49 protein-coding genes (1 of these 49 cut by a window edge) are annotated in these 51270 nt (G+C 72.8%); 22 read left to right on the top strand and 27 right to left on the bottom strand.

Annotated features, from left to right (window positions below):
• Positions 1 to 173 precede the first annotated feature (173 nt).
• Positions 174 to 419: a hypothetical protein gene (locus ACZ4Z2_RS15530; protein ID WP_468076149.1), complete on the bottom strand. Its 246-nt coding sequence runs from the start codon at positions 417 to 419 to the stop codon at positions 174 to 176.
• 269 nt (positions 420 to 688) lie between these two features.
• Positions 689 to 1621, bottom strand: a complete 933-nt coding sequence (locus ACZ4Z2_RS15525) for an ROK family protein (protein WP_468076147.1) — start codon at positions 1619 to 1621, stop codon at positions 689 to 691.
• 284 nt (positions 1622 to 1905) lie between these two features.
• Between ACZ4Z2_RS15525 and ACZ4Z2_RS15520 the strand changes: the two genes are divergently transcribed.
• Together ACZ4Z2_RS15520 and ACZ4Z2_RS15515 are read left to right on the top strand one after the other, a co-directional pair.
• Positions 1906 to 2955 carry a LacI family DNA-binding transcriptional regulator gene (locus ACZ4Z2_RS15520; RefSeq protein ID WP_468076145.1) on the top strand — a complete coding sequence of 350 codons (1050 nt, stop codon included), beginning with the start codon at positions 1906 to 1908 and terminating at the stop codon, positions 2953 to 2955.
• A gap of 3 nt (positions 2956 to 2958) precedes the next feature.
• A complete protein-coding gene (locus ACZ4Z2_RS15515; protein ID WP_468076143.1) occupies positions 2959 to 3795 on the top strand; it encodes a hypothetical protein in 837 nt (278 codons plus the stop codon).
• On the opposite strand, the gene ACZ4Z2_RS15510 is transcribed toward ACZ4Z2_RS15515, so the two are convergent.
• Positions 3741 to 5642, bottom strand: a complete 1902-nt coding sequence (locus ACZ4Z2_RS15510) for a serine/threonine-protein kinase (protein ID WP_468076141.1) — start codon at positions 5640 to 5642, stop codon at positions 3741 to 3743. The two genes, ACZ4Z2_RS15515 and ACZ4Z2_RS15510, sit on opposite strands and share 55 nt — an antisense overlap.
• A gap of 115 nt (positions 5643 to 5757) precedes the next feature.
• Positions 5758 to 7062, bottom strand: a complete 1305-nt coding sequence (locus ACZ4Z2_RS15505; protein WP_468076139.1) for a DUF6986 family protein — start codon at positions 7060 to 7062, stop codon at positions 5758 to 5760.
• Between the two features lie 187 nt (positions 7063 to 7249).
• On the opposite strand from ACZ4Z2_RS15505, the gene ACZ4Z2_RS15500 reads away from it, so the two are divergent.
• A complete protein-coding gene (locus ACZ4Z2_RS15500; RefSeq protein ID WP_468076137.1) occupies positions 7250 to 8155 on the top strand; it encodes an endonuclease/exonuclease/phosphatase family protein in 906 nt (301 codons plus the stop codon).
• 66 nt (positions 8156 to 8221) lie between these two features.
• On the opposite strand, the gene ACZ4Z2_RS15495 is transcribed toward ACZ4Z2_RS15500, so the two are convergent.
• The 4 genes from ACZ4Z2_RS15495 to ACZ4Z2_RS15480 form a co-directional block, all read right to left on the bottom strand.
• Positions 8222 to 9184, bottom strand: a complete 963-nt coding sequence (locus ACZ4Z2_RS15495) for an electron transfer flavoprotein subunit alpha/FixB family protein (RefSeq protein ID WP_468076135.1) — start codon at positions 9182 to 9184, stop codon at positions 8222 to 8224.
• Positions 9185 to 9280: 96 nt separating this feature from the next.
• On the bottom strand, positions 9281 to 10066 hold the full coding sequence (locus tag ACZ4Z2_RS15490) for an electron transfer flavoprotein subunit beta/FixA family protein (RefSeq protein ID WP_468076133.1): 786 nt from the start codon (positions 10064 to 10066) through the stop codon (positions 9281 to 9283).
• Between the two features lie 256 nt (positions 10067 to 10322).
• On the bottom strand, positions 10323 to 10832 hold the full coding sequence (locus ACZ4Z2_RS15485; RefSeq protein WP_468076131.1) for a flavin reductase family protein: 510 nt from the start codon (positions 10830 to 10832) through the stop codon (positions 10323 to 10325).
• Positions 10833 to 11037: 205 nt separating this feature from the next.
• Positions 11038 to 11451: a thioredoxin family protein gene (locus ACZ4Z2_RS15480; RefSeq protein ID WP_468076129.1), complete on the bottom strand. Its 414-nt coding sequence runs from the start codon at positions 11449 to 11451 to the stop codon at positions 11038 to 11040.
• Positions 11452 to 11526: 75 nt separating this feature from the next.
• Here ACZ4Z2_RS15480 and ACZ4Z2_RS15475 point away from each other — a divergent pair, with 75 nt between their 5' ends.
• Entirely contained in the window at positions 11527 to 11943 is a 417-nt protein-coding gene (locus ACZ4Z2_RS15475) for a DUF4395 domain-containing protein (RefSeq protein WP_468076127.1), read from the top strand.
• Positions 11944 to 12129: 186 nt separating this feature from the next.
• Positions 12130 to 12858, top strand: a complete 729-nt coding sequence (locus tag ACZ4Z2_RS15470) for a lysophospholipid acyltransferase family protein (RefSeq protein WP_159765823.1) — start codon at positions 12130 to 12132, stop codon at positions 12856 to 12858.
• Positions 12859 to 12864: 6 nt separating this feature from the next.
• On the opposite strand, the gene ACZ4Z2_RS15465 is transcribed toward ACZ4Z2_RS15470, so the two are convergent.
• From ACZ4Z2_RS15465 to ACZ4Z2_RS15450, 4 genes are all read right to left on the bottom strand, one after another.
• The gene (locus ACZ4Z2_RS15465) at positions 12865 to 13458 is read right to left on the bottom strand and encodes a transglutaminase-like domain-containing protein (protein WP_468076125.1); all 594 of its coding nucleotides are present in this window, start codon (positions 13456 to 13458) and stop codon (positions 12865 to 12867) included.
• Positions 13459 to 13554: 96 nt separating this feature from the next.
• A complete protein-coding gene (locus ACZ4Z2_RS15460; protein WP_468076123.1) occupies positions 13555 to 14625 on the bottom strand; it encodes a threonine aldolase family protein in 1071 nt (356 codons plus the stop codon).
• Positions 14622 to 15374 carry an SDR family NAD(P)-dependent oxidoreductase gene (locus ACZ4Z2_RS15455; RefSeq protein WP_468076121.1) on the bottom strand — a complete coding sequence of 251 codons (753 nt, stop codon included), beginning with the start codon at positions 15372 to 15374 and terminating at the stop codon, positions 14622 to 14624. The genes ACZ4Z2_RS15460 and ACZ4Z2_RS15455 overlap by 4 nt, the downstream gene beginning before the upstream one ends.
• A gap of 47 nt (positions 15375 to 15421) precedes the next feature.
• Positions 15422 to 16819 (bottom strand): DUF6421 family protein, encoded by a 1398-nt coding sequence (locus ACZ4Z2_RS15450; RefSeq protein WP_468076119.1) that lies wholly within the window; start codon positions 16817 to 16819, stop codon positions 15422 to 15424.
• Between the two features lie 408 nt (positions 16820 to 17227).
• On the opposite strand from ACZ4Z2_RS15450, the gene ACZ4Z2_RS15445 reads away from it, so the two are divergent.
• Positions 17228 to 17911 carry a glycerophosphodiester phosphodiesterase gene (locus ACZ4Z2_RS15445; RefSeq protein WP_468076117.1) on the top strand — a complete coding sequence of 228 codons (684 nt, stop codon included), beginning with the start codon at positions 17228 to 17230 and terminating at the stop codon, positions 17909 to 17911.
• On the opposite strand, the gene ACZ4Z2_RS15440 is transcribed toward ACZ4Z2_RS15445, so the two are convergent.
• The gene (locus tag ACZ4Z2_RS15440) at positions 17901 to 18452 is read right to left on the bottom strand and encodes a GNAT family N-acetyltransferase (RefSeq protein WP_468076115.1); all 552 of its coding nucleotides are present in this window, start codon (positions 18450 to 18452) and stop codon (positions 17901 to 17903) included. The two genes, ACZ4Z2_RS15445 and ACZ4Z2_RS15440, sit on opposite strands and share 11 nt — an antisense overlap.
• A gap of 74 nt (positions 18453 to 18526) precedes the next feature.
• Between ACZ4Z2_RS15440 and ACZ4Z2_RS15435 the strand changes: the two genes are divergently transcribed.
• Together ACZ4Z2_RS15435 and ACZ4Z2_RS15430 are read left to right on the top strand one after the other, a co-directional pair.
• Positions 18527 to 18919: a VOC family protein gene (locus ACZ4Z2_RS15435; RefSeq protein WP_468076113.1), complete on the top strand. Its 393-nt coding sequence runs from the start codon at positions 18527 to 18529 to the stop codon at positions 18917 to 18919.
• A gap of 205 nt (positions 18920 to 19124) precedes the next feature.
• Positions 19125 to 19889, top strand: a complete 765-nt coding sequence (locus ACZ4Z2_RS15430; RefSeq protein WP_468076111.1) for a VOC family protein — start codon at positions 19125 to 19127, stop codon at positions 19887 to 19889.
• 74 nt (positions 19890 to 19963) lie between these two features.
• Here ACZ4Z2_RS15430 and ACZ4Z2_RS15425 read toward each other — a convergent pair whose 3' ends face one another.
• Entirely contained in the window at positions 19964 to 20512 is a 549-nt protein-coding gene (locus ACZ4Z2_RS15425) for a MarR family winged helix-turn-helix transcriptional regulator (protein WP_468076110.1), read from the bottom strand.
• A 272-nt stretch (positions 20513 to 20784) separates the two neighbouring features.
• Between ACZ4Z2_RS15425 and ACZ4Z2_RS15420 the strand changes: the two genes are divergently transcribed.
• From ACZ4Z2_RS15420 to ACZ4Z2_RS15400, 5 genes are all read left to right on the top strand, one after another.
• A complete protein-coding gene (locus ACZ4Z2_RS15420) occupies positions 20785 to 21390 on the top strand; it encodes a DUF5134 domain-containing protein (RefSeq protein ID WP_468076109.1) in 606 nt (201 codons plus the stop codon).
• Positions 21391 to 21464: 74 nt separating this feature from the next.
• On the top strand, positions 21465 to 22400 hold the full coding sequence (locus ACZ4Z2_RS15415; protein WP_468076107.1) for a M56 family metallopeptidase: 936 nt from the start codon (positions 21465 to 21467) through the stop codon (positions 22398 to 22400).
• 140 nt (positions 22401 to 22540) lie between these two features.
• Complete coding sequence (locus ACZ4Z2_RS15410; RefSeq protein WP_468076104.1) at positions 22541 to 23224, top strand: phosphatase PAP2 family protein; 684 nt, start codon at positions 22541 to 22543, stop codon at positions 23222 to 23224.
• Between the two features lie 32 nt (positions 23225 to 23256).
• Entirely contained in the window at positions 23257 to 23955 is a 699-nt protein-coding gene (locus ACZ4Z2_RS15405) for an HAD family hydrolase (protein WP_468076102.1), read from the top strand.
• A 210-nt stretch (positions 23956 to 24165) separates the two neighbouring features.
• Entirely contained in the window at positions 24166 to 24816 is a 651-nt protein-coding gene (locus ACZ4Z2_RS15400; RefSeq protein WP_468076100.1) for a TetR/AcrR family transcriptional regulator, read from the top strand.
• A gap of 18 nt (positions 24817 to 24834) precedes the next feature.
• Here the strand turns inward: ACZ4Z2_RS15400 and ACZ4Z2_RS15395 are convergent, their stop codons facing one another.
• Positions 24835 to 26346 (bottom strand): LVIVD repeat-containing protein, encoded by a 1512-nt coding sequence (locus ACZ4Z2_RS15395; protein WP_468076098.1) that lies wholly within the window; start codon positions 26344 to 26346, stop codon positions 24835 to 24837.
• 194 nt (positions 26347 to 26540) lie between these two features.
• On the opposite strand from ACZ4Z2_RS15395, the gene ACZ4Z2_RS15390 reads away from it, so the two are divergent.
• Positions 26541 to 27206 carry a DUF305 domain-containing protein gene (locus tag ACZ4Z2_RS15390; protein ID WP_468076096.1) on the top strand — a complete coding sequence of 222 codons (666 nt, stop codon included), beginning with the start codon at positions 26541 to 26543 and terminating at the stop codon, positions 27204 to 27206.
• 47 nt (positions 27207 to 27253) lie between these two features.
• Here ACZ4Z2_RS15390 and ACZ4Z2_RS15385 read toward each other — a convergent pair whose 3' ends face one another.
• Positions 27254 to 27724 (bottom strand): DUF6214 family protein, encoded by a 471-nt coding sequence (locus ACZ4Z2_RS15385; RefSeq protein ID WP_468076094.1) that lies wholly within the window; start codon positions 27722 to 27724, stop codon positions 27254 to 27256.
• Between the two features lie 184 nt (positions 27725 to 27908).
• Here ACZ4Z2_RS15385 and ACZ4Z2_RS15380 point away from each other — a divergent pair, with 184 nt between their 5' ends.
• Positions 27909 to 29255, top strand: coding sequence for an FAD-dependent oxidoreductase (locus tag ACZ4Z2_RS15380; protein ID WP_468076092.1), 1347 nt, complete (start codon positions 27909 to 27911; stop codon positions 29253 to 29255).
• 143 nt (positions 29256 to 29398) lie between these two features.
• On the opposite strand, the gene ACZ4Z2_RS15375 is transcribed toward ACZ4Z2_RS15380, so the two are convergent.
• Positions 29399 to 29761, bottom strand: a complete 363-nt coding sequence (locus ACZ4Z2_RS15375; RefSeq protein ID WP_468076091.1) for an ArsR/SmtB family transcription factor — start codon at positions 29759 to 29761, stop codon at positions 29399 to 29401.
• A 146-nt stretch (positions 29762 to 29907) separates the two neighbouring features.
• Here ACZ4Z2_RS15375 and ACZ4Z2_RS15370 point away from each other — a divergent pair, with 146 nt between their 5' ends.
• Positions 29908 to 30987 (top strand): NADH:flavin oxidoreductase/NADH oxidase, encoded by a 1080-nt coding sequence (locus ACZ4Z2_RS15370; RefSeq protein ID WP_468076089.1) that lies wholly within the window; start codon positions 29908 to 29910, stop codon positions 30985 to 30987.
• Between the two features lie 84 nt (positions 30988 to 31071).
• Here ACZ4Z2_RS15370 and ACZ4Z2_RS15365 read toward each other — a convergent pair whose 3' ends face one another.
• The 3 genes from ACZ4Z2_RS15365 to ACZ4Z2_RS15355 all read right to left on the bottom strand — a co-directional run bounded on the left by ACZ4Z2_RS15365 (position 31072) and on the right by ACZ4Z2_RS15355 (position 38594).
• Entirely contained in the window at positions 31072 to 35574 is a 4503-nt protein-coding gene (locus ACZ4Z2_RS15365) for an HAD-IC family P-type ATPase (RefSeq protein ID WP_468076087.1), read from the bottom strand.
• Positions 35575 to 35808: 234 nt separating this feature from the next.
• The gene (locus tag ACZ4Z2_RS15360) at positions 35809 to 37149 is read right to left on the bottom strand and encodes an SGNH/GDSL hydrolase family protein (protein ID WP_468076085.1); all 1341 of its coding nucleotides are present in this window, start codon (positions 37147 to 37149) and stop codon (positions 35809 to 35811) included.
• A 479-nt stretch (positions 37150 to 37628) separates the two neighbouring features.
• Positions 37629 to 38594, bottom strand: a complete 966-nt coding sequence (locus tag ACZ4Z2_RS15355; RefSeq protein ID WP_468076083.1) for an extracellular catalytic domain type 1 short-chain-length polyhydroxyalkanoate depolymerase — start codon at positions 38592 to 38594, stop codon at positions 37629 to 37631.
• Between the two features lie 378 nt (positions 38595 to 38972).
• On the opposite strand from ACZ4Z2_RS15355, the gene ACZ4Z2_RS15350 reads away from it, so the two are divergent.
• Complete coding sequence (locus ACZ4Z2_RS15350) at positions 38973 to 39755, top strand: pectate lyase (protein ID WP_468076081.1); 783 nt, start codon at positions 38973 to 38975, stop codon at positions 39753 to 39755.
• A 118-nt stretch (positions 39756 to 39873) separates the two neighbouring features.
• Here ACZ4Z2_RS15350 and ACZ4Z2_RS15345 read toward each other — a convergent pair whose 3' ends face one another.
• Positions 39874 to 40455: an Rv1733c family protein gene (locus tag ACZ4Z2_RS15345; protein WP_468076079.1), complete on the bottom strand. Its 582-nt coding sequence runs from the start codon at positions 40453 to 40455 to the stop codon at positions 39874 to 39876.
• A gap of 236 nt (positions 40456 to 40691) precedes the next feature.
• Here ACZ4Z2_RS15345 and ACZ4Z2_RS15340 point away from each other — a divergent pair, with 236 nt between their 5' ends.
• The 4 genes from ACZ4Z2_RS15340 (at position 40692) to ACZ4Z2_RS15325 (ending at position 44783) form a co-directional block, all read left to right on the top strand.
• Positions 40692 to 41777 carry a WD40/YVTN/BNR-like repeat-containing protein gene (locus tag ACZ4Z2_RS15340; RefSeq protein ID WP_468076077.1) on the top strand — a complete coding sequence of 362 codons (1086 nt, stop codon included), beginning with the start codon at positions 40692 to 40694 and terminating at the stop codon, positions 41775 to 41777.
• A 184-nt stretch (positions 41778 to 41961) separates the two neighbouring features.
• Complete coding sequence (locus ACZ4Z2_RS15335) at positions 41962 to 42639, top strand: uracil-DNA glycosylase (protein ID WP_468076075.1); 678 nt, start codon at positions 41962 to 41964, stop codon at positions 42637 to 42639.
• On the top strand, positions 42636 to 43667 hold the full coding sequence (locus ACZ4Z2_RS15330; RefSeq protein WP_468076073.1) for an N-acetylglucosamine kinase: 1032 nt from the start codon (positions 42636 to 42638) through the stop codon (positions 43665 to 43667). Before ACZ4Z2_RS15335 ends, ACZ4Z2_RS15330 begins: the two co-directional genes overlap by 4 nt.
• A 192-nt stretch (positions 43668 to 43859) precedes the next feature.
• Positions 43860 to 44783, top strand: a complete 924-nt coding sequence (locus tag ACZ4Z2_RS15325) for a sirohydrochlorin chelatase (protein ID WP_107465069.1) — start codon at positions 43860 to 43862, stop codon at positions 44781 to 44783.
• Positions 44784 to 44898: 115 nt separating this feature from the next.
• Here ACZ4Z2_RS15325 and ACZ4Z2_RS15320 read toward each other — a convergent pair whose 3' ends face one another.
• The gene (locus ACZ4Z2_RS15320; protein ID WP_468076071.1) at positions 44899 to 45966 is read right to left on the bottom strand and encodes a lactonase family protein; all 1068 of its coding nucleotides are present in this window, start codon (positions 45964 to 45966) and stop codon (positions 44899 to 44901) included.
• A gap of 135 nt (positions 45967 to 46101) precedes the next feature.
• Complete coding sequence (locus ACZ4Z2_RS15315) at positions 46102 to 47607, bottom strand: FUSC family protein (protein ID WP_468076392.1); 1506 nt, start codon at positions 47605 to 47607, stop codon at positions 46102 to 46104.
• A gap of 378 nt (positions 47608 to 47985) precedes the next feature.
• Between ACZ4Z2_RS15315 and ACZ4Z2_RS15310 the strand changes: the two genes are divergently transcribed.
• The gene (locus ACZ4Z2_RS15310; RefSeq protein WP_468076390.1) at positions 47986 to 48462 is read left to right on the top strand and encodes an Lrp/AsnC family transcriptional regulator; all 477 of its coding nucleotides are present in this window, start codon (positions 47986 to 47988) and stop codon (positions 48460 to 48462) included.
• A 192-nt stretch (positions 48463 to 48654) separates the two neighbouring features.
• Here the strand turns inward: ACZ4Z2_RS15310 and paaE are convergent, their stop codons facing one another.
• The 4 genes in view from paaE to paaB are tightly spaced (at most 10 nt apart) and all read right to left on the bottom strand, a layout consistent with a single transcriptional unit that may run on beyond the window.
• Positions 48655 to 49875 carry a 1,2-phenylacetyl-CoA epoxidase subunit PaaE gene (gene paaE / locus ACZ4Z2_RS15305; protein WP_468076069.1) on the bottom strand — a complete coding sequence of 407 codons (1221 nt, stop codon included), beginning with the start codon at positions 49873 to 49875 and terminating at the stop codon, positions 48655 to 48657.
• Positions 49876 to 50382, bottom strand: a complete 507-nt coding sequence (paaD, locus tag ACZ4Z2_RS15300; protein ID WP_468076067.1) for a 1,2-phenylacetyl-CoA epoxidase subunit PaaD — start codon at positions 50380 to 50382, stop codon at positions 49876 to 49878.
• Positions 50376 to 51203, bottom strand: a complete 828-nt coding sequence (gene paaC, locus ACZ4Z2_RS15295) for a 1,2-phenylacetyl-CoA epoxidase subunit PaaC (protein ID WP_468076065.1) — start codon at positions 51201 to 51203, stop codon at positions 50376 to 50378. The genes paaD and paaC overlap by 7 nt, the downstream gene beginning before the upstream one ends.
• Positions 51204 to 51213: 10 nt before the next feature.
• Positions 51214 to 51270 carry the final stretch of a 1,2-phenylacetyl-CoA epoxidase subunit PaaB gene (gene paaB, locus ACZ4Z2_RS15290; RefSeq protein WP_468076063.1) on the bottom strand. Its footprint extends 264 nt past the window's final position, so 57 of the gene's 321 nt are visible here — the last part of the coding sequence; the start codon falls outside the window, past its right edge — the gene reads right to left on this strand; it ends in the stop codon at positions 51214 to 51216.

Raw genomic sequence — 51270 nt, 5'->3', positions numbered from 1 at the left:
TTTCCTCTTCCTCTTTTTTTTTGCCCCCTTGCCTTTTCCTCCCAGCAGGAAGACAAGACCGGTTGGGGGGGGGGGGGGGGGGGCCCCCCCCCACCCCCCCCCCCCCCCCCCCCCCCCCCGCCACCGTGTCGTGCGAGGCGGATGGGAGAACCCGCCGGTGCCGAGGGAGGGCGTCAGCCTTCCTTGCCCGCCTTGCCCTGCTGTCCCGAGACGCCGCCCAGGGCGTCGTCGCCGACCGCCAGGCTGTCGTCGGCGACCGTCCTGCCGACGGTGTCGAGGGTGCCCTCGACGTCCAGTTTGCTCAGCCCGTCGGCCTTTCCGAGGGTGTCCGCGGCTTCGAGGCCGTGCGAGGGCGTGATGGCCGCGACGACGAAACCGGTGGCGAGGGAGGCGATGGCGAGCATGCTGCGCTTCTTCATGCCCCGCTCAACGCGGCAGGAGCCCACCGGGTCACGGCCACCCCGTCGTTTCGCCCCACCGAACCCGTGACCGACCGGAACGCCCCGACCGCACCGGGTCCCACCACGCGCCAAAGCGCCGCTCGCCGGGGTGTTCTGCGGGACGTCATCGCCTCGGCGTCACCACGCCGTCTCACCGGTCTCTTCTCACCGGCCTCCTCTCACAGGCCCTTTCTCACCGGCCTCCTCCCACCGGCCCCTTCTCACCGCCTCCTCCCACCGGCCCCTTCTCACCGGCCCCGCATCAGCGCCGCCGCTGCCGCTCCCACCAGGCCCGCGTCCGTGCCCATCTCGGCCGGGGCCACGGTCAGGTGCTGGACGAACGACAGGGTCGCGTAGTCCTTGAGGGCGGCGCGGAGCGGGGCGAACAGGACGTCGCCGGCGCCCGCGACGCCGCCGCCGATGACGGCGATGTCGATCTCGACGAGCGTGGCGGTGGCGGCGATACCGGCCGCGAGGGCCTGTGCGGCCCGTTCGAAGGAGGCCACGGCGACGGGGTCGCCCGCGCGGGCCGCGGCGGCGACCGCGGCGGCCGAGGTGTCGCCGTCGGGGCCGGGCCGCCAGCCGTTGTCCAGGGCGCGGCGGGCGATGTGGGGGCCGCTCGCGATCCGCTCGACGCACCCGCGGGCACCGCACGGGCAGGGGTCGCCGTCGAGATCCACGCTGATGTGGCCGATGTGACCGGCGTTGCCGGTGGGCCCGGCGTGCAGGCGGCCGCCCAGGACGAGGCCGCCGCCGACGCCCGTGGACACCACCATGCACAACGCGTTGTCGTGGCCGCGCGCGGCGCCCTGCCAGTGCTCGGCGGCGGTGATGGCCACACCGTCGCCGATCAGTTCGACGGGCAGCCCACCGGTGGCCGCCCGCACCCGCTCGACCAGCGGGAATCCGCGCCAGCCGGGGACGTTGACGGGGCTCACCGTGCCGGCGGAGGCGTCCACCGGGCCCGCGCTGCCGATCCCGACGACCGTGACGGCCTCCCACTGCGGGGCGGCGGTCAGCTCACCGAGGACTCCCTCGACGGCCCGCATCACGGTGTCGCCGTCCTCCCGGGCGGGCGTCGGGCGCTGCGCGCGCACCACGATCCGGCCGTGGCCGTCCACCAGGGCCCCGGCGATCTTGGTGCCGCCTATGTCGAGCGCGGCCACGAGGTCGGTCTGCATCAGTGTCAGTTCTCCCGCTCCGAGTCTCCTCCCGGGCACCCGGATCCTGCGGCGCCCGGATCTCCGGCCGGAAATTCGGGCAGCACGACGCTCGCCTGGTGGGGGGCGCCGGCCAGAGAATGCGATAGACAGTCTCCCCCGCCCGTGACAACGTTGTCCAGGCTCTATGCTCGCCACATCGTCAACAGCCGTACAGAGCCGACACGTACCACGCATGACACCGCGGACCGCGGGATGCGACACCCACCGGCCACGCACGGGACAACAGGACAGGACAGCGCAGAGTGCCCGAGACCGCCCGCGGCATCGCCCGCCGACCGGAGAACCGCTACGGAAACCGCCCGACGATGAAGGACGTCGCCGCGCGGGCCGGCGTGGGCCTGAAGACCGTCTCCCGCGTGGTGAACGGTGAGCCGGGCGTCACCCCGGACACCGAGCGCCGGGTGCAGGAGGCGATCGACGCGCTCGGCTTCCGGCGCAACGACAGCGCGCGGGTGCTGCGCAAGGGCCGTACCGCGAGCATCGGCCTCGTCCTGGAGGATCTCGCCGACCCGTTCTACGGCCCGCTCAGCCGGGCGGTGGAGGAGGTCTCCCGCGCCCACGGCTCGCTCCTGATCAACGGCTCCAGCGCCGAGGACCCGGACCGGGAGCAGGAGTTGGCGCTGGCGCTGTGCGCGCGCCGCGTCGACGGCCTGGTGATCATCCCGGCCGGTGACGACCACCGCTATCTGGAGCCCGAGATCAGGGCGGGCGTCGCCACGGTGTTCGTGGACCGCCCCGCCGGGCGGATCGACGCCGACGTCGTGCTGTCGGACAGCTTCGGCGGCGCCCGTGACGGCGTCGCGCACCTCATCGCGCACGGGCACCGCCGGATCGGGTTCATCGGCGACATGCCGCGCATCCACACGGCCGCCGAACGGCTGCGCGGTTACCGGGCGGCCATGGAGGACGCGGGCATACCGGTCGAGGAATCCTGGATGTCCCTGGGCGTCACCGACCCCGAGCGGGTGCGCAGGGCGGCCGAGGAGATGCTGTCCGGTCCGGCCCCGGTGACCGCGGTCTTCGCGGGCAACAACCGGGTGACCGTCACCGTCGTGAGGGTCCTCGCCGAGCACGCGCGGCGGGTCGCCCTCGTCGGGTTCGACGACTTCGAGCTGGCCGATCTGCTCCAGCCGGGCATCACGGTGATCTCCCAGGACCCCGCCCGGATGGGCCGGACCGCCGCCGAGCGGCTCTTCCAGCAGCTGGACGGTTCCCTCGTCGCCCCGGAACGCATCGAGCTCCCGACACGGCTGATCGCCCGCGGTTCGGGCGAACTGCCGCCCGAGGGCTGAGCCTTGGCCTCCCCCGACACCCGTACGCTGGAGGCGCTCGGCCTCGACGTGGCGCCCCGCGAGGACCCGCTGAGCTATCCGGGCGCCTGGCCCGAGGAGTCCGCGCTCCTGGACGGCAACCGCATGCTCCCCCTGGACAGGCTGCGCTTCGAGGACCGGGTCCCCGTGCTGTCGGTCGGTTCCAACGCCTGTCCCGCGCAGCTCGTGCACAAGATGGCGGAACACGGGGTGGAGTGCCGGGTGCCCATGGTCAAGGCCCGGGTGACGGGTGTGGGGATCGGGGTCTCCGCCCATGTCAGCCTGCTCGGCTATCTGTCCGCGTCGCCGTTCCGCTCCCCCGGCGCGACCCGCGACCTGTTCATCACCTGGCTCGACGAGGCGCAGCTCGCCGTGATCGACGCCAGCGAGGGCGCCGACTCGCCGACGGGGAACTTCCACCGCGCCGCCCTGCCCGCCGCCGACTTCCGTGTCGAGCTGGAGTCGGGCGAGGTCCTGGACACCGCCTGGATCTACGTCAACCGGTGGGGCGTGCTGCGTGACGGCGGTCCCGCACCGCGCGCCCATCCCGGCCGGCAGCGCCCGCTGCTCACCGAGATCCTCGCGGCGTCGGCCGAGTTGCGGGAGCTGTTCGGCACGACGCCCGACGAGTTCTGCGCCCGTGCGCGCGGCGACCGCGCCCTGTGCGCCCGAGGGCGGGAGCTGTTCGCGCAGAAGCGGTGGACGACGGCCTCGGGGCTGGAGCCGTATGTACGGCCGCATCCCCGGTCACGGCGGCCGACGGACCCTCAGCAGACCGGGAGGCCGGGCACCGCGGCGTCGTTGTCGCCGCCCTTGACGTAGACGACACTGACGAAGACGTCGCGGTTGCCGCTGTCGTCGTCGGTCTTGGCCCACCAGACGTTGGTCCACTGGCCGGAGGTCTCGCGGCGGCCCGTGTTCTGCTGGCAGAAGAAGTAGTTGGTGCCCGCCTTGAGGATGCCGACCTCGGTGCCGGCGGCGTCGTAGGACTTGGCGGTGGCCCACACGGTGCAGTTGTACTTGCCGCCGCCGATCGGGTGGCAGACGGGCTCCTCGCCGGACCCTCCTGAGGTGGTCCCGCCGGTCGTGTCGCCGCCGGTGGAGCCGCCCGAGGTGTCCGAGCCGCCCGTACCGCCGCCCGTCGTGCCGCCGCCGGCGTTCTTCGACGGGGAGGCGGACGGCTCGGTGTCCTTCTCGTCCTGCTTGGGCTTCTCGCTCGGGTCCGCGGTCTTCTCGTCGTCCTTCTTCTTGTCCTCGCGGTCGTCGGAGAGGTCGACCGTGCCCCGGCTGGGGCCCTCGGATGAGGGGGCGCCGGACGAGTCGGTGGGCGCGGGCCGGGCGCCCGTCCCGGTGCCGTCGTCGCGGTTCACGAGCGCGACCGTGGCTCCGGTGGCGGCCAGCACCACGAGGACGGCCACGGCGGCGAGCAGGCCGCGCCCCTTGCGGCGGCGGGGGCTGCCGGGGGCGGACACGGTGGTGACGGCCCCCGACGCGGCCACCTGGGGCTGCGCACCGGAGCCGGGGCCGCCGTCCGACGGGGACGCCCCGGTGGCCGGAGCACCGGCCTGCCGGGAGGCGCCGGTACCGGAGTGGCCGGCGGACTGCGCCGCCCCGGTCCCGGACCCCGGGATCGGCTGCGGCGGCCCGAAGCCGGCGCCAGGACCGGCACCCGCGCCCGCGGCCGCGAAGCCGCTGCCGGCGCCCGCCGTGGGCGGGCCGAAGCCCGGGGGCACCGAGGGGACGCTCCGCTCGGTCTGCTGTCTCGGCGGTGCGGCCGGGCCGCCGACCCCGCTGGCCGGCGTGTGGGTCGCGGCACCGGCGGCCACCGCCTCCAGCAGCTCGCGGGCCCGGGCCGCGTCCGGTCGGAGCTCCGGGCGCTTGTCCATCAGCTGGAGCAGGACGGGCGCGAGGGGGCCGGAACGCCGGGGCTCCGGGAGCGGTTCGGCGACGATCGCGGTCAGCGTCGACCAGGTGGACGTACGGCGGAACGGGGAGGTGCCCTCGACGGCCGCGTACAGGGTGGCTCCGAGCGCCCAGACGTCGGAGGCGGGGCCTGGGTCGTTGCCCTGGGCGCGCTCGGGGGCCAGGTAGTCGAGGGAGCCGACGAGTTCGCCGCTGCGGGTCAGATGGGTGGCGGAGCCGTCGTTCGGGTCCTCCATGGTGGCGATGCCGAAGTCGGTGAGGACGACCCGGCCGGAGCGGTCGAGGAGGATGTTGCCGGGCTTGACGTCGCGGTGGAGCACGCCGACCTGGTGGGCGGCGGCCAGCGCGTCCATCACCTTGGCGCCGATGGCGGCCGCCTCGCGCGGGTCGAGCAGGCCCCGGTCGCGCAGGACGTCGTCCAGGGAGGGACCGTCGACCAGTTCCATCACGATCAGCGGGCGGCCGTCGACCTCGGCGACGTCGTGCACGGCGATGACGCCGGGATGCCGGATACGGGCGGCGGCCCGGGCCTCGCGCTGCATCCGCAGCCCCAGGTCCGCGAGTTCGGGCGCGTCGGCGTCCGTGTAGGTGCGCAGTTCCTTGAGGGCGACCTCGCGGTGGAGCACCTCGTCCACGGCGCGCCAGACCACGCCCATCCCACCGCGACCGAGCTGCCGCACGATGCGGTACCGGCCGGCGAGGAGCCGTCCGACGCCGTCCGCCTGTTCGTTCGCCCCCGAAGACACCAGTGCCCCGTTCCTCTGAACACGTCAATGAGTGGGCGTACAGACTACGGTGCTTCGGGGACGGCTCGGACCAGCGGCGACGGCTGTCACAGGACCGCTACACGACCGGCCGGAATCAGTGGCCGGAAACAGTCAGGTCCGCCCTGCGGGGCGCTGTGAAGCCCTCCAGGTCCCCGCGGGTCAGTCCGGTCGCCCCGGCCACCTCGTCGATGTCGACGGCGCCGCAGTCGAGGCCGCGCAGCAGATAGCCGCTGAGGGCCTTGGCGGTGGCGGGCTCGTCCATGACGTCGCCGCCGGCGCGGTTGGCGTAGCGGGACAGACGGGCGGCGGCCTGTTCGTAGCCCTCGCGGTAGAAGGCGAAGACGGCCGCGTAGCGGGTCGGGAGGTGGCCGGGGTGCATGTCCCAGCCCTGGTAGTAGGCGCGGGCCAGGGCGCGGCGGGTGAGACCGTAGTGGAGGCGCCAGGCGGCGTGGACCTGTTCGGTCGGGCCGACCGGGAGGACGTTCGTCGAGCCGTCCGAGACGCGGACGCCGGTGCCCGCCGCGGCGACCTGCATGATCGCCTTGGCGTGGTCGGCGGCGGGGTGGTCGCTGGCTTGGTGGGCGGCGGAGACCCCGAGGCAGGCGCTGTAGTCGAAGGTGCCGTAGTGCAGTCCGGTGGCGCGGCCCTCGGCGGCGCCGATCATGCGGGCGACGGTGGCGGTGCCGTCGGCGGCGAGGATGGCCTGGCTGGTCTCGATCTGGATCTCGAAGCCGATCCGGCCGGGCGCGAGGCCCCGCGCCTTCTCGAAGGCCTCCAGCAGGCGGACCATGGCGGTGACCTGCTCGGGGTACGTCACCTTGGGCAGGGTCAGGACGAGTCCGTCGGGCAGGCCGCCGGCCTCCAGCAGGCCGGTGAGGAAGATGTCGAGGGTGCGGATGCCCCGGTCCCGGACGGGTGCCTCCATGCACTTCACGCGGATGCCCATGTACGGGGCGGCCGTGCCGTTCGCGTACGCCTGCGCCATCAGCCGGGCGACGCGGGCGGCGGCTTCGTCCTCCTCGGCGTCGGGGCGCGGCCCGTAGCCGTCCTCGAAGTCGACGCGGAGGTCCTCGACGGGCTCGCGTTCCAGCTTGGCGCGGACACGGTCGTACACGGGGTCGGCGAGGTGGTCGGGGAGGCCGAGGACGGCGGCGAAGGACGCGGCGTCGGGGGCGTGCGCGTCGAGGGCGGCGAGGGCCCGGTCGCCCCAGGTGCGGATGGTGTCGGCGGCGAACGCGTCGCCGGGGACGTAGACGGTGTGTACGGGCTGGCGGGTGCCGGGGTCGCCGGGGTAGCGGCGCTCCAGTTCCGCGTCGACGGGGGCGAGGAAGGCGCTGATCTCCTCGCTGACGGCGCCCGCGAGACTCGTCGCCACGTTCTCCTGCCGACCCTGCCCCATTCCGACCTCCATCTTCCGCTGTACGGAATCAGCAATCCGCATGACGAAGCTAATCGGGGACTTGGGCCGGGTCAACACCGTTCCGGCGTGGGATTCCCCATGCTTCCCCCTGGTCACCGCCATCTCACCGTCTTCTTCCGTATTCATTCGGCAAGCTTCATCCTGACTCCCAAGGGGAGGAGATCGCGTGCCGAACGAGGCCGGAGTGACACGCCGCCAGGGACTCAAGTCCGCGGCGGTGGCCGCCATCGCAGCACCTTTGCTCACCACGGCGGGCTCCACGCAGCCCGCCGTCGCCGGCGAGTATGCGGGCGCGTTGAACGTCATGACGTTCAACGTGCGCTTCGCGACCGTCGTCGACGACACGCCCCGCTGGTCGGACCGCCGACCGGTGATGCGTGCGCTGCTGCGCCGTGAGCGGCCCCACCTCATCGGCACCCAGGAGGGCCTCTACCAGCAACTGCGCATGATCGAGAAGGATCTCGGCGACCACTACGACTGGATCGGCACCGGTCGTGGGGGTGGCAGCAAGGACGAGTTCATGGCCATCTTCTATGACACCCGCCGGTTGGAGCCGATCGAGTTCGACCACTTCTGGCTGTCGGACACCCCGTACACGATCGCGTCCAACACCTGGGGCGCGGACTGGCTGCGGATGGTGACCTGGGTCCGCTTCGCCGATCTCGCCGACGGGGGGCGGGAGTTCTACGCCCTCAACACCCATCTCGACAGCGTCAGCCAGTACGCCCGCGAGCGGTCCGTCGGGCTCATCGGCAGGACGATCGCCGGGTGGGACCGGTCGTTGCCGGTCGTCGTCACCGGCGACTTCAACGCCGCCGCGCACGACAACCGGGTGTACGACGGGATGCTGGACCTCGGGCTCGTGGACGCCTGGGACGCGGCGGGCTCGCGCAGCGAGGCGTACGGCACCTACCACGGCTACCGGGGGCTCAGACCGGACGGGCGGCGCATCGACTGGATCCTCACCTCGCCCGGAGTGACCTGCAACTGGGCCGCGATGAACACCTTCTCGGTGGACGGCCTGTACCCGAGCGACCATCTGCCGGTGCAGGTTTCGCTGACCCTGGGATGACTCGGACCAGCGGAAAGGCCCCCGCGACCGGCGTGCGGTCGCGGGGGCCTCTCGGCGCCGGGAGGCTCAGCCCTTGCGGGCCTTGATCTCCTCGGTGAGCTGCGGGACGACGTCGAAGAGGTCGCCGACGACGCCGTAGTCGACGAGGTCGAAGATCGGGGCCTCGGCGTCCTTGTTGATCGCGACGATGGTCTTCGAGGTCTGCATACCGGCCCGGTGCTGGATCGCGCCGGAGATGCCGGAGGCGATGTACAGCTGCGGCGAGACCGACTTGCCGGTCTGGCCGACCTGGTTGGTGTGCGGGTACCAGCCGGCGTCCACGGCGGCGCGCGAGGCGCCGACGGCCGCGCCGAGGGAGTCGGCGAGGGACTCGATCAGCGCGAAGTTCTCCGCGCCGTTGACGCCGCGGCCACCGGAGACCACGATCGCGGCCTCGGTCAGCTCCGGACGCCCGGTCGACTCACGCGGGGTGCGGCCGGTGACCTTGGTGCCGGTGGCCTGGGCGGAGAAGGTGACGTCCAGCGCCTCGACCGCGCCGGCGGCCGGGGCGGCCTCCACGGCGGCCGAGTTCGGCTTGACCGTGATGACCGGGGTGCCCTTGGCGACCCGGGACTTGGTGGTGAAGGACGCGGCGAACACCGACTGCGTCGCGACCGGACCCTCGTCGCCGGCCTCCAGGTCGACGGCGTCGGTGATGATGCCCGAACCGATGCGCAGCGCGAGACGGGCGGCGATCTCCTTGCCCTCGGCGGAGGACGGGACCAGCACGGCGGCCGGGGAGACGGCGTCGTAGGCGGCCTGGAGGGCGTCGACCTTCGGCACGACGAGGTAGTCGGCGTACTCGGCGGCGTCGTGCGTGAGGACCTTGACCGCGCCGTGCTCGGCGAGCGTGGCGGCCGTGTCGGCGGCACCGGCACCCAGGGCGACGGCGACGGGCTCGCCGACGCGGCGGGCCAGGGTCAGCAGCTCCAGGGTGGGCTTGCGGACGGCACCGTCCACGTGGTCGACGTAGACGAGAACTTCAGCCATGGGAATGGTTCTCCTAGCGGAATTACGAAGTCTGAGGGGGCGTAAGGGAGTTGGGCTCGGCCGGACCGCAGGGGGCCGGGCCGGGCCGCGGGGGCCTTAGATGAACTTCTGGCCCGCGAGGAACTCAGCGAGCTGCTTGCCGCCCTCGCCCTCGTCCTTCACGATCGTGCCGGCGGTGCGCGCGGGACGCTCGGCCGCGGAGTCGACGACGGTGTAGGCGCCCTCCAGACCGACCTCCTCGGCCTCCAGGTCGAGGTCGGAGAGGTCCCAGGACTCCACCGGCTTCTTCTTGGCCGCCATGATGCCCTTGAACGACGGGTAACGGGCCTCGCCCGACTGGTCGGTCACGGAGACCACGGCCGGCAGGGACGCCTCGAGCTGCTCCGAGGCGGCGTCGCCGTCACGGCGGCCCTTGACCACACCGTCCTCGACGGACACCTCGGACAGCAGCGTCACCTGCGGCACGCCCAGACGCTCGGCCAGCAGGGCCGGGACGACGCCCATGGTGCCGTCGGTGGAGGCCATGCCGGAGATCACCAGGTCGTAGCCGGCCTTCTCGATCGCCTTGGCCAGCACCAGGGAGGTGCCGATGGCGTCGGTGCCGTGCAGGTCGTCGTCCTCGACGTGGATCGCCTTGTCCGCGCCCATCGACAGCGCCTTGCGCAGCGCGTCCTTGGCGTCCTCGGGGCCCACGGTCAGCACGGTGATCTCGGCGTCGTCGGCGTCCTCGGCGATCTGCAGCGCCTGCTCGACGGCGTACTCGTCCAGCTCGGAGAGCAGACCGTCCACGTCGTCGCGGTCGACGGTCAGGTCATCGGCGAAGTGCCGGTCGCCAGTGGCGTCGGGCACGTACTTCACAGTGACAACGATCCTCAAGCTCACGCCGGCTCTCCTACTGCATCGTCATTTCTGGGCTGCCTGCTATGGAGGCAGCATAGGCGCCTGAAGCGGCCGATCCCCATCGGGGCGACCTGCGCTCCGGTCGGAATATTACTCGCCAGTACGACGCCTACCGTCCCGCATCTCATCCCCGCTAAGCAAGCGCTTTGAACTGTGAGGTAGGCAACCCTGCGTAATCGGCCGGGAAGCGGCGGGAAACCGTGCCGCCCCGTTCGCCCGTCCCGTTCGGCCGCGCGGCTCAGTCGCGCAGGCCGCTGAAGCGTCCCTGGTGGTAGAGCAGCGGCCGCCCCGTGCCCGACGGGTCGCCGAGGACGACCTCGGCGAGGACGATCCGGTGATCGCCCGCCGGGACCCGGGCCACCACCCGGCAGACCAGCCAGGCCAGCACGTCGTCGAGGACGGGAACACCCTCGGGGCCGCTGCGCCATTCGGTGGGCGGCCCGAAGCGGTCGGCGCCGCTGCGGGCGAAGGTGGCGGCCAGTTCCCGCTGGTGCTCGCCGAGTATGTGCACGCCGACGTGCTCCGCCTCGGAGATCGCCGGCCAGCTGGAGGCGCCGGTGCCGATGCCGAAGGAGAGCAGCGGGGGCTCGGCGGAGACCGAGGTGAGGGAGGTGGCTGTGAAGCCGACCGGACCCGTGGCGCCCTGAGCGGTGATCACGGCGACCCCGGCCGCGTGCCGCCGGAAGACGGAGCGCAGGAGGTCGGGGGAGGCGAGCCGGGGGGTTCCGAGGCCGGAGGTGGCCGTCATGGGAGATGTCCTTCTGGTGGAGTCGGCGAGCTGGGTCCGTGGCTGCTCAACAGCCCGGACAGCGCGAACTCGCCGTGCGGACCAGGTCCACATGGACACGCTCGAAGAGAAGGGGTTCCCGCGGCATGCCGTCAGACTGGCGATACCTGACGCGTACAGTCAAGCGGGTCCCGTCATCCGGAAGGTGCGTCACGGGCCACTCCCCTCACACGGCTTCTCCGAGCGCGGCGATCACATCGGCCTTGCGCGGCTGTCCCGCGGCCCGCCGTACGATCCGGCCGTCCGCGTCGAGGACGAGCACGGTCGGGGTCTTGAGGATGTCGAGCCGGCGGACCAGGTCGAGGTGGTGCTCGGCGTCGATCTCCACATGGGCGACGCCCGGGACCATCGCGGCGACCTCGGCGAGCACCCTGCGGGTGGCCCGGCAGGGGGCGCAGAAGGCACTGGAGAACTGCACGAGCGTGGCCCGTTCGCCGAGCGCCTCCCCCAACGCGGCGGCGTCCAGCCGCTTCCCGCCGTCCCGCACGCGCACTCCGACCCTCCCGCTCCGCCGCCGCTGCAGCACTCCGTAGGCGCTCGCCGCGGCAAGCACCAGTACGCACACCACCAGTCCGGTCACAGGGTGCTTCAGCGTTCATGAGACTGCAAAGATTCCCGGCCCCGCGAAGAGATTGGCTTGCGGAATGCTTGACGCATGGACATCGATGTGAGGGGCCCGCGCTTCGGCGCGGCCGTGACGGCGGTCGTGCTGGCCGCCGTGCTGATCAGTGGCAGCGCCTGGCTGCTGGCCTGGCAGACGTTCGCCTTCGCGCTGGGCGCCGCGGGCGGGGTCGGCCGTTCGCCGTACGGCTGGGTCTTCCGCCGGTTGGTGCGGCCGCGGATCGGGCCGCCGACGGAGTTCGAGTCGCCCCAGCCGCCGCGGTTCGCGCAGACCGTCGGCCTGGTGTTCGCCCTTGCGGGGCTGGCCGGGTTCACCCTGGGCCCGGAGTGGCTGGGGCTCGCGGCGACCGGGGCGGCGCTCGCGGCGGCGTTCCTCAACGCGGTGTTCGGCTACTGCCTGGGGTGCGAGATGTACCTTCTCGTGCGCCGGGTGACGGTGCGCGCCGGGTGACCGCGGGGTGAAGCCCGGGCGTGGTCCGTACGGCCGACGTGACGAGAATCTCGCCCTTCACCGGCACCAGGGCTGGCTACTCGTGCGTTCTTGGGGCACGATCTGCGACAGGCCGTAAACCTACGGCAGCGTAACTTTTCCGCCGGGATCCCCCTTCCCAGGCAGAGAGAAGGGTCCACTCCGTCCATGGCAGAGCTTGTCTACCGTCCCGCGATCGGTCTCGCCCTCACCCTGTTCAAGGCATGGGACCTGAAGATCGACTGCAAAGGGTCGGAGAACATCCCGCGCTCGGGCGGCGCCGTACTGGTGAGCAATCACATCAGCTATCTGGACTTCATCTTCGACGGTCTGGCCGCTCTGCCGCAGAAGCGGCTGGTGCGCTTCATGGCCAAGGAGTCGGTCTTCCGGCACAAGATCTCCGGCCCGTTGATGCGCAACATGCGGCACATCCCGGTGGACCGCGCGCAGGGCGAGGCGGCCTACGCGCACGCGCTGGACTCGCTGCGCTCGGGGGAGATCGTCGGCGTCTTCCCCGAGGCCACCATCTCGCAGTCGTTCACCCTGAAGAGCTTCAAGTCGGGTGCCGCGCGGCTGGCCCAGGAGGCCGGTGTCCCACTGATCCCGATGGCGGTGTGGGGCACGCAGCGGCTGTGGACCAAGGGCCACCCGCGCAACTTCAAGCGCAGCCACATCCCGATCACCATCCGGGTCGGCGAGGCGATAGAGGCGTCCAAGGACAAGTACGCCGGTGCGATCACCCGGCAACTGCGCGAGCGTGTGCAGGAGTTGCTGGAGGCCGCGCAGCGTGCCTACCCGGTGCGCCCCAAAGGCCCGGACGACACCTGGTGGATGCCGGCCCATCTCGGCGGTACGGCCCCGACGCCGGAGCAGGTCCGCGAGGCCGAGGCCCGCTGACCCGGCCTACAGCCCCGTGGGCAGCGTCTCCCAGAGCCGCGTCCGGTCGGGCGCGGCTCTGAGCGCGCCCATGACGGCCGGGTGCGGCGCGGTGTGGAGGACCGGGTAGTCCCGCTCGCCGGCCTCCGGGTCGGGAACCCATGCCAGCCGTTCCCCCGTGAGCGAGAACCGGGCGTCAACGCCCGGTTTGTTGCCCCGGGGGTCCTGCCGGTGCCAGCCCCCGTCGAAGCGCACGGCGACCAGGCCGTGCACGGCGTGCCCGGCCCCGTCGTCGTGCGCCAGGCGCTGGTAGCACAGGGCCGTCGGGATGTCCTCGGCGCGCAGCAGGGCGGTCAGCGCGTGTGCCTTGGCGTAGCAGATCCCGGTGCCCTGCTCCAGGACGTCCGAGGCACGCCAGGTGACCCGCGGGTCACCGGCGTCCGCCGAGTGCGGGATGGTGTCGCGCACGTACTCGAAGGCCAACCGTGCATAGTCATACGAGTCGGCCGCCTGTCGAGCCAGCCGCGCGGCGGTCGCACGCACCAACGGGTGATGGTGGTCGATGACGTCGTCGGCGACCAAGTAGGCGGACAGGTCAGAGGTTTCCTGGATCAGCTCCATGCCCGCAGAGCATAGAAATACGATCACCCGAGAGTCAATGCATTTTCGGGTGACCGTATATCTATGCAGTCGCTGCCGTCTCGGTGAAGGCGCCGCTCAGCGGGCCATCTCCTCCTTCAGCGCCGCCAGGAACCGGTCGACGTCGTCCTCGGTCGTGTCGAAGGAGCACATCCAGCGGACAACGCCCGCGGCCTCGTCCCAGAAGTAGAAGCGAAACCGCTTCTGCAGACGCTCGCTCACCTCGTGCGGCAGCCGGGCGAAGACCCCGTTGGCCTGGACCGGGTACAGCACCTCCACGCCATGGACCGCGCGGACGCCCTCGGCGAGGCGCTGGGCCATCTCGTTGGAGTGGCGGGCGTTGCGCAGCCACAGGTCCTTGGCGAGCAGCGCCTCCAACTGCACGGAGACGAAACGCATCTTGGAGGCGAGCTGCATGGACAGCTTCCGCAGGTGCTTCATCCGCCGGACGGCGTCCTGGTTGAGGACGACGACGGCCTCGCCGAACATCGCGCCGTTCTTCGTGCCGCCCAGGGACAGGATGTCCACGCCGACGGCGTCCGTGAACGTCCGCATCGGCACGTCCAGGGAGGCGGCCGCGTTGGCTATCCGGGAGCCGTCCAGATGCACCTTCATGCCGTGCGCGTGGGCGTGCTCGCAGATCGCTCGGATCTCCTGGGGCGTGTAGAGCGTGCCCAGTTCCGTGCTCTGGGTGATCGAGACGACCTGCGGCATCGCCCGGTGCTCGTCCTCCCAGCCGTACGCCTGCCGGTCGATCAGCTCGGGGGTGAGCTTGCCGTCGGGGGTGGGCACGGTGAGCAGCTTCAGGCCGCCGATCCGCTCCGGCGCACCGCACTCGTCGACGTTGATGTGGGCGCTCTCGGCGCAGATCACCGCGCCCCAGCGGTCGGTGACCGCCTGGAGCGCGACGACGTTGGCGCCGGTGCCGTTGAAGACCGGGAACGCCTCGGCGGTGGCGCCGAAGTGGCTGCGGATGATCCGCTGGAGGTTCTCGGTGTAGTCGTCCTCGCCGTACGCGACCTGGTGCCCGCCGTTGGCCAGGGCCAGGGCGGCCAACACCTCGGGGTGGACCCCCGCGTAGTTGTCGCTGGCGAAGCCGCGGACCTCCGGGTCGTGATGGCGTCGTGCGTCGGTCCTGGGTGGATTCACGGCTTCTCGGTGAGCCACAGACGGTTCCCGTTCACTTCGGCGGCGGGCTTCTCCCATACGTCGACGATGGCCTCGGCCAGCTCCTTGACGTCGGTGAACCCCGCGAACTTCGCGTTGGGGCGGTCAGCGCGCATCGCGTCGTGCACCAACGCCTTGACCACCAGGATGGCAGCCGCGGACGTCGGGCCCTCCGGGCCCCCGGCCTTGCGGAAGTAGTCCGCCATGGCCAGCGTCCACGCCTCGGCGGCGGCCTTGGCGGAGGCGTACGCGGCGTTGCCCGCGGTGGGCTTGCTGGCGCCGGCCGCGCTGATCAGCAGGTACCGGCCGCGGTCGCTGCGCTGGAGCGCCTCGTGGAAGGCCAGGGAGGTGTGCTGCACGGTGCGGATGAGCAGCATCTCCAAGAAGTCCCAGTCGTCGAGGCTGGTCCGGGTGAAGGTCTCACTGCCGCGCCAGCCGCCGACGAGGTGGACGAGGCCGTCGACCCGGCCGAAGTCCTTCTCGACGCGCGTCGCCCAGTCACGGGTCGACTTGAGGTCCAGCAGATCGACCGTGTCGCCGACGACGGTGGCCCCGCCGTGGGCGTAGCGGGCCGCGTCCACCGCCTCGGACAGGCGCTCCGCGTCATTGTCGGAGCCGACGACGATCGCGCCGGCCTCGGCGAGCCGCAGCAGCGTCGCGCGTCCCGCGGGCCCGCCCGCGCCCGCCACCGCGATCACCGCGCCGCTCAGTGCTCCGTTGCCGTTCCCCATGGTCTTCGCCTCCTGAGCCGCCACTGTGGCCTCTGCGGATCGGGCGCTCACGCGGCGGCCCGCTCGGCGTTCGCCGCGGTGATGCCCTTGGTGGAGGCGATCACGGTCTTGAGCTTCTTGGCGAGCGCCTCATAGAACATGCTGAGCGGAAACTCGTCCGGAAGCACGTCGTCGACGAGTTTGCGCGGCGGCTGCGTCAGATCCAGGGCGTCGGGACCCTTGGCCCAGCGGGAGCCGGGGTGGGGGGCGAGGTAGGTGGAGACCAGCTCGTAGCCGGCGAACCAGTGGACCAGCTTCGGGCGGTCGATGCCGTCGCGGTAGAGCTTCTCGATCTCCGCGCACAGCTCGTTGGTGACCTGCGGGGCGCGCTGCCAGTCGATGAACAGCTTGTTGTCGGTCCAGCGGACGACGTCGTGCTTGTGCAGGTAGGCGAAGAGGAGCTGGCCGCCGAGACCGTCGTAGTTGCGCACCCGCTCACCGGTGACGGGGAAACGGAACATCCGGTCGAAGAGCACCGCGTACTGCACGTCACGGGCCTGCGGGACGCCGTCGGCCTCCAGCTTCACGGCCTCCTTGAAGGCGGTGAGGTCGCAGCGCAGCTCTTCGAGGCCGTACATCCAGAACGGCTGGCGCTGCTTGATCATGAAGGGGTCGAACGGCAGGTCACCGTGGCTGTGGGTGCGGTCGTGGACCATGTCCCACAGGACGAACGCCTCCTCGCAGCGCTTCTGGTCGTGGACCATCGCGGCGATGTCCTCGGGCAGCTCCAGGCCGAGGATGTCGACGGCGGCGTCGGTCACCCGGCGGAAGCGGGCGGCCTCGCGATCGCAGAAGATACCGCCCCAGGAGAATCGTTCCGGCGCCTCGCGGACGGCGATCGTCTCGGGGAAGAGGACGGCGGAGTTGGTGTCGTAGCCGGCCGTGAAGTCCTCGAACTTGATGCCGCAGAACAGCGGGTTGTCGTAGCGGGTGCGCTCCAGTTCGGCCAGCCAGTCGGGCCAGACCATGCGCAGTACGACCGCTTCGAGGTTGCGGTCGGGGTTGCCGTTCTGCGTGTACATCGGGAAGACGACCAGGTGCTGGAGGCCGTCCCGGCGGTCGGCGGCCGGCTGGAAGGCCAGCAGCGAGTCGAGGAAGTCGGGCACCTCGAAGCCGCCCTCGGCCCACCGGCGCAGGTCCTTGACGAGCGCCTGGTGGTACGCCGCGTCGTGCGGCAGCAGCGAGGAGAGCTCCTCCACGGCGCCGATGACGTCCCGGACGGCCTGCTCGGCGTCCGCAGCGCCGGGAGCGCCCTCGGCGTCGAAGTCGATCGAGCCGTCCTTGGACTGCCATGGCCGGATCCGCTCCACGGCATCCTTGAGCACGGGCCAGGCCGGGTGCTCCACCACCCTACCGACCGGAGGAACCGCGCCCTCCGCACCCACCTGCACAAGAATTTCCGTCATGACCCATCCTCCACGGGAGAACCTTTCGTACGGACACCGTATGTAGGGAAGCTTGTCTCCCGCAAGGTCGATCACCTGACCACGCCGGAAATCCTCCGCCACTCCCCCTACCTAACCGCTGAATCTCCTGCCACACGCGTTTCAGATCACAGTTTGTACGAGGCGATCGGCCATGGGGGTCGTCGGAGTCAACGCGTACCGGACTCGCCCACTCAGGGATGACCCGGTTCGCGCGGACACGCGAGGAAACGGTCCTGTTTTCCTGGCTGACACGGCCTGGGACGGCTCGAAAGGGCTTGTGCACGTACGGATGCATCGCGGGGCGGGACGACTACGCTGCGGCCCAGCCGCGTGCGGTCCCCTCCCGGTCACGCGGCCCGAGCCGCCGTCGACGGAAGCGAGTCCACCTTGAACTTCCTCACCATCGGTCACCGCGGAGTCATGGGTGTCGAACCCGAGAACACCCTGCGTTCCTTCGTCGCCGCCGATCGCGCGGGCCTCGACGTCATCGAACTCGATCTGCATCTGAGCAAGGACGGCGCGCTGGTCGTCATGCACGACGCCGATGTGGACCGGACGACCGACGGCACGGGCCCCATCGCCGACAAGACCCTCGCCGAGCTGCGCGCCCTGGACGCGGGCCGCGGCGAGCGGATCCCCACCTTCGAGGAGGTGCTCGACGCCGTACGGGCGCCGTTGCAGGCCGAGATCAAGGACACGGCGGCGGCGCGCGCCCTCGCCGAGGTCATGCACCGCCGCGACCTGGTCGGACGGGTCGAGGTGCTGTCCTTCCACGACGAGGCGGTCGCCGAGATCGCCCGGCTCGTCCCCGGGGTGCGCACCGCGCTGGTCGCCAGCCGGTACGGCCTGGACGTCGTGGACCGGGCGGTGGCGGTGGGCGCCTCCACCCTGGTCCTGAACATCCGGCGGCTCACCCTGGAGGTCGTCGAGCAAGCCCGCAAGGCGAATCTGCGCGTCATCGGCTGGGTGGTGAACACCCAGGACCATCTGCGGCTGGTCCGCGCGCTGCAACTGGACGGCGCGACCACGGACTACCCGGACATCAAGCGCACCGGCCGCTTCACGGCGTGACCGGCCGCCCCAGCTCCTTCGCCAGCAGTTCGAAGCGCAGGTCGTCCCGCAGCGGGATACCGAAGCGCTCGTCGCCGTACGGGAACGGGGTCATGCGTCCCGTACGGCGGTAGCCGCGCCGCTCGTACCAGGCGATGAGGTCGTCCCGTACGGAGATCACGGTCATGTGCATCTCCGCGGCGGCCCAGGTCTCGACCGCGATCCGCTCGGCCTCGGCGATGATCGTCTTGCCGAGGCCGGCGCCCTGGAGCGCCGGGCTCACCGCGAACATCCCGAAGTAGACGTGGTCGCCGCGGTGTTCGAGCTGGCAGCAGGCGACGACCGTGCCGTCCCGCTCCACGGTGAGCAGTCGGCTGTCGGGCGACTTGATGACCTCCAGGACGCCCTGCGGGTCGGTGCGCTGCCCTTCGAGGATGTCCGCCTCCGTGGTCCAGCCGGCCCGGCTGGAGTCCCCCCGGTACGCCGACTCGATCAGCGCGACGAGGACGTCCACGTCGACGTCGGTGGCATCACGGAAGGTCAGGCCGGTGGCGGTGTCCATGGGCGCTCCTGACGGATCTGACTGCGGCGCGGGCACGCCGAAGCGTAGTCCTCCGCCCACTAGGCTCCGGCGGCATGGTCCACGTATTGAGCAGCCGTACCCTCCTGCGCCCCACCGATCCCGAGCGCTCGCGTGTCTTCTACGGCGAGAAGCTGGGACTTCCCGTGTACCGCGAGTTCGGCACGGGCGACCACCGGGGCGTCGTGTACTTCCTCGGCGGCGGATTCCTGGAGGTCGCCGGGCGCTCCGACACCCCGCCCTCGCCCGCGCTGAAGCTGTGGCTCCAGGTGGCGGACGTGACGGCGGCGCACGAGGAGTTGGTGGCCGCCGGGGTGGAGGTGCGACGGCCGCCGGTGAAGGAGCCGTGGGGGCTGGTCGAGATGTGGATCGCCGACCCGGACGGTACGGAGATCGTGCTGGTGGAGATCCCCGCGGACCATCCGCTGCGGTACCGGCCCGGTATCTGACCGGCCCGGCGTCTGGCCGGCCCGGCGTCCGATCGGCCCGGCGTCCGATCGGCCCGGCGTCCGATCGGCCCGGCGTCCGATCGGTCCGGCGTCTGATCGGCCCGGCGTCCGGCCGGCCTGGTGGCGTGCCCGTACTCCCGGTGGCCGGGGGCCGGGGTGCGGGCATAGCGTTCTGGTGGGGGCCGTCCCTTCCACGAGGAGAGCCATGAAGCTCGACAGGCCGGTGACCGGCGGGCCCTGCTGGACCGAACTGGGGACCAGTGATCTGGAGGCGGCCAAGCGGTTCTACACCGAGCTGTTCGGATGGCGCCCGGAGACCGACCCGCGCCAGGAGGCCGGCGGGTACACGGTGGCGCACTTGGGCGACGCCGCCGTCGCCGCCCTCGCGCCGCTGTACCAGGAGGGGCAGCCGGTGGCCTGGAACGTGTCGTTCGCGGTGACCGACGCGGACGCCGCGGTGGAGTCCGTACGGGCGGCCGGCGGATCGATCGTCCTGGAACCCATGGACGTCTTCGACATCGGACGGTTCGCGGTGGCGTTCGACCCGGGCGGCGCGGCCTTCCAGCTCTGGGAGGCCCGCACCTTCCCCGGAGCCGGTCTGTTCAACGCGCCCGGCTCCCTCGGCTGGGTGGAGCTGCTGACCCGGGCGCCGGAGGGGGCCGAGACCTTCTACACGACCGTGTTCGGCTGGACCGTGCACGCCTCCGGGCAGTACACGCAGTGGGGCATCGACGGCGCCGACTTCGGCGGCATGATCACCATGGACGAGAAGTTCCCGCACGAGGTGCCCTCGCACTGGCTTCCCTACTTCGCCGTCGAGGACGTGGACGACACCGCCCGGATCGCCGTGGACGCCGGGGGCACCGTCCTCATGGAACCGACCACCGTCCCGGACGGCCCGCGCATCGCCGTGCTGCGGGATCCGCAGGGCGCCATGTTCGGCGTGTACCTGAGGGACGAGGAGCGCTGAGCGCCGGCGGACGCGGTCGGTCCGCGCGTGCGGCGGCCACGGCAGCGGGGTGACGGGTCCGGCGCCTGCGCGCGTCAGGCGCGGGGCAGACCGAGCCTGCCCTCCAGCTGGATCAGCAACTCGCCCAGGAGCCCAGCCAGTTCGCGGCGGTCGTCGGTGCCGACACCGGAGAGCACGTTCGTCTCGTAGGCCAGTTGCTCCGGCAGGACGGTGTCCACGAGGTCACGGCCGGCGTCGGTGAGGCGGACGTGGGCGACGCGCCGGTCCCGGGCGTCCCCGCGCCGCTCCACCAGTCCGCGCGCGCCGAGCAGCTTGAGGCGCTTGGTGACGGCGGCGCCGGAGGCGAACGTCTCGCGGGCGATCTCACTGGGCGTCAGCTCATGGCCCGTGCGGCGCAGGGTGCCGAGGACGTCGAACTCCGGACGGGTGAGCCCGGCACGGCGCAGCGGGGCGTCCTCGGCCTGCTGGAGGAGGGCGGCGCAGCGGTTCACCCGGCCGATGATCTCCATCGGTCCGGTGTCGAGACCGGGGTGCACCGTCTGCCACTGACGCACCACCTTGGCGACCGTGTCCCCGAGAGCCGCGCCGCTCCCCGTCGCCGCCCGCCCGTTGCCTGCCGTCATGCCGGTGCGCCCTCCGAAGCGTGGAAACCGTGCTGTCGTGCCTCGCCGTGAGCGTACGGCGTCCGGCCCGCCGGACGCGGTCACCCGCTCCGACGGCGGGGCGCGCCGCGTCACCGCTCGGAGCAGCCCCGTCCGGGCCCGGGTGCACCCCGCGCGCTCCCCCGGATACACCCGTGCGCTCGTCTGCGCGCCACCGGGCAGGGGCATGCCCTGACCGACTGGTCGACCTCGCGGTCATCACCGTTCGACGCCGTCGAGCATGGAGGTGCACGGTGCACGGACCGGCTTCGCCCGGCTGGCTGCTGGTCGCGCTGTGCGCGCTGACCGGTGGGTACTGCCTGCTGCGGATGCGCAGCGCCGTCGAGGAGCAGCGCAGGGCCGCGGGCGGTGAGGCCCTCATGGGGTTCGGGATGGCCGCGATGGCCGTACCCGCCGCGGCGGCGGAGCCCCCGCGCTGGGCCTGGGCCGTCTACGCCGTCGTGTTCGGCGCCGCCGGGCTGCGCGCGCTGTGGGCGGCCCGCACGAGCCCGCACCATCTGCACCATCTGGTGGGCGCCGTCGCGATGGTCTACATGGCCGTGGTGATGGCGGCCTCCCCCGGCGGCCACGGCGGCCACGGAAGCACCGGTTCGCCGCTGCTGACCGGGACGCTCCTGCTGTACTTCGCCGCCTATGTGCTGTGGGCGGGGCTGCGGCTGATGCCGGTGAACGCCTCCGACAGCGGGGGCGAGGTCAGCGGCGGAGCCGGGCGCAGGGGCGGAGCCGTGGGCGGGGGCGTGGCACGGCGGGGGATCGGGTGGGGCGATCGGCCCGAGCTGGCGCGGGCCTGCCGGCTGTCGATGGGCATCGGAATGTTCGCCATGCTGCTCACGGTGTGATCACACCGTGGTCTGTGTCACTTGGGCCGCTCGGCCCATGTCGTCGCGGCCCGTCCCGCTCATAGGCTTCGCCCATGATGGTCCCCGCGGCGTTGTTGCTGCTCGGCGCCCTGACCGCCGTCCTCGCCCCGCGACTGCTGGCCCGGGCGGACTGGCCGGACCGTGAGCCGGTGGTCGCGCTGTGGGTGTGGCAGTGCGTCGTGGCGGCCGTCCTGCTGTGCTGCGCGCTGTCGATGGCGCTGAGCGCGGCCGCCGCCTGGACGGCGGTGCGCGGACCGCTGTTCGCGCCCGCGCCGAACGGCGTGGTCGAGGCGTACGCGCTGGGCACCGGCGGCTCCTGGGCGGCGGTCACCGCGGTCGCGCTGGCGTGCGGCGGCGCGTGGACCGGGGCGATGCTGGTCGGCGAGGTCGCGCTGGCCCGGCGGCACCGGCGGCGGAGGGAGGCGGAGATCCTGCGCCGCGCCCCGCTGTTGCCGGGCGAGGAGCCGGGGGCCGACCGGCTCGTGGTGGTGGAGGGCGAGCGTCCGGACGCCTGGTGGCTGCCCGGCTCGGCGCCCCGACTGGTCATCACCACCGCCGCGTTGCGCCGGCTGAATGGGCGGCAGGTGGACGCGGTGCTCGCCCACGAACAGGGGCACGCGCGGGCCCGGCACGACTGGCTGCTGCACTGCTCGGCGGCGCTGGCGGGCGGCTTCCCGAGGGTGCCGGTGTTCGCCGCGTTCCGCGACGAGATGCACCGTCTGGTAGAACTCGCCGCCGACGACACCGCCTCCCGCCGCCACGGACGCCTCACCACCGCCCTCGCGCTCGTCGGGCTCAACGAGGACCGGGGCGTGTTCGGGCCCTGCTCGGCGCCCGAGGACCATGTCCCGCGGCGCGTCCACCGGCTGCTCGCTCCCCCGGACCGGCTCACACCCGCGCGTCGGCTGCGACTGACCGCGGGCGCCACCCTGCTGCCCGCGCTGCCCGTCCTGGTGGCTTTCGTACCGGGGTTGCGGGCACTCGGTTAACCGTGACCCGGCAAAGAACGAACAAAGGACAACCCAAGAACAACGCTCGACGCACCGCCTGTGCTCCGGTCGCGGCGCGTGACAGTGATCTCACGCCACGGCGTTGGCACGGAGCCCCACGGGTCGGCGAGGATCGCTCCATGCACACCCCCACCGTCGACTCGCCGCCCCACCGGCCGTCGACCACCCGCACCGCCCGCGTCGCCGCGGCCCTCGCGGCGCCCTCCGTCCTGCTGCTCGTCCTGGTCGCGCTCTCCTGGGCGCCGCTGATGTCCCTGGACGGGAGCATCGCGGACACCACCCACAGATGGGCCGTCGCCGAGCCCGGAGTCACCCATGCCTTCCGGATCCTGACGGACTGGGTGTGGGATCCGGTGACGATGCGCCTCCTGTGCGCGGCCGCCGCGGTCTGGCTGGTGTGGCGCCACCGGCAGTGGTGGCTCGCGATCTGGCTCGCCGTCACCTGTGCGGTGGGCACGGCGGTCCAGCAGGGCCTGAAGGCCGCCGTCGGCCGGGAGCGGCCCGCGTGGCCCGACCCCGTGGACTCCGCCCACTACGCCGCCTTCCCGTCGGGCCACGCCATGACGGCGACCGTGGTGTGCGGTCTGCTGCTGTGGCTCCTCCATCTGTACGGCGCGGGACGCGTCGTCACACGGATCGCGCTGGCGGTGTCCGTGGTGTCGGTCCTCGGCGTGGGCCTGACCAGGATCTGGCTGGGCGTGCACTGGGCGTCGGACGTGGTGGGCGGCTGGCTGCTGGGCGCGCTGACCGTGGCGCTCGCGGTGCTGGCGTACGAGAAGTGGGGCGCGCCGAGGCGTACTTGACCGGTCCCGGGCCACCGCGAAGGATCGCCGTCATGACGATCAAAGGCGTGCTGTTCGACTTCTCCGGAACGCTCTTTCGTATCGAGTCCGCGGAGTCCTGGCTGCGCGCGGTGCTCGCGGACACCGAAACCGACCTGTCCGAACCGGAGCTGGTCCGCACCGCCGAGGCGCTGGAGCGGGCGGGCGCGCTGCCCGGCGGGGCGGCCCCGGTGGAGGCGCCGACCGGCGGCCTGGGCGAGCTGTGGGCGGTCCGGGACCGTAGCGCCGAGCAGCACCGGTCCGCGTACACAGGGTTGTCCCGGCTGGTGACCCTGCCCGACCCCGCGCTCCACGACGCGCTGTACGACCGCCATATGACGCCGTCCGCGTGGCGCCCGTACCCGGACGCCGCCGAGGTGCTCACCGGGCTGCGGGAGCGGGGGCTGGCGATCGGCGTGGTGAGCAACATCGGCTGGGACGTGCGGCCGGTCTTCCGCGCGCACGGTCTCGACCCGTACGTGGACACCTACGTCCTGTCGTACGAGCACGGCATCCAGAAGCCGGACCCGCGGCTGTTCGCGGTGGCCTGCGAGGCGCTCGGGGTCGACGCGCAGGACGTGGTGATGGTCGGCGACGACCGGCGGGCCGACGGCGGCGCGGCGGCCCTCGGCTGCGCGGTGCACTTCGTGGACCACCTGCCGGCGGACAGCCGGCCGGACGGACTGCGGCCCGTGCTGGGCCTGGTGGACTGACGACGCCGTCCGGTCGCCGCTCCGGGGCGGGACCCGGCGTCCGGCTCGCCGACACCGGTCGTCCTCGCCTTCACCGGCCGCCCGCTGTCCTTCCCGGACCGTCCCCCGTGCGGCCCGGGACGGACAGCGGCCGGGAAGGAGCACGCAGGGTGTCCGCCCGGAAGCGTTGAGTATAGTTGGCTGGCAGCCAGTCAACGCAGGAGTTACAGGATGTCCCCGCGCAGCGCCTCGGTCAATGAAGAGTTGCGTCGGCGTTCCCGGGAGCGACTGCTGCAGGCCGCGGTCGAGTTGGTGGACGAACGGGGCTACGAGGCCACGACGCTCGGGGACATCGCGGACCGCGCGGGATCGGCGCGGGGCCTGGTGTCGTACTACTTCCCCGGCAAGCGCCAGTTGGTCCAGTCGGCGGTGCACCGGCTGATGCACCGGACGCTGGAGGAGGCGCTGGAGAGGGAGCCGCGCAGCGAGGACGGGCGGGAGCGGATGGCGCGGGCGGTCGACGCGATCCTGCGACTGGCCCTCGACCGGCCCGTGCTGATGCGCCAGCACATGGCGGGGTTGCTCCAGGCGCCCGAGGGGTTCGTGCAGTGCCCCGAGCAACGGCGGCTGGGCGAACTGCTGCGGGACACGGTGACCCGGCACGGCTCGGCGGACCCGGACGCCGACTACCCGCTGCTGCGGGCCCTGTTGATGGGCGCCGTGTACGCGATGGTGCTGCCGAACGCGCCGTTGCCCGTCACCACCCTGCGCGCGGAGCTGTTCCGGCGCTACGGGCTCGACTGGGAGTCGGGTGTCCCGCCGGCCCCCGAGGGGACCGGCGGGACGTACGACAGGGATCTGTCGCGTTTCTTCGCCACCTGACGGTGTCGGTCCGGCGTCCTACCAGCCGAAGTCGAAGTAGTCCGGCTGCGTCTGCACGTTCAGCTCACGCTGGTGGACCCAGCGGGCGGGGTCCGTGCGCCGGTCGTCGATCCTCAGGACGTCGAATCCCTTGACCATGTCGTTCGAGTAGATGTGGCCGTTGTAGTAGTACGCCGACCAGGCACCGCCGCCGACCAGCGTGTCCGTGGAGATGGGGCCGCGCTCGAAGTAGGCGATCTCCTTGGGGTTGGCGGAGTCGGTGAAGTCCCAGACGGACACACCGCCCTGGTACCAGGCCTGGACCATGATGTCCTTGCCCTTGACCGGGATCAGCGAGCCGTTGTGGGCGACGCAGTTCTCGGTGTTCGCCTGGTGGCGGGGGATCTTGTAGTAGCTCTTGAAGACGAGCTTGCGGTGATCGCCCCTGCCGACGATGTCGTAGATGCCGTCGGCGCCGCGGTTCGGGCCGATCTCCGCGTTGCAGGTGGCCGCGCCGCCGCCGCCCAACTCGTCGGTGAAGACGACCTTGTTGGCCTTCTGGTTGAAGGTCGCCGAGTGCCAGAACGCGAAGTTCACGTTGTCCTGGACACGGTCGATGACCTTGGGGTTCTCCGGGTCCTCGATGGAGAACAGGATGCCGTCACCCATGCACGCGCCGGCCGCGAGGTCCTTCGACGGCAGCACCGTGATGTCGTGGCAGCCGGTGGTCTTGGAGACGCCGGGGTTCGTGGGCGAACCCGGGTTGCCGCCACCGTCCGGGCCCTCGCCCGGGAAGAGGACGGGGAAGCCCACCACGGCCGCCTTCTCCGGTGCCCAGCGCGGCACCTTGATGACCGAGATGCCGTCGTGCGGCGGCTGACAGTCGGGGAACGCGGCGTTGGGCGAGTACGAGGAGACGTAGACGTAGACGTTCTTGCGCTTGGGCACCAGCGTGTGGGTGTGCGAGCCGCAGGCGGTCTCGACGGCGGCGACGTACTTCGGGTTCGCCTTGTCGCTGATGTCGAAGATCTTCATGCCCTCCCACGACGACTTCTCGCTCGCGGGCTGCGTGGTGCTGTTGCAGGAACTGTCGCTGCGCGAGGAGTCCGTGGACAGGAAGAGCAGGTTCCCGGAGACGGAGATGTCGTTCTGGGAGCCCGGGCACAGGACCTGGGCGACCGTCTTGGGGGCCTTGGGGTTGCTGATGTCGAAGACGCGGAAGCCGTCGTAGTTGCCGGCGAACGCGTACTTGCCCTGGAAGGCGAGGTCGGAGTTGGTGCCCGGCAGCGCCTCCTTCGGGATGTTGGTCAGATGCGTGATGTTGGCGGAGTGGACGATCTCGTCCTTGCCGGGTATCTCGCCGGCCGCGATCGCCTCCCGCGCCTCGGCCGCGTCACTCTTGGAGACCTTCTCCCGCACGGCGGGCGCGTCCCCCGGGTCGGGCGTCGCGGCCGCCGGACCGGCCGTGAGCAGCGCGGCGAGGAGTCCGGCCGCCGTCGCGGCGATCCCCAGCCGTCTGTGGCGCGTCCGAAGGTTGTTCAACAGGGTCACTGTGTCCTCCCTCGTAGCCGTTCGCAGTCGAACGGTTCAGGCACCTCCGAAGTATCGTCTTCATCATGCACAGAACAACAGATGGCAATGTACTTGTAACGAACAAATTTGATCACCGGCGCCTGAATGCGTGTTAGGAACGTTCGTCAACACTCACAAGGTGTACGCCCGTTGTTGTGCCCCAGGAGGTCACTGTGCTCGTTCGCCGCACATCCCGCGCGTCGCTGGTCACGGCCTCGGTGACGGCCGCTCTCCTCGCGCTCGCGGCCTGTGACGCGGGGTCGGACGCCGCACCCGACGGCGCCGACGCCAGGTCCCGCGGACCCGCGGTGATCGCTCCCGGAAAACCCGGCGAGGCGGCTCGCACCCTGTCGCCCGAAGAGGCGGAAAAGCAGCGTGCCGAGGACGACTCGCCGAATTCCGCGGATTTCGCCTACGCCCGCATGATGATCAAACACCACGGCCAGGCCCTGGAGATGACCGAACTCGCCCCCGAACACGCCGGGTCGACGCAGGTGAAGCGGATCGCCGAGCGCATCTCGGCCGCCCAGAAGCCGGAGATCGAGGCCATGGAGGGCTGGCTCAAGGCCAACGGCGGCGACGGGAAGGCCACGGCGCACGACCACGGGGACATGCCCGGCATGGCGACCGGGGAGCAGTTGGAGGAACTCGGCACGCTCGACGGAAAGCGGTTCGACCGCCTCTTCCTGAAACTGATGATCACTCACCACGAGGGGGCGATCACGATGGCCACGGACGTCAAGACGCAGGGCAACAACATCCTGATCGAGGAGATGGCCGACGATGTGATCGCACAGCAGACCACCGAGATCAGCAGGATGCGCGACCTCGTGGCCTAGCCACGGCACCCCCTCGCCCCTCATTCCCCGGCCGCGCGTGCCGGGGGTCAGCGTCGCGCGTGCCGGGGGCTCAGCAAGCCGGCGTCGCGGGCGCCGGCGATCAGCCGGAGCGACTTGCGCCGGCTGTGGCCGGTCGCGCTCATCACGGCGAGCACCGGGTCGTGGCCGTCCCGCTGCGCGGCGAGATACTCCTGCGCGACCAGCCGCCGCCCCTCCGTCCCCCGCGGCCAGGGGGGCCTGGCCCGGCGGGCGGCGGCGTACCGGGTGCCCGGCGCGCTCTGCTCGGCCAGGTGGGGCACCGTGCCGCACGCCTCGAAGAGCGGGCCCTCGATCCAGTCGGCGAGCTCCGCCAGGTCGTCCAGGGACAGCGGCGGCTGGGCGCGGACGTCCTCCAGGGAAAGCCGCCCGCCCACCACCACGGCGAGGACCTCGACGAGGGCCCCGTCCGGGAAGCTCAGCCGGGCGTTGAGCCAGGCCGTGGCGCCCTCGTCCTCCTGCACCTCCCATGCGGGCCACACGGAGACCGCACTGTCCTGCCAATGCCGATCAGAAAGGTTGAGAAAGGATGCTTCCAGCACACACGCAACGTAAGCGAGTGATCACAACCGTTCGGCACAGCCACGCCGGGCGCCCCCTCCCCCGGCGGGCCGCGCGGTGGGATCCTGGAGGCATCAGCGATCTCCTCGCGTAAGGAGTTCCGCCGTGCTGCGAGTCGCCGTCGTGGGGTCGGGGCCGAGCGGGTGCTACACCGCCCAGAGCCTGGTCCAAGGGGACCCCGGGGTCCGGGTCGACGTCCTCGACCGTCTGCCGTGCCCGTACGGGCTCGTCCGTTACGGGGTGGCGCCGGACCACGAGAAGATCAAGTCGCTCCAGAACAACCTGCGCGCCGTGCTGGAGGACGAGCGGGTGCGGTTCCTGGGCGGGGTTCAGGTGGGCCCCAGGGGTGTGCCCGTGGCGCGGCTGCGGGAGCTGTACCACGCGGTCGTCTACTGCGTGGGCGCCGCCACCGACCGCCGACTGGGCATCCCGGGCGAGGATCTGCGGGGCAGCTGGTCCGCGACCGAGTTCGTGTCCTGGTACAGCGCGCACCCGGACGCGGTGGCCGACGGGTTCGTGCTCGGCGCCCGCACCGCCGTGGTCATCGGCGTCGGGAACGTCGCCGTGGACGTGACGCGCATGCTGGCGCGGGGCGCCGCCGAACTGAGTCCGACCGACATGCCGCAGTCCGCCCTCGCCTCGCTCGCCTCCAGCCAGGTGTCCCGCATCCACATGGTGGGCCGTCGCGGGCCCTCCGCGGCGCGCTTCACCACCAAGGAGCTGCGCGAGCTGGGCACCCTCCCGGACACCCAGGTCACCGTCAACCCGGCGGAGCTGGAGATGGACCCGGACTATGTCGACCCGTCGGCCCTGCCCGCCGCGCAGCGCAGGAACATCGAGGTCCTGCGCGGCTGGGCCACCGCGCCGCCGACGAGCGGTCGGCACCGCGTCCGGCTGCGGTTCTTCCTCCGCCCGGTCGAGCTGCTCGCCGACGGCGACCGCGTCTGCGGCGTCCGGCTGGAGCGCACACGGCCGGACGGCCGGGGCGGCCTCGTCGGCACCGGCCGGTACGAGGAGATCGAGGCCCAGCTCGTGCTGCGCTCGGTCGGCTACCGCGGCGTACCTCTCGACGGGCTCCCCTTCGACGCCGAGCGGGGCACGGTCCCCCATCTCGCCGGCCGGGTCCTGCGGGAGGGCGTGGCCACACCGGGCGAGTACGTGGCCGGGTGGATCAAGCGGGGCCCCACCGGTGTGATCGGCACCAACCGCCCCTGTGCCAAGGAGACGGTGACCTCGCTGCTGGAGGACGCGCCCGGACTCGTCCGCCGCGCCGTGCCGGCGGATCCGCTGGCGGCCCTCCGGGCGGAGGGCGTCCGCCCCGTCGAGTGGTCGGGCTGGCAGGCGATCGAACGGGCGGAGGCGGAACTGGGCGCGTCCCTGGGCCGAGGCGTGGTGAAACTCCCCGACTGGGAGTCACTGTTGACGGCGGCTCGGGGCGCGGCTCCGGATTAGCCGCGCACGGCAGGGCGTCGGCCCGTCGCTGTAGCCATTGCCGTCGCCGTCGCCGTTGCCGTGGCCGTGGCCGTGGCCGTCGGCATGCTGCCGGTCGGGGGTGTCCGACGGTCTACGGGAAGTTCGTTCCCGTGAAGGTCGGTTCAGCCGTCGCCGAGGTCCGGGACCCGGGCGGCCTGCCGGGTGGCGGCGTCGAGGAGGGCGTCGAGCAGCCCAGGGAAGAGGCGCTCCAGGTCGTCGCGGCGCAGGCCGTTCATCTTGGCGGTGCCCCGGTAGACCTGCCGGATCACCCCGCTCTCGCGCAGCACCCGGAAGTGGTGCGTGGTCGTGGACTTGGTGACCGGCAGGTCGAAGTACGAACAGGAGAGCTCGTCGCCGTCGGCGGCGAGCTCTCGCACGATGCGCAGCCGCATGGGGTCGGAGAGCGCGTGCAGCACGGACTCCAGCCGGATCTCCGCGGGCTCCGGGTGCGGGAGATCGCGACTGCTGACGACGGGCGAGGTCACGGCGGCTCCACTGCGTCGGGCCTTCAGGGACTCTCATTGTACGAGACCTCTCGTAGTTTGACATCCGCCGTACTACGATAGCTATCGTACGAGCATCGAGTCGTACACCGTCCCGTGTCGGCGTCCCTGACGATTGGAGTCCGCCCGTGAGCGCGCTCTTCGAGCCCTACCGCCTGCGTGAACTGACCATCCCGAACCGGGTGTGGATGCCGCCGATGTGCCAGTACTCGGCCGCGCCGGAGGGTCCCGCGACGGGCGCCCCGGGCGACTGGCACTTCGCGCACTACGCGGCGCGCGCCACCGGCGGGACGGGCCTGATCATCGTCGAGGCGACCGCGGTGGCCCCCGAGGGCCGCATCTCGCCGTACGACCTCGGGCTCTGGAACGACACGCAGGTGGAGGCGTTCCGCCGGATCACCGCGTTCCTGAAGGCGCAGGGGACCGTGCCCGCGGTGCAACTGGCCCACGCCGGGCGCAAGGCCTCGACCGACCAGCCCTGGCGGGGCGGTGCCCCGGTCGGCCCGGACGCGTACGGCTGGCAGCCGGTCGCGCCCAGCGGCGTACCGTTCGACGAGAGGCACCCGGTGCCGGACGAACTGACGGTGGAGCAGATCCGGGCCGTTGTGGGTCAGTTCGCGGAGGCGGCACGTCGTGCGCTCGCCGCCGGCTTCGAGGTCGTCGAGATCCACGGCGCCCACGGCTATCTGATCAACGAGTTCCTGTCCCCGCACTCCAACCGCCGGACCGACGCCTACGGCGGCTCGTACGAGAACCGCATCCGCTTCGCGCTCGAGGTGGTGGACGCGGTGCGGGAGGTGTGGCCGCAGGACAAGCCGCTGTTCTTCCGGGTCTCCGCGACCGAGTGGCTGGAGGAGGGCGGCTGGACGGCCGACGACACCGTCCGGCTCGCGGGCGAGCTGAAGGCCCACGGCGTGGACCTCCTCGACGTCTCGACCGGCGGCAACGCCTCCGGTGTCCGCATCCCCGTCGGCCCCGGGTACCAGGTGCCCTTCGCCGCCCGCGTCCGCGAGGAGACGGGGATGCCCGTCGCGGCGGTGGGTCTGATCACCGAGGCCGGGCAGGCCGAGAAGATCCTCGCCAACGGGGAGGCCGACGCCGTGCTGCTCGGCCGTGAACTGCTGCGCAACCCGTCCTGGGCCCGGCAGACCGCCCGGGAACTCGGGGGCGAGGTACACGTCCCCGAGCAGTACCACCGGTCGGTCTAGTGCCGCGTCGTTCCCGACCCGCTCCGGGCGCACGCCGGGTGTGCACCGGGCGCGCTCCGGGAGCGGCGGGAGCTTACCTGCGTGTCAGGCCGCGCTCGGCTCGGCCGGGGTGCGGGGACGGATCAGCCGCTGGACCGTCCTCTCCAGGTCGGGCAGGGTCCGCTGCCCGGCCACGGCGAGGGCGATCGCCGCGGCGACGCCCGCCCAGGCGAGCGGGCCGAGCGGGGTGCAGCCGAAGAAGTGGCTGGCGCCCGGGATCTGGATGAGGACCACGAGGGCCGCGGCGGATCCGAGGGCCGTGGTGCGGACCAGGGGGCTGCGCCGGCGGTCGGCGAGGGTCTGGGCCAGTTGGGTGCCGACCACGCCGCACAGGGCCATCGTCGTGGAGCGCCGCGCGGTGCCCGGCGTGAAGCGGCCCATCAGCCACGCGAGCGTGGCGCCCAGACAGGTGGTCAGGGCGCGGTGGCGGATCTGGCGCATGAGGGGCGCGCCGAGGAGTTCGGTGCCCAGCGGCTCCGTGCCCGGGGTGGCGCCCTCCGCGCCGTCGCCGTCGGCGGTGCCCTGCTCCTCCTTGGGGGTCACCGCCACGGCCATGGCCGGGAACAGGTCCGTGAACAGGTTCACCAGCAGCATCTGGCGGGTGGAGAGCGGGGCCCGCCCGGCGAGCAGTGTGCCGAGGATGCCGAAGCCGATCTCGCCCGCGTTGCCGCCGATCAGGATGGCGATGGCGTCGGTGACGCTGTGCCACAGGGAGCGGCCCTCGGTGACCGCCTCGATCAGCACCGACAGGTCCTCGTCGGTCAGGACCAGGTCGGCGGCGTTCCGGGCGGCGGCGGAGCCGCGGGCCTGGATGCCCACGCCGATGTCGGCGGCGCGGATGGCTGCGGCGTCGTTGGCGCCGTCGCCGACCATCCCGACCACCCGGCCCGCGTCCCGCAGCGCCTCCACGACCTGGAGCTTCTGTTCGGGCGCGACCCGCGCCACGACGCCCGCGTCGCGCAGCATCCTCGCCCGTACGGACCGGTCGGCGGAGGCCAGCTCGTCGCCCGTGACGACGGTCGTGTCCTCGGGCCAGCCGAGTTCGGCGGCGATCGCCCGGGCGGTCTGCGGGTGGTCGCCGGTCAGCATGACCGGTCGTACGCCTGCCTCGCGCAGCCCGCGCACCAGGTCGGTGGAGGTCTCGCGCGGTACGTCGGCCAGGGCGAGCAGTCCGGTGAACTCCAGGTCCTCCAGCGGCGCTTCGAGGACGGCGGACGGGTCCTCGCCCGCGCGCAGCGGGCGTTCGGCGACCGCGAGGACGCGCAGCCCGTCGCGGGCGAGCGCATGGGCGGTCCCCGAGGCGTGGTCCGGGAGGTCGCGGCAGGCCGGCAGGACCGTCTCGGGGGCGCCCTTGACCACCAGGACGGCGCCGCCGCCCGCCGAGCCGCCGCCCGATGTGCCGCCGCCCGATGTGCCGACGGCCGCGGCGTAACCGCGGGCCGCCTCGAAGGGCCGGCCCTCGGCCTGCCGCCACTCCGGGTCGGGGCCGGCCGCGTCGAGCACCGCCTCGTCGGTGGCGTGCACGGGGCGGGTCGAGCCGCCGTTCAGGCGGGGGCAGGCGCGGGCGGCGACGCGCAGGGCGCGGGCCGAGTCGTCGGCGGCGGTGTCCTTGAGGGTGCGGACCGTGCCGTCGGCCTCGGCGACACGGACCAGCCGGAGGCGGTTCTCCGTGAGGGTGCCCGTCTTGTCGAAGCACACGGTGTCCATCCGGCCCAGCGCCTCCAGGGTGCGCGGGGTGCGGACGAGGACGCCGCGGCGGCTGAGCCGGCGGGCCGCCGACAGCTGTGCCACGGTGGCGACCAGCGGCAGCCCCTCGGGCACGGCGGCCACGGCCACCGCGACGCCGCCGCTCACCGCCTCCCGGATGGGGGTGCCGCGCAGCAGCGACAGACCGGTCACGGCGGCGCCGCCGGCCAGGGTCAACGGCAGGGCCTTGCGGGTGAGTTCATGGATCTTGGCCTGGACACCGGCGGACGGGGGCCGGCGGGCGGCGAGGGCGACCGCGCGGGCGGCCTCGGTGCGGTCGCCGGTTCCGACGACGACGGCCCTGGCGTGGCCCGCGACCACGGTGGTGCCCTCGAAGACCATGCAGCTCCGGTCGGCGACCGGCGCGCGAGGGGTCGGCGCCGTCTGCTTGTCCACCGGCAGGGACTCCCCGGTGAGCGCCGACTCGTCCACCTCCAGGCCGTCCTCCCACAGCAGCCGGGCGTCGGCGGGCACGACGTCGTCCGCCTTCAGCTCGATCACGTCGCCGGGGGCGAGCACGGCGGCGTCCACGGTCTCGGCCTCGGCGGTCGCGTCGGCGGCGGGCGGGCCGGTCGGCTCCGGTGTGTCCCGTGGCGCGACGCGGGCCTTCTGCTGCTGGTCGGCGAGCAGACCGGACAACGCCCTTTCGGCGCGCAGCCGCTGCAACCCGCCGACAAGGGCGTTCAGGTCGAGGGCGCCGAAGACGAGGAGGGCGTCCACGACCGAGCCGAGGATCGCGGAGGCCGCGGAGCCGACCGCGAGCACCGGGGTGAGCGGATCGTCCAGCTCGCCCCGGACGGCCCGGGCCAGCTCCATGGTCCAGCGCACGGGGGCGGCGGCGGGGGTGTGGCCGACCGTGTCGGCCATCTCGTGCAAGCGGCCGGTCGCCTGCTCGACCACCGTGGCCTCGTCCTCCTCGTCGGCCGCGTGTTCGAGGCGGTCGAGGACGTCGTCCGGGGGGAGCGCGTGCCAGGCCGTGCGCGGCTGGGGGTGCGGCGCCCGCGCCAGGGCCACGCCGAGCGCGCTGCGTACACCGCTGAACAGGGCCGTCGCGGCGCCGACGTCGACGGGGACGTGGCGCAGGCCGGGCAGGGGTGAGCGCCGGCGCGACCCGTCGGACTCGCCGACGGCGACGAGCAGCCCGGACAGGGCGGCGCCGGACCGGGCGAGGGTCTGCGACCGGTGGCCCACCGCGCGTGCCGCCGGTACGGCGGTCAGCAACCGCCACACGTCGGCGAGGCCGTTGAGGGCGAGGACGTCCGCGCTCCAGGCGACGGCGGAGTCCCGGTCCGCGAGGGCGACCGCCACATCACCGCCGAGCAGGCCGTCCAGGACGTCCATGCCGTCCCGCAGGTGGGTGTGCTCGGCGCCCGCCTCGGGGTCGGCGGCGGGGAAGCGGGCGACCGTCAGGACCGTGGCGCCCTCGTCGCGCAGCTCCCGCACGACCTCGCGCAACGGCCGGTCGCCGGCCACGACCTGGTCGGCGAGGCTCGTGAAGTCGCGCAGCGCCGGATCGTCCACCATGACGACGGCGAGCCCGGCCCGGCGGGCAGCGTCGAGCACGGTCTCGGTCCACGGGTCCGCGCCCGCGCCGGGGCTCCGCAGGGCGCTGGGGTGCAGTACGACGGTGTCGACGGTCTCCAGCCGCCGCAGCCGTTCGGTGTCGCGGACCAGTACCCCGTTCCGGGCGAGGGCCGCGCTGAGGACGTAGTGGAAGGCGGCGGGTCCGTAGCGGGCGGCCTTGGGCGAGCCCGCGAGGACGGCCTCGGCGGCCTCCTTGCCGTCGTGCTTGACCAGCAGGGTCGCGGCGGCGCCCAGCACACTGCCGGTGGAGGCGTGGGAGGCGTAGTCCTGGGCGGGGGTGGACCGCAGGGGCGGCCGAGCGGAGGGCCGCGGGGGCAGGCCGACGCGCCGCGGGGTGCACACCTGGTCATGGACCGTGTCGAAGGCGGTCGCACGGGCCAGGGTGTCCCCCAGTTGGCAGGTGCGCAGCGCCCCGTCGAGCACCAGGGCGATCGGGGTCTGGCCCGCGCCGTGCACGGCCGCGTTGGCGGCGGCCAGCAGGACGTCCATGCGGGACGCGCCGAGCCGGTCGCGCAGAAAGGCGCGGAAGCGGGGGTTCTCCCGCAGCAGCGTCGCCGCCGCCGTGACCAAGCGCGGTGAGGGCGGCAGACGCAGGAAGGAGCCGGCCAGGGCCACGCCGATGCCGAGGGTGTCGGCCGCGAGGGCCAGCGCCGCGGCCCGTATCCCGGCCGGGTCGCCGGGATGCGCGTAGCCCTCGACGTCCTCGTCGGTCAGGGCCAGCCCGTGCCGGGCGGCCAGCTCGGTCGCCTCGTCCACCACCTTGTCGCCGAGGGCTTCCTCGGCGGCGGACACCACGAGGCGTGCCAGGCCCTGGTCCCAGTAGGCGAGGGCCACGTCCGGCCGCTCGGCGAGGGCGGCGGCCACCTTGCGGGCCGCGTGTTCCGTGCCGCCCTCGTGATGTACCCGTTCGGGTGTCTCGGGACGCAGCGCGAGATGGGCCCGCGCGCCGGAGCGCCAGGGGCGCGCATCACTCGGCAGCGCGGTGCGGGCGACACGCGCGACGCGCGCGGCGCTGTCCACGCCCCGGACGCCCGCCCGTGCCGTTCCGGCCACCGCTCCGGCGGCCAGGCCCACGGCGGGCCCGGCCCCTCGGGCCAGCAGCCTGGGTCCCGCCAGCGCGAGTCCGGTGGCGACGGCCGTCGGACGTGTCAGCGGTCCGGGTGCCCCGGCGCGCCCCTGCTCGGCCTGTGCACCACCCCACCGACCACCTCGTGCCATGGCTCTCCCTCACCTCACGCTTGATGCCTTTCCGGGGGAGCCGGGTTCCCGCGAATCCGCTCGTCATCCCTGCGGGTATGGTCAATGGGGCGGCGTTCGGCGCACGGGGCGTGGAGGCGGCCAGCCCCCGGTGCGGGGGCGCCCGTGGGGGCGTGAACGGGCGCCTCACCGCCTTCTGCCTCACCTACGCCTTCTGTCTCACCTACGCCTTCTGTCTCACCTACACCTTGTGTCTCACCTCTGCTGGAGCAGCCGTGCCGGGACCGCTTCGGCGAGGACGCGGTAGCCCTCGGGGTTGAGGTGGAGCCAGTCGCCGTCGTGGAGGGAGGGCAGGAGACGGCTCGGGTTCTGCGGATCGCGGACGACCCGGTCGAAGTCGAGGACGGCGTCGAAGCGGCCGCTGGTGCGGATCCAGGTGTTGACCGCCTGCCGTGCGTCCTCGCGGTGCCCTGAGGGGTCGTCGTACAGGGTGTTGCCGTCGAACGGCAGCAGGGTCGCGCCGTACACCTGGATGCCCTGGGCGTGGGCGCGGACGATGATCTGGTCGTAGGCGGCGATGAGGTCGGCGGTGACGCGCTGCTGGGCGGCGGGGGTGGCCTCGGCCGTTCCGATGTCGTTGATGCCCTCGAAGACGATCAGCTGTTCGACGCCGCTGTGGGCCAGGATGTCGCGGTCCAGTCGGGCGAGCGCGTTGGGACCGAGACCGTCGTTGAGGACGCGGTTGCCGCCGGCCGCCTGGTTCACCACGGCGATGTCCCGGGTGGCGGGCTTGCGCTGGAGGCGGTCGAAGAGCTGGTCCGGCCAACGGTTGTTGCCATTGGTGGTGGAGCCCCGGCCGTCGGTGAGCGAGTCGCCGAGGACGGCGACGGCGGACGTGGCGGGCCGGGACAGGACCTCGACGTCGCTGAGCAGATACCAGTGGTTGGTGGGGGTGGCGCCGGGGAGGTCCTCGTCGCGGGTGCGGTCGCCGTGCTGGAGGTACGAGGTGGTGCGGGAGCCGGGGTGCGAGGTGAGGGCGAGCGACGCCTGGCCCTCGGCGAGATATGTGGTCACGGTGAGGTTGGAACCGGACCGCACGGTGAAGTCCAGCGGGTCGGAGACGACCTGCGCGCCGATCGGCACGGTCGTGGCCTCCCGTCCGCCGAACGTCACGGTCCGGGTGGTGCCCGGTTCGATCGCGCCGACCCCGGCCTGTCCGCCCTTCGGGAGGGCGACGGTGACCGCCGTCAGCGGCAGCGCGGTGCCACCGAAGGCGTTGGAGAAGCGCAGCCGGACGCGGTCGCCGCCGGTGGTGACGCGCACGGTCTGGCGCAGGGTGGTGTCGACGAGCACGGCCCGGTCGCCGGTGAACGGCGCCGGCGGCATGTTGTGCGCTTCGGTGAGCTGCGGCATCGCCGACCAGGTGTTGACCCAGTGCCGGGCGGAGGCGGCCGCGTCACCGGCGCCGGCGGTCCGCTGCGGGCTCCTGACGAGCGCCACCACGGCGGACGCCGTCACGACGAGGGCCAGCGCGAGGACGCAGGCGGCGACAAGGGGGGCGAGCGACGCTCTGCTCGGCGTCTTGGACGGCTGCACGGGCGATGCCTTTCTTCGTGAAGGGGGCACGGGGGAAGGGGGCTGGATGGAAGGGGTCCGTGTGAGGGCGCCCCGGGGTGAGAGGGCGGCTCCGGAAGGGCTCGGCGTGAGGGCGCGCGGACGCGATAGGGAGCGCGGTGGCCGGGCGCGCGCTCGGTCGGCGCGCGCCCGGCGGTAGGCGCTGGTGAGGCGGGGTCGGCAGATCAGGCGCGGGCCGCCCCCTGGACGGCCCGGGCGGTGGGCGGCCTCGCCGGAGTGGCCGGCCTGCCGGCCGGCACCGACACCGGCACCCGGCGCGCTCGCGCCGTTGCGGGGCGACGTCGTGGCGCCATCACGCCATCACGCCGTCGCGGTGACGCCGGTCACCGTCGCGGTCACGGCTCCGCTCACGAGGCCGCACCCGGCGCCCCGGCCCTCGGTATCGGTCCGGTGGCCACCCCTCACCGATCAGGGCGGCGCGCCGAGGGCCGGGGCACGGCTCACGAGCCGGTGATGCCGAAGAAGGTGAGGACGCGCTGGCCCATGCCCCAGGAGTACACGTTGTGGCCGACGCCCTGCATGCTGATGCCCTCGACGGGGGCCCGGTCACCGGTGCCGCCGTAGCGGGTGCGGGTCCAGCCGTTCTGGGGGGAGTCCGTGGAGCTCGGTGCCTGGCCGACGCCGCGCACGTTCGTCCACTGCTTGATCTCCTCCCCGAAGTTCGGGTACCGCAGCACGTCGTCCTGGGTGCCGTGCCACAGCTGCATCCGGGGCCGGGGGCCGTTGTAGCCGGGGTAGGCACGGCGGACGAGGTCGCCCCATGCCTGCGGGGTGCGGATGATCCTGCCGTTGGCGCAGTCGCTGTTCCACTCGGAGCCGTTGGTGGTGGCGAAGCAGGCGAACGGGACGCCCGCGAACGCCGCGCCCGCCGCGAACACGTCCGGGTAGTCGCCGAGCAGGACGTTGGTCATCATCGCGCCGGAGGAGATACCGGTGGCGAAGATCTTGCTGGTGTCCGCGTTGTAGGTGCGGACGGTCCAGTCGACCATCGACTTGATGCCCACGGGGTCGCTGCCGCCGCCGCGGCGCAGCGCCTGCGGCGAGGAGACGTCGAAGCACTTGCTGCTGCGCGTGACGGACGGGTACACCACGATGAAGCCGTAGCGGTCGGCGAGCGAGGCGTACTCGGTGCCGCTGTACATGGCGGGCCCGGAGCCCGTGCAGTAGTGCACGGCCACGACGACCGCCGGTTTCCTGGCGACGTTGTTCGGCACGTACAGATACATCTGGAGGTTGCTCGGGTTCTGCCCGAAGTTGGTGATCTGGGTGAGCGCCGCGCGGGGCGCGGCGGTGGCGGCGGGCGCGGTGAGGAGCGTGGCCGCGAGTAACGGCACCAGGGCGGCGAGCACCGCGACGAGGGCTGTACGGAGCGGTCGGCGCACGATGCGGTGGGGGGTACGGGGCACGTCGTTGTCCCTTCAGCGAGCCCGGGAGGGATGCGTCCGCCAGGCATCGTGACATGCACATGGCCGCCCTGGAAGCGCTCCCACACATCGAAAGAATTCGCTCGTCGCGCACCGACGGAGCGCCGCCACCGAACCCGCCGACCACGAGAGTCCGCTTCATCTGGGGCACCCAAGGTCCTTTTGCGCGAGGCGTTGACTAGAAAGCGCTTGCCCTCTACGTTCCGTTCAGCGACGTGAACCAGATCCCCCCACCTCACCTTTCGACCCGTTCACGCAGTCAGCATCACGCACGCTGTTCATGTACATGGCTCCAATCGCGCCTCGCGCCGAAAAGCTCTGACATCCCCCCATCCGTTCGGAGACAGAAGGAATCGGGACATGACTTCTGCGGCACACACGCGCGCCCGCACGCGCGCGCTGACCGGGACGATGGCCGCGTTCGGTCTCTCGTTTGGCATGATCATGACGAGTGGCGCCACTCCGGCGAGCGCCGCGACCTGGCCGTCGGCCTCCGGCAACCAGCCGGTGTCCTCCACCATCTCGGTGTCCGGCGTCCGGGACGGCGGCATGAAGCGTTACTACGGCAGCGGCGACCTGGCCGGCGACGGCCAGGATGAGGGCCAGGACCCGATCTTCAAGCTCGCTGCCGGTGCGACGCTGAAGAACGTCATCATCGGGGCGCCCGGCGCCGACGGCATCCACTGCGAGGGCAACTGCACCCTGCAGAACGTGTGGTGGGAGGACGTCGGCGAGGACGCCGCGACCTTCCGCGGCGGTTCCACCTACACGGTGACCGGCGGCGGGGCGAGGAAGGCCTCGGACAAGGTGTTCCAGCACAACGGGCCGGGGACCCTGAACATCTCCAACTTCGCCGTCAGCGAGTTCAAGACGCTGTACCGCTCCTGCGGCGACTGCTCCACGCAGTACACCCGCAAGGTGAACCTCAACAACATCGAGGTCACCGGAACGGGTTCCACCGCCCGGCTCGTCGGCATCAACGTCAACCGCGGCGACGTGGCGACGCTGCGCAGGATCACGATCCTCAACGACAGCGGGCGCAAGGTCGTCCCCTGCCAGAAGTACAACAACAACACGGCCGTCGGCACGGGCCCCGACAGCACCAACTGCCTGTACTCCAGCTCGGACATCACCTACAGGTGAGGCCGCTCGTCACCCACCGGTGAGTCCGCTCCCAGGGCCGGACGGAGCCTTCCCCCACGGGCCTCGTCCGGCCCCCGGCCGTCGACCGCCGGGGGCGTCGGTGTGGAACCGGGCGCCCTCACCAGGTCTTGCGCTGCCACAGGGGGGCGACGCGCTCCCACGCCTCGTCCCACTCGTCCACCCTCCGCCGCTCCAGACGGCCGCGGACGAGCCTGCCGCCCGTGAAGGGCACGGCCGCCACGAAGAGCCCCGCCAGACCGCCGACCAGGGTGGCCCGCAGCCGGGCCTGGGACGCTCCGGCGGGCCTGGTCACCAGCCGGCCCTCGGCGTCCGTCCAGACGGTGACCGGGGTACCCATGACGGCGGCACGGTCGACCCGGGCCCGGCCCTGTCGCGCGGTGCCGTCCGGCGCCGCCCACCGCACCTTCGCCCACACCCTCTCGGCGCCCGCGCCACCGGCGGCGCCCGGCTCGGGCGCGTCCTCGACCAGCCGCGCCTCGACGGGGTGCCGCTCCTCCCGCTGCCGGGCCAGACCGGACTCGACGGAGTCCGCGGACAGCAGCCCCGCGGCCACGCCGCCGCACACGGTGAGGACCCAGGCGGCGAGCACGACCCAGGACTCCAGCCGGTCACCACGCCGTTTGAGCGGATTCCGGCGCCAGCGCCACAGCCACACCTTCGGACCACGGAATGCCACCATCGGGGGCACCCTCCCTCACGCACACAGGACAGCCGGACCGCTCTCCCATACGGCGGCGGTCCCGGCCCTGCTCATGCGACATGGGTCACCCCGCCCGCCGCGTGGCTCGATCCCACCCCCACACCCGCCGATACATGCCGTCTGACCTGCGGCGACGGCATCTCAGGGGGTGACTGTCAGAGGCTGGGTGCAGACTGGCCCATGGCTGAGACGACGATGTCCAGGAGGTGGCCGACATGGCCGAGGTACTGCTCACCGTAGGCACGCGCAAGGGCCTGTTCATCGGGCGGCGGCGAGGCGGCGCCTGGGAGTTCGACGACAGCCCCTACTTCAACGCGCAGGCCGTGTACTCGGTCGCCATCGACACCCGCGGGGACACCCCGCGCCTGCTCGTCGGGGGCGACAGCGCCCACTGGGGCCCCTCCGTGTTCCACTCCGACGACCTCGGGCGCACCTGGACGGAACCGGCCCGCCCGCCCGTGAAGTTCCCCAAGGACACCGGCGCCTCCCTGGAGCGGGTGTGGCAGCTGCACCCCTCGGCCGCCGAACCGGACGTGGTGTACGCGGGCACGGAGCCGGCCGCGCTGTACCGCTCCGTGGACCGCGGCGAGACCTTCGAGCTGGTGCGGCCCCTGTGGGAGCACCCGACCCGTGACCGGTGGCAGCCGGGCGGCGGCGGCGAGGGGCTGCACACCATCCTCACCGACCGGCGCGACCCGCGCGCGCTGACCGTCGCCGTCTCCGCCGCCGGGGTCTTCCGCACCGAGGACGGCGGCGCGAGCTGGTCGCCGTCCAACTCGGGGGTGTCCGCGGTGTTCCTGCCGGACCCCGACCCGGAGTTCGGCCAGTGCGTGCACAAGGTGACCCGGGACGCGGGGAACCCCGACCGGCTGTATCTGCAGAACCACTGGGGCGTCTACCGCAGCGACGACGCCGGCGCGCACTGGACGGACATCGGCGAGGGGCTGCCTTCCACGTTCGGGTTCGCCGCGGCGGCCCACCCGCACCGCGGGGACACCGCGTACGTGTTCCCCATCAACGCGGACGCGGACCGTGTCCCCGCCGGCCACCGCTGCCGTGTCTTCCGCACCGCGGACGCGGGCCGGAGTTGGGAACCGCTGTCGACCGGCCTGCCGGCGGACGACCACTACGGCACGGTGCTGCGCGACGCGATGTGCACGGACGACGCGGACCCGGCAGGCGTGTACTTCGGCAACCGCAACGGCGAGGTGTACGCGTCGGCGGACGACGGGGACAGCTGGCGGCAGTTGGCGTCCCATCTGCCCGACGTGCTGTGCGTGCGCGCGGCGGTGGTCGGCTGAGAGCGAGTGCGGACGGTGGGGGAGGCGGCGCGTCGGCGGCGGGCGGACGGACGTCGACCGCCGACCGGCTCCTGCCTGCCAAGTCGGCCCGGATCGTGTGTGGTTCGGCATCGAAACGGTCGGCATCGGTCGCCCCGCGACCGGTGGTTGATCGTCATCGTGTCCACGGCAGTAGGGTGACGCCGTGGCACCACGACCGTTGCATGAAATCGTCGAAGCGGGCTGGGCGAAGGCACTGGAGCCCGTGGCCGGACAGATCGCCCGGATGGGCGACTTCCTGCGTGCGGAGATCGCCGCGGGACGCACCTATCTCCCGGCGGGACAGAACGTCCTGCGCGCCTTCCAGCAGCCCTTCGACGACGTCCGCGTCCTCATCGTCGGCCAGGACCCGTACCCGACACCGGGGCACGCGGTGGGGCTGTCCTTCTCGGTGGCCCCGGAGGTACGGCCCCTGCCGGGCAGCCTGATCAACATCTACCGGGAGCTCGGCAACGACCTGGGGCTGCCGCCGCCGGCCAGCGGCGATCTGACGCCCTGGACGAGGCAGGGGGTCCTGCTCCTCAACAGGGCGCTCACCACGGCCCCGCGCAAGCCGGCGGCGCACCGGGGCAAGGGCTGGGAGGAGGTCACCGAGCAGGCGATAAGAGCACTGGCCGCGCGGGGGCGCCCCCTGGTGTCGATCCTGTGGGGCCGTGACGCCCGCAACCTCCGCCCCCTGCTGGGCGATCTGCCGTCCATCGAGTCCGCCCACCCCTCCCCCATGTCGGCCGACCGCGGCTTCTTCGGCTCCCGGCCCTTCAGCCGCGCCAACGACCTGCTGGTCCGTCAGGGCGGCACCCCTGTGGACTGGCGTCTGCCATGACGACCGCCGGGGCGCCGTCCGACGAGCGGCCGGGACCGCTGTCCGGCCCGGACGGCGGCGGGGAAGGCACCGTCGTGCTCGCGGTGGACTCCGGCGGGTCCGGGGTGCGGGTGGCGCTCGCCATCGGGGGCGCGGTGGTCGGGGAGCCGCTCGCTTCCGGGGAGCCGGTGCGCACCGGGACCGGCGGCATCGATGCCGGGCACCTGCTGCAGCAGGTGCTCCCCCTGGCACGGCGGTTGCTCGCGGAAGCCGGCCAGGAGCGGTGCGCCGCGGTCGCCGTCGGGGCGGCCGGGTTCGCGACGCTCGGGCAGCGGTTGCGGGCCGAGCTGCCGTCCGCGTTCGCACGTGAACTGGGGGCGCGGCGGACGGTGCTGGCGGCCGACGCCGTCACGGCGTACACCGGCGCGCTGGGCGCCCGGCCGGGCGCGGTGATCGCCGCCGGTACGGGGCTGATCGCCATCGGCACCGATCTGCGGGCCTGGCGCCGGGCGGACGGCTGGGGCCATCTGCTCGGGGACTGCGGTGGCGGTGCCTGGATCGGGCGGGCGGGGATGGAGGCGGCGCTGCGGGCCCATGACGGGCGCGTCGGCGGCTCGCGGCCGCTCCTGTCGCGCCTACAGGGTCTGTTCGGCCCGCCGGACAAGCTGCCCGGGCAGCTCTACCCCCGGCCCGACCGCCCGGCGGTGCTGGCCTCCTTCGCCCCCGAGGTGGCCGCGTGCGCGGGCGACGACCCGGTGGCGGCGGACATCCTGCGCGCCGCGGCACGGCACATGGCGGACGCCGCGGCCGCCGTCTGCCCGGCGTCGGGCGACCCCCTGGTGGCGCTCACGGGCGGCCTGTTCAAGCTGGGCGCGCCCCTCCTCGCACCCCTGGAGGCGGAGTTGGCGCGGCGCCTGCCGCGGGCCCGCAGGGTGCCCGCGGAGGGCGACCCGCTGTACGGCGCCGTACGGATCGCGACCGCTCTGGCCACCGGAGACCTCCGATTGCCGTACGACGAGCAGCTGTTGTACACGGTGGCCGAAAAGTAGTACCTGAAACACGGACCAAAGCAGCCTGTCCGACAAGCACCACTGTGGTCCGCCAAGAGCACTGCTCGGCAGATAAATGCGGTTTCGATCAACCCGATCGACACGTAACTCATCAGACAAATCCGGACGGATACCGCTCACCTGCACCCTCCCCGAACAGGGGAACCCCGGAAACAAGTAACATGCGGCGCCATGAGCTCCCCCACTGGGCCCGCGTCCGGCCTGCCAGTACGAATGCCGCGACCCCGCCAGCCCGGCCGGCACCGCCGACCGGAACCCCTGGCGGCTCCCGAGGGCGCGCCCGCGCTGCTCCTCGCGGTGCCGGGCACGCCCAGCGCCGCCACGCGCAGCCTCGCCGAGGAGGTCGTGAGCATCGCCCGCTCCGAGCTGCCCGGCCTCGACGCCCGCATCGGGTACGTCGACGGCGGCGGTGACGAGTTCCCCACCCTGCAGTCGGTGCTCACGGGCGCCGCCGAGGAGCGCACCGCCCGCTACGAGCAGGCGCGTGCCGCCGGTCTCGACGTCAAGGAACCGGACGGCCCCGTCGCCGTCGTCGTGCCGCTGCTGGCCGGTCCGGACAACGCGACGCTGCGCCAGGTCCGCCAGGCCGTCATGGAGAGCCGGATCGCGGCCGAGCTGACCGATGTCCTCGGCCCGCACCCGCTGCTCGCCGAGGCGCTGCACGTGCGGCTGTCCGAGGCGGGGCTGGCGCGTGCCGACCGTGCCCGCCTGTTCACCGTCGCGACCGCCGCGGACGGCATCATCCTCGCCTCCGTGGGCGGCGACGAGGCCGTGCAGGCGGCCGGCATCACGGGCATGCTGCTGGCCGCGCGGCTCGCGGTGCCGGTGATGGCCGCCGCGCTCGACCAGGAGGGTTCGATCAGCTCCGTGGCCGAGCAGCTGCGCTCCTCCGGTTCCCAGCAGCTCGCGCTCGCGCCGTACCTGATAGGGCCGGAGATCGACGCCGCCCTCATCGCGGACGCCGCGGCGGAGGCGGGGTGCTCGGCCGCCGAGGCGCTCGGCCCGTACCCGGCGATCGGCAAGCTGGCGCTCGGCAAGTACACGACGGCGCTGGGCATCGCCCCGCCGCAGCAGCAGGGCATGCCGGTCCGCTGACACCGGCCCCGCCCGGTCCGTCTCGACCCGTACGGCCGAGGGCCCGCTCCTCTCGAAGGAGCGGGCCCTCGGCCGTACGCGTGCCCGGGCCGCGCCCGTCCCCCGTGGGCCGGGATCAGGCGTCCAGGACCACGCACGATGCGGCGGGCACCGCGATCGAGCCGGCCAGGGCCGGGACGCCCGTGTCCGGGTCGACCGTGAACCAGGTGATGGCTCCGGAGTGCTGGTTGGCGACGTACAGGGTGCCCGCCGCGTAGGTGAGGGCGCGGGGCCAGCGTCCGCCGCAGGGGACGGTGGCGACCAGGCGCAGGGTGGGCCCTTCGACGGCGAGCACGGAGAGGACGTTTGTGCCGCGGGTCGCCGTCCACACGTGACGGCCGTCGGGCGACGCCACGATGCCCGAGGGGTACGCGTCGTCGTCCGGGGCCGCCGGGAGCACCGGGGCCTCCCCCAGGGCCTCCAGGAGGCCGTTCCGGGCGTCCCAGCGGCACACCGTGACGGTCGGGGTGAGTTCGTTGAGCACGTGGACGTACGAGCCGGCCGGCGAGGACGGGTCCGCCCCGGCGGTCGGGGCGAAGGCGAGGTGGCGCGGGCCGGAACCCGGCCGGAGCCGGGTCACGCCCCGCACGACCGGCACCCCGCCCTCCAGGGCGCAGACCCGCACCGTGTCCGTGCCCAGGTCCACGGAGACGAACCGGTCGCCGGCCGGGGCGGGCACCACCTGGTGGGCGTGCGGGCGCCGCGGGCGGTCCGGGCGCGGATCCGCGTCGGTGAGGCGGAGGGTGCCGGACGCGGTGGGGGCGAGGGTGCCGTCGGGGAGCAGGGGGACGGCGGTGACACTGCCGGCGGTGTGGTCGGCGGTCAGGACGTGGCCGTCGAACACGCACAGGTGCGTGGGGCCGGCGCCGACCGCGACGGGTGGGCCGGTCAGCGCGGGCTTGTCGTCCGTGACCCGGTAGGCGGCGACCGCGCCCTCGGTGGTCTCGCTGACCGCGTAGAGCGTCTCGCCGTCGGCGGAGAGGGCGAGGTAGGACGGGTCGGGGACGTCGTCCGCGGCGCCTGCGACGAGGGTCAGGGCGCCGCTGTCCTCGTCCACGGCGGCGACGAGGACGCCGGGTCCTCCGTCCGCCGTGAACGAGCCGATGTACGCGCGGCGTTCCCGCTTCCCGTGTGCTGCTGCCACTGCCGTCCCCTCCCGGTGGTGTTCGGTGCGGGTGAGGGTAGCAGCAGGTCTAGACCAACAGCAGGGTGCCTGTCGGAGGGGCTGGATGCCCGTCGGGGACACGGGATGCCCGCCGGGGACGCGGGGCGCCGTCGGTCAGGAGCCGGCCAGCCGGGAGCCGGAGGTCCTGCCGAGGGGCAGGGCCAGGTCGGACAGGGTCCGCTCCAGGTTGTGGAGGTGGACCAGGGGTGTGCCGGGTTCCGGCTGATGCGGGGCTTCCTGGCCGATGAGGTGCTGCGGCCAGGCCGGGGCCCTGGTCTCGTGGACGGTGAGGGCCTCCACCGCGGCCTTCACCCGCCAGCAGGCGGCCACGAGGGACGCCTCGTGCGCGGCGGGCGGTTCGGCGGTGGCCGACACGAGGGCGTGGACCTCGCTGACGCAGTCGTCGAGCAGGCGGAGCGCCTGGCGGGCGCGCTCCTTGCGGCCGTGGAACGGGTTCAGCGGATGCACCAGCGGGGCGAGGGCGACGCGGGCCCGGCCGAACAGTGCCTCCAGCTCGGCGGCGTGCGGTGCCGGGTCGGCCTCGGGGTCGCCTTCGAGCCGGGCGGCCGTCTCGGTGGCGGCGGCGTGCACGCAGTGCAGCGCCCGCTGGATCCAGGCGTCGTTGGTCGCGTGGGTGGTGACCGGCAGGACGAGGACGACCGCGAGCATGGCGCAGCCGGCGCCGACCCCCGTCTCGACAAGCCGCAGCGCGAGCAGGTGGACGTCCAGGACGCCCAGCAGTCCGTAGAGGAGGCTGGCCATCACGGTGACCGCCAGCATCATCCAGGAGTACGACACGGCCGCCGTGTAGAAGATCCCGAAGACGCAGAGGGCGACCAGGGCGGCCGACGCCACGGGCGCCCCGTCCAGCGGGACGGCCACCACGAGGCCGAGGGCGACGCCGATCACGGTCCCGAGGACACGGCGGAAACCGCGGACCAGGGTCTCGCCCCGGGAGGTCGTGTTGACGAAGATCCACCAGGCGGTGCCGACGGCCCAGTACCAGCGGTCCTCGGAGAACCCCTGGCCGACGACGAGTGCGACGGCGCAGGCCGCCGCGGCCTGGAACGCCTGCCGGGTCGTGGGCCGGTCCAGACCCGTGCGGGGCGCCTCGGCGGGGGGCGCGACCGGCGGGGCGCCGCGTTCGATGGGCCACAGGACGAAGCGCACCGCCCCGGCGACCAGCAGGGCGAGCGTCATGGCGGCGTAGAGACCGGGCAGGTCCGCGGGGACGGCGTGCAGGAACTGCGTGACGAAGAAGCTCATGAACGCGAAGATGCCGAGCGCCTGACCGCGCGCTCCCCAGCGGCGGGCGTAGACCCCGCAGAAGACCGTGACGACGAACGCGATGTCGCGGACGGCCGTGCGGTCGTGCAGGGCGGTCGCGAACGCCAGGACCGGAAACCCGGCGAGGGGCAGCAGGGCGGTGGTGACGCGCTGGGCGCTGACCGTACCGTCGGTGACGGTGAAGAGGGCGAGGAGCGCGGCGAGGCCTCCGGTGATCGACGCCGGGAGAGGGAAGCCGCACATCTCGGAGACGGCCACCGCGGCTCCCACGCCGACGACGGCGCGGACGGAGTTCCGCAGCCTCAGACGCCCCGGATCGGGCGCTGTGAACATCCTCTTCATGGCCGTGTACCGCCCCCTTGCACTGTGCGTGCCGCGTCCGCCGCGGTCTGGGTCTCAGGGGCGGCGGGCACAGCGAAGGCGCCGCGCTCCGGATCCGGCCTCGTCGCCGTCCGGCACTGCGCGGCGCCGAAACTACGTGGATAGGACAACAGATAAGCATCTTCGACCCCAATGGCTCAACAGGAGGGTCCGGAACTGAGCCATTGGCCCTGCCGAGGGCGGACGCGGCAGGCACCCGGTAGGCCAACGGACCAGACGCCCGGCGAACCCCACGTCCGGCTCCCCCCGGAGCCGCGTCACGGGGAGCGGTGCGGGGGCCGTTGATACGGTTTCCATGATCGTCGGATGGCGCAGGGAGGTCGAGTGATCATGGCCGTGGACGAACTCGACACCCGCATCCTGCGGCTGCTGCTGGAGCAGCCGCGGACGAGTGTGCGGGAGTACGCCAGGGTGCTCGGTGTCGCCCGGGGGACGCTTCAGGCGCGGCTCGACCGGCTGGAGCGGGACGGTGTGATCACGGGGACGGCGCCGTCGCTCTCCCCCGCCGCGCTCGGCCATCCGGTGCTGGCCTTCGTCCACATCGAGGTGACCCAGGGCCACCTGGACGATGTGGGGGACGCGCTGGCGGCCGTCCCGGAGATCATCGAGGCGTTCTCGATCACGGGCGGCGGTGATCTGCTGACCCGGGTGGTGGCCCGGGACAACGCGCACCTGGAGGACGTGATCCAGGCACTGATCAGCCTGCCCGGCGTGGTGCGCACCCGTACGGAGGTCGCGCTGCGGGAGCGGGTGCCGTACCGGCTGCTGCCGCTGGTGGAGTCGGTCGGCCGGACGGCCGGGAACTGATCGTCGCGGGCTCTCTCCGTTGGGGCGGCGAGGCTTCGTCGGCGGCTGCGGGTGGCTGGGGGCTTCCTCGCCCAAGTTCCCCGCGCCCCCGAAAAGCAGGGGCGCGGGGAACTTGGGCGAGCAACCACGACGCACTCGCACCCGCCAGAACCACCCGCACCGCCGAGCCATCAGGCGCCCGGCCCGAGATGCTCACGTGTCGAAGTCGACCGTCAGCGTCTCCGACGCCGGATACGTCTGGCACGTCAGGACGTATCCCGCCGCCACCTCCGCCGGTTCCAGCGCGTAGTTGCGGCGCATGTCCGCCTTGCCGTCGGGGACGAGCGCACGGCACGTGCCGCAGACGCCGCCCTTGCAGGCGAAGGGGAGGTCGGGGCGGGTGCGCTGCGCCGCGTCGAGGATCGTGCGGTCGCGGGGCAGCGGCGCGGTGGTCGTACGGCCGTCGAGCGTGATGGTGACCTCACTGACCGGGCCCTCGGCGGCGGCCTCCTCGTGGCGCACCTCGCGGACGGGTTCGTCGTCGGCATAGAAGAGCTCCTGGTGGACGCGGTCGGCGGGGACACCGAGGCCGGTGAGGACCTGCTGGGCGTCGCGGACCATGCCGTGGGGGCCGCACAGCCACCAGTGGTCGGCCGTGTCGACGTCGACGAGGGAGCCGATGAGCGCCGAGAGCCGCTCGGCGTCCAGGCGGCCCGAGAGCAGCTCCGCCTCGCGCGGCTCGCGGGACAGTACGTGGGCCAGCTGGAAGCGGGCCGGGTACAGGTCCTTCAGGTCGGCGAGTTCGTCGGCGAACATCACCGTGCCGGTGCGCCGGTTGCCGTAGAAGAGGGTCACCGTGGAGCGGGGGTCGGCGGCCAGGACCGACTCGGCGATGGAGATCATCGGGGTGATGCCGGAGCCCGCCGCGATCAGCACATGGTGGCCGGGGGCGGTGAGGTCCGGGGTGAAGAAGCCGGTGGGCGGCATGACCTCGACCGTGTCGCCGGGGCGTACGTCGTGCACGAGCCAGGAGGAGAACAGGCCGCCCGGTACGACCCGGACGCCGATGCGCGGTGCCGAACCCGCCGGTGAGCAGATCGAGTACGACCGGCGTTCGTCCCGTCCGTCGATCTCGCGCCGCAGGGTCAGCGACTGGCCGGGGGCGAACGTGAACTCCTCGGCCAGCTCGTCCGGGATCTCGAAGCCGACGGCCACCGCGTCCTCGCACAACGGCCGTACCTCGGCGACGCGCAGGGCGTGGAACACGGGCCGGCGCCGGGCGCGCGGGCGTACGGCAGGAGCGCCGCCCTCGCCGTCGCCGTCGACCGGACCGCCGGGCACGGCGGAGGCGACCGAGCCCGCGAACTCGCCCGCGGCCTCCGCCACCGGCGCCTCGCGCAGGCCGGCCGTCGGCCCTTCCGTGAAGCCCTTCATTCAGATCTCCTTGACGTGCTCGAACGGCTCGCGGCAGGTGTGGCAGCGCCACAGGGATTTGCAGGAGGTGGCGGCGAAGCGGGAGGTCTCCTCGGTGTCCTGGGAGCCGCAGCGGGGGCACGCAACCGTGCGCCGGGTGGGGGACAGTTGGAGGGTGACCGGGCCGCGGGGGGCGGACCCCGGCGGGGCGATGCCGTGTTCGGTCAGCTTGCGGCGGCCCGACTCCGTGATCCAGTCGGTGGTCCAGGGCGGGCTGAGGACCGTGCGGATCTCCACCCGGTCGTATCCGGCCGCGCGCAGCCTCGCCGCCACGTCGGCCCGCATCTCGGCCATGGCCGGGCAGCCCGAGTAGGTGGGGGTGAGGCTCGCGATCACCGTGCCGTCGCCGGTCAGCTCCACGTCCCGCAGGACGCCGAGGTCGGCGAGGGTCAGCATCGGAAGCTCGGGGTCGGGCACCTGCCCGGCGATCTGCCGGGCCCGCCGCGCGTCGAGCAGGGTGCTCACCATGTCGCCTCCGGGTGGGCGCGGGCCACGCACTGCAACTCGGCGAGCAGCGGCGCGAGATGCTCCGTGTGGTCGCCTGAACGACCGGCTCCCGGCAGCGGCCGGTACACCGGCATGGGCAGACCGGCGGCCTCCGTGACCTGCCGCAGCACGGCGACGACCGCGTCCCGTACGTCGTACGCGGTGAACAGCTCGCCGAAGTACGGGCCCACCTGCTCCAGCGCCTTGCGCATCCGCCGGTGCGACTCGTCGGTGCCGTCGCCGAGCCGTACGGCCCAGTCGGCCGCGTACTGGCGGTGGTAGGCCAGCTCCTTGACCCCCTTCGCCGCGATCGCCGCGAGGACGGGGTCGGGGTGGTCCACCAGCCGTTCGAAGTGCGCGAGGCGCCAGCTGGACAGGACGAGGAGCCGGACGACGGAGAACGCGAAGTCGCCATTGGGGAGTTCGGCGAGGCGGACGTTGCGGAAGTCGTCGGCGTCCCTGAAGTAGGCGTAGGCGTCCTCGTCGCGGCCGGTGCCGTCGACCTGCCCGGCGCGGGAGTACAGCAGGCGGGCCTGGCCGAGGAGGTCGAGGCCGATGTTGGCGAGCGCGACCTCCTCCTCCAGCTCGGGCGCGCGGGTGGTCCACTCGGCGAGCCGCTGGGCCGAGACCAGGGCGTCGTCGGCCAGCGCCACGCAGACGAGGGCGAGTTCGCGTACGTCGACGCCCTCGGGCACGCCGGTGTCCACGCCGTGGAGGGGGTCCTCGAAGCCGGTGCCGTAGGCCCAGCGGGTGTCGTCGTCGTGTCCCTCTGCGAGGGTCATGTAGACGTGGTCGTCACTCATGCCCTGCTCCTCAGATGTGCGGGACGTCGTCGGGGATGTCGTAGAACGTCGGGTGGCGGTACACCTT

Source organism: Streptomyces sp. NPDC030183, assembly GCF_055573455.1.
This window is presented reverse-complemented; position numbering and strand designations above follow the sequence as displayed.

Bases quoted from the DNA above. Each gene is read 5' to 3' on its own strand.
- ACZ4Z2_RS15530 (WP_468076149.1), bottom strand. From the start codon at position 419: ATGAAGAAGCGCAGCATGCTCGCCATCGCCTCCCTCGCCACCGGTTTC.
- ACZ4Z2_RS15525 (WP_468076147.1), bottom strand. From the start codon at position 1,621: ATGCAGACCGACCTCGTGGCCGCGCTCGACATAGGCGGCACCAAGATC.
- ACZ4Z2_RS15505 (WP_468076139.1), bottom strand. From the start codon at position 7,062: ATGGGGCAGGGTCGGCAGGAGAACGTGGCGACGAGTCTCGCGGGCGCC.
- ACZ4Z2_RS15495 (WP_468076135.1), bottom strand. From the start codon at position 9,184: ATGGCTGAAGTTCTCGTCTACGTCGACCACGTGGACGGTGCCGTCCGC.
- ACZ4Z2_RS15485 (WP_468076131.1), bottom strand. From the start codon at position 10,832: ATGACGGCCACCTCCGGCCTCGGAACCCCCCGGCTCGCCTCCCCCGAC.
- ACZ4Z2_RS15475 (WP_468076127.1), top strand. From the start codon at position 11,527: ATGGACATCGATGTGAGGGGCCCGCGCTTCGGCGCGGCCGTGACGGCG.
- ACZ4Z2_RS15470 (WP_159765823.1), top strand. From the start codon at position 12,130: ATGGCAGAGCTTGTCTACCGTCCCGCGATCGGTCTCGCCCTCACCCTG.
- ACZ4Z2_RS15465 (WP_468076125.1), bottom strand. From the start codon at position 13,458: ATGGAGCTGATCCAGGAAACCTCTGACCTGTCCGCCTACTTGGTCGCC.
- ACZ4Z2_RS15455 (WP_468076121.1), bottom strand. From the start codon at position 15,374: ATGGGGAACGGCAACGGAGCACTGAGCGGCGCGGTGATCGCGGTGGCG.
- ACZ4Z2_RS15450 (WP_468076119.1), bottom strand. From the start codon at position 16,819: ATGACGGAAATTCTTGTGCAGGTGGGTGCGGAGGGCGCGGTTCCTCCG.
- ACZ4Z2_RS15440 (WP_468076115.1), bottom strand. From the start codon at position 18,452: ATGGACACCGCCACCGGCCTGACCTTCCGTGATGCCACCGACGTCGAC.
- ACZ4Z2_RS15435 (WP_468076113.1), top strand. From the start codon at position 18,527: ATGGTCCACGTATTGAGCAGCCGTACCCTCCTGCGCCCCACCGATCCC.
- ACZ4Z2_RS15430 (WP_468076111.1), top strand. From the start codon at position 19,125: ATGAAGCTCGACAGGCCGGTGACCGGCGGGCCCTGCTGGACCGAACTG.
- ACZ4Z2_RS15425 (WP_468076110.1), bottom strand. From the start codon at position 20,512: ATGACGGCAGGCAACGGGCGGGCGGCGACGGGGAGCGGCGCGGCTCTC.
- ACZ4Z2_RS15415 (WP_468076107.1), top strand. From the start codon at position 21,465: ATGATGGTCCCCGCGGCGTTGTTGCTGCTCGGCGCCCTGACCGCCGTC.
- ACZ4Z2_RS15410 (WP_468076104.1), top strand. From the start codon at position 22,541: ATGCACACCCCCACCGTCGACTCGCCGCCCCACCGGCCGTCGACCACC.
- ACZ4Z2_RS15405 (WP_468076102.1), top strand. From the start codon at position 23,257: ATGACGATCAAAGGCGTGCTGTTCGACTTCTCCGGAACGCTCTTTCGT.
- ACZ4Z2_RS15400 (WP_468076100.1), top strand. From the start codon at position 24,166: ATGTCCCCGCGCAGCGCCTCGGTCAATGAAGAGTTGCGTCGGCGTTCC.
- ACZ4Z2_RS15365 (WP_468076087.1), bottom strand. From the start codon at position 35,574: ATGGCACGAGGTGGTCGGTGGGGTGGTGCACAGGCCGAGCAGGGGCGC.
- ACZ4Z2_RS15350 (WP_468076081.1), top strand. From the start codon at position 38,973: ATGACTTCTGCGGCACACACGCGCGCCCGCACGCGCGCGCTGACCGGG.
- ACZ4Z2_RS15345 (WP_468076079.1), bottom strand. From the start codon at position 40,455: ATGGTGGCATTCCGTGGTCCGAAGGTGTGGCTGTGGCGCTGGCGCCGG.
- ACZ4Z2_RS15340 (WP_468076077.1), top strand. From the start codon at position 40,692: ATGGCCGAGGTACTGCTCACCGTAGGCACGCGCAAGGGCCTGTTCATC.
- ACZ4Z2_RS15330 (WP_468076073.1), top strand. From the start codon at position 42,636: ATGACGACCGCCGGGGCGCCGTCCGACGAGCGGCCGGGACCGCTGTCC.
- ACZ4Z2_RS15325 (WP_107465069.1), top strand. From the start codon at position 43,860: ATGAGCTCCCCCACTGGGCCCGCGTCCGGCCTGCCAGTACGAATGCCG.
- ACZ4Z2_RS15315 (WP_468076392.1), bottom strand. From the start codon at position 47,607: ATGTTCACAGCGCCCGATCCGGGGCGTCTGAGGCTGCGGAACTCCGTC.
- ACZ4Z2_RS15310 (WP_468076390.1), top strand. From the start codon at position 47,986: ATGGCCGTGGACGAACTCGACACCCGCATCCTGCGGCTGCTGCTGGAG.
- paaE (WP_468076069.1), bottom strand. From the start codon at position 49,875: ATGAAGGGCTTCACGGAAGGGCCGACGGCCGGCCTGCGCGAGGCGCCG.
- paaD (WP_468076067.1), bottom strand. From the start codon at position 50,382: ATGGTGAGCACCCTGCTCGACGCGCGGCGGGCCCGGCAGATCGCCGGG.
- paaC (WP_468076065.1), bottom strand. From the start codon at position 51,203: ATGAGTGACGACCACGTCTACATGACCCTCGCAGAGGGACACGACGAC.